This window comes from Hymenobacter aranciens (assembly GCF_030580865.1).
In the GTDB taxonomy this organism is placed as follows: Bacteria; Bacteroidota; Bacteroidia; order Cytophagales; family Hymenobacteraceae; genus Hymenobacter; species Hymenobacter aranciens.
Window position 1 is genome coordinate 57672 of record NZ_JAUQSY010000001.1, and the last position, 57671, is coordinate 115342.

The window sequence follows — 57671 nt, forward strand, 5'->3', positions numbered from 1 at the left end:
GGCGACCCGCAGTTTTACCGCCTGCCCGATAATTCCGAAAAGAACTTCATCCTCAGTACGCTGGTCAACTCTAAAGGCGCCGGCGTGGGCACCGACAGCAAGTTCTTCCGCTCCTTCATTGACGAAAAACAGCAGAAAGCCCGCATCAGCCTCAAAATCGCCGATATTGGCTCGAATAACCTCGATACCCTGATGAACAGCAAAATACGCCCAGCCATGGCGCGTATTTTCAACGACAGCAACATTACCATCCGGCCCACCGGCACCACCATCATTTTCACGCAGGGCAACGAATACCTCATTCACACCCTCAAGGAGTCGCTATTCTGGGCCTTCGGGCTGGTAGGGCTGGTAGTATTCATCCTGTTTCGCTCCTTCAAAACGGTCTTCTACGCCCTCGTTCCCAACTTTGTAACGCTCGTGCTCACGGCCGGCGTGATGGGTTTTTTCAACATCCCGCTCAAGCCCAGCACGGCGCTGATTTTCGTCATCGCCCTGGGCATCGACGGCGACAATTCCATCCACTTGCTGGCCAAATTCAAGCAGGAGATGGCGGCCAACGGACAGCGGGTGCGCGACGCCATCACTACGACGCTCAGCGAGGCAGGCACCAGCATGATTTACACGAGTATCGTGCTATTAGTTGGTTTCAGCATCTTTGCTTTCAGCGAATTTGGCGGTACCAAAGCTTTGGGATTGTTAATGACGGCGTCGTTGTTGATAACCAACTTCTCGAACCTTATTCTGCTGCCCTCGCTGCTCGTGACGTTTGAAAAAAGCAAGAGCTACGCCGTCACCAACCCGGCCTGGCTCAAGCAATACAACGAGCGGTACAGCAACGACGAGGACGACGACCAGGATTTCAACAAAATGCACAAAGCCTCGGACTACGAGGGCGATTACTCTATTTAGTATTTAGTAGGAAGTATTGAGTATTAAGAAGAGAGACAAGCACAACGTTTTGCTCACTGTGTTTCTCACTACTAAATACTCACTACTGAATACTCCCCACTTTCATGAAATACCCCGAATTCAAACAACCGCTCAATTACGGCCAGCTCGGCGAAGACGTACTGGCTTGGTGGAAAGCGAATAACATCTTTGAAAAGAGCGTGAGCAGCCGCGAGGGCCAGCCCACGTTCGTGTTCTACGAAGGTCCGCCCTCGGCCAATGGCACGCCCGGTATCCACCACGTGATGGCGCGGGCGGTGAAAGACCTTTTTTGCCGCTACCAGACCATGCTCGGCAAGCAGGTGCCCCGCAAGGGCGGCTGGGACACCCACGGCCTGCCCGTGGAGCTGCAGGTGGAAAAGGAACTGGGCATTACCAAGGAGGATATCGGCCACAAAATCAGCGTCGAGGAATACAACCAGCTCTGCCGCGAAACCGTCATGCGCTTCAAGGCGCAGTGGGACGACCTGACCGAGAAAATGGGCTACTGGGTCGACCTCGACAATCCCTACGTCACCTTCGAGCCCGAATACATTGAAAGCTGTTGGGCGCTGCTCAAGCAGCTCTACGACAAGGGCTACCTCTACAAGGGCTACACCATTCAGCCCTACTCGCCGGCGGCAGGAACCGGCCTCAGCTCGCACGAGCTGAACCAGCCGGGCACGTACAAGGACGTGAAGGACACCACCATCGTAGCGCAGTTCAAGGTGCTACGGGATGAGAAGTCGGCGAAGCTGTTTGCAGGTGCTGATGACTCGGCCGAGACGTTTATCCTAGCTTGGACGACCACACCGTGGACGCTGGCGGCCAACACGGCGCTGGCGGTAGGGCCGAAAATCCCTTACGTGCTGGTAAACACGTTCAATCCCTACACGTACCAGCCCATCCGCGTGGTGCTGGCGAAGGCATTGGTAAGCCGCTACTTCTCAGAAAAAGGCGCTGCCTTTGAGCTGGCCGATTATGCCGAGAGCGACAAGAAGGTGCTGCCTTGGCGCGTAGAGGCCGAGTTCACCGGCGCCGACCTCGTCGGTATCCGTTACGAACGTCTTTTCAGTCAAGAAGCTGGTTTCCCCGCGTTTGAAGGCGAAGAAAAAGCCTTCCGCGTCATCCCCGCCGACTTCGTGACCACCGAGGACGGTACCGGTATCGTCCACATCTCGCCCACCTTCGGGGCCGACGACTTCCGGGCCGCGCAGCTGGCCGACGTGCCCGCCTTGCTCGTGCCCGACGCCGAGGGCAAGCTCGGCCCCATCGTGGACCGCACCGGCCGCTACGTGCCCCAGATGGGCGAATTCGCGGGCCGCTACGTGAAAAACTACGACGGCCAGGACGAAACCCAGGCCGGCTACCGCACCCTCGATGTGGACCTGAGCATCAAGCTCAAGGAGATGAACCGCGCCTTCAAGGTGGAGAAGTACGAGCACACCTACCCGCACTGCTGGCGCACCGACAAGCCCGTGCTCTACTACCCGCTCGACTCGTGGTTTATCAAGACTACAGCGGTGAAAGACCGGCTCATCGAGCTCAACAAAACCATCAACTGGAAGCCGGAAAGCACCGGCTCGGGCCGCTTCGGCAACTGGCTCGAAAACCTGGTGGACTGGAACTTAAGCCGCTCGCGCTACTGGGGCACCCCGCTGCCCATCTGGCGCACGCAGGACGGCACCGAGGAAATCTGCATCGGCTCCATCGCCGAGCTGAGCGCCGAAATCGACAAGGCCGTGGCCGCCGAGGTGATGACCCACAACCCCATCGCCAGCGGCGAGATGACGGATTTGCACCGGCCCTACGTCGATGACATCTTCCTACTTTCGCCTAGCGGCCAGCCCATGTACCGCGAGGCCGACCTTATCGACGTGTGGTTCGACAGCGGGGCCATGCCCTACGCGCAGTGGCATTACCCGCTCGAAAACAAGGACATCTTCGAGAAAAATTTCCCGGCCGACTTCATCGCCGAGGGCGTGGACCAAACCCGCGGCTGGTTTTTCACCCTGCACGCGCTGGCCGTGATGCTGGAAGACTCGGTGGCCTTCAAGAACGTGATGGCCAACGGCCTGGTGCTCGACAAGAACGGCAACAAGATGAGCAAGCGCCTCGGCAACGCCGTGGACCCGTTTGCCACCATTCAGCAGTTCGGCCCCGATGCCACGCGCTGGTACATGATTGCCAACGCCCCGCCGTGGGATAACCTCAAGTTTGACCCGGCAGGAGTGGTGGAAGTGCAGCGCCGCTTCTTCGGCACGCTGTTCAATACCTACTCGTTCTATGCGCTTTACGCTAACCTGGACGAGTTCCGCGCCGCCGGCCTGAGCAGCGTCCGCGCCGAACTCAGCGAGCTCGACCGCTGGGTGTTGAGCAAGCTGCAAACGCTGGTGGGGGAGGTGCGCGAAAATCTCGACGCCTACGACCCCACCCGCGCCGCCCGCGCCATCCAGGATTTCGTCACCGACCACCTCTCGAACTGGTACGTACGCCTCTCGCGCCGCCGCTTCTGGAAGGGCGAGCTGACGGCCGACAAGCGCGCCGCCTTCGAAACCCTGCACGAGTGCCTGCGCACCGTAGCCCAGCTGATGGCCCCGATTGCCCCGTTTTTTGCCGATTGGCTGTACCGTAACCTCACGGGCGGCGAAGGAGTCGAATCGGTGCACTTGACGCTCTTAGCAGCCGCCGATTCGTCGTTTATCGACGCGGCGCTGGAAGCGCGCATGGAGCTGGCCCAGCGCATCAGCTCGCTCACGCACTCGCTGCGCAAGAAGTCGGTGCTGAAAGTGCGCCAGCCTTTGCAGCGCATCCTGGTGCCGGTGTTTGATGAAAACACCCGCGAGCAGGTGGGCAAGGTCGAAGACCTTATCTGCGCCGAGGTGAACGTGAAGCACGTCGAATTCCTCGACGATGCCAGCGGCGTGCTGGTGAAGTCAGTGAAACCCAACTTTAAGCGCCTCGGCCAGCAGTACGGACCGAAGCTGAAGGCCGTGGGGGCCCGCATCCAGGCCATGACGGCCGACGAAATCAGCACCCTCGAAAAAACCGGCCGGCTAGCCGTGGAAATCGACGGCGAAGCCTACACGCTGGCCCCCGACGACGTCGAAATACGCACCCAGGACCTGCCCGGCTGGCTCGTGGCTACCGATGGCCCCCTTACCGTGGCCCTCGACGTGAGCCTCACCGACGAGTTGCGCCAGGAGGGCCTGGCCCGTGAGCTGGTGAACCGCCTGCAAAACCTGCGCAAAGATTCCGGCCTCGAAGTGCAGGACAAAATCCGCGTGACGCTGGCCGACCAGCAGCCGGAGTTGCAGGCCGCCGTGGCCGCGTTTGGCGATTACATCCGCACCGAAACGCAGGCCCTGGCGCTGGATTTCGCGCCGGAGGTCAGCGGCGGCTCGGTGCTGGAGTTTGACGACTACAACGTGGACGTGAAGCTGGAGCTCGCAACAAGCTGACAATAAACGTACCCGACCAGTCTCAAAAACTGGTCGGGTACAAAAGAGTACAAAGTATCTATTTCGAGGTTGTAGAACGTACAAATCCTCAGAAAATCTGTTCAAAAAAGCACAAACAGTCGAGGTTACGCCCGCTGCGAGTTGCGCCCTTGCCCATGACCTTAGTTTCTCCCGCCAAAGCCCATTCTCCGCTGAAATATTTTCTGCTGGCGTTCTTGGTCATTGCCATCGACCAGCTCTCGAAATGGGCCGTGCATGCCTACATGCAGCCCGGTCTGGTCGGCGAAATCAAGCTCATTGGCGACTGGGCCAAGCTGCACTACACTCTGAACCCCGGCATGGCCTTCGGCGTGGAACTGCCGCCACCCTACGGCAAGCTGCTGCTGACGGGCTTCCGCCTGCTGGCCGTGGGGGGATTGAGCTACTACATCGTGAAGCTGGTGCGGCAGCACGCGGCGGCCGGTTTCGTGGCCTGCATGGCCCTGATTCTGGGCGGCGCCGTGGGCAACCTGATTGACTCGATTTTCTACGGCGTACTCTATGGCAACGCGCCCTTTGGCTCGCCCACGCCGTGGTTCTTCGGGCAGGTCATCGACATGCTCTACCTCGACATCTACGAGGGCTTCCTGCCCCAGAACTGGCCCCTGATGGGCGGGAAATACGTGTCCCTGTGGCCCATCTTCAACATTGCCGACTCGTCCATCTTCATCGGCGTAGCGCTGATTCTGCTCAATCAAAGCCGCTTTTTCCGCGAGGAAGAGGTGCAGCCCGGTGTGAAGACTGAAACTGCGCCGCTGGCGGCTGACGAACCGGCCGCAAGGGTAGGGGAGGAGCCGCTCACGCCGTCCGGCCCGCTGGCATAGTTCACATTCTAGCCGCTCTCCGCATGGTTTCCAAACAGAAAATGATTTACCGGGCCGATTTGCAGGCTAATCCCGGCACATTGTACCTGTTTGGCGACAACGAGGAGCGCCGGGGAATGGGCGGCCAGGCCATCGAAATGCGCGGCGAGCCCAATGCCGTCGGCGTGCGCACGAAACGCCGCCCACGGCTAAAAAACGATGATTTCTGGACCGATGAGACGCTGGAGGCTAACTGCCGGATGATTGACGAGGATTTGGCGCCTGTCCGGCAGCATTTGGCCGCTGGTGGCGCCGTTGTTATTCCCGAAGACGGCATCGGCACTGGCTTGGCGCAACTCTTGGAGCGCGCTCCCTTGACATATGCCTACTTGCAGGATGCACTCAATTCCCTAAAGTGAGTTTCGTGTCTGCCTTACTTGCTAAGATAACAGCGGCGGCCCGCCACTACTACCCCGACCTGTCTGGGGAAGCAGTGGCGGGCCGCCACTCTTATGCCGACCTCGTAGCAACGACAGTGGCGGCCCGCCACTGCCATTCCGACCACCCCGACGAGGCAGTGGCGGCCCGCCACTGCCACCCCGACCTCTCCGGTAAGGCAGTGGCGGATTTTTAGCCCCATCTTCGCCCTTGTTCTTCTGCCCATGCCCCAGCCGCTCCTCACCGTCTCCGACCTCACCATCGACTTCCACAGCCATCGGGGCAACACGCGGGCCGTGGAGGGCGTCTCGTTTACCCTCAATCGGGGCGAGACGCTGGCTATTGTGGGCGAGTCGGGCTCGGGGAAGTCGGTAACCTCGCTGGCGCTGCTGGGGCTGATTCCGATGCCGCCGGGCCGGCTGGTAGGAGGGAAGGCCGTGTTTCAATCTGAAAAGCTCGGCGAAACCGACCTGCTGACGCTGTCCGATAACCAGCTGCGCCAGGTGCGCGGCAACGATATCGGGATGATTTTTCAGGAGCCAATGACCTCGCTGAACCCCGTCTACACCTGCGGGCACCAGGTGGTGGAAGCCCTGCGCCTGCACACCGACCTCAGCAAAGCCCAGGCGAAGCAGCGCACCATCGAGCTATTCGCCGAAGCCCAACTGCCGCGCCCGGAAGCCATTTTCGACAGCTACCCGCACGAAATAAGCGGCGGCCAGAAGCAGCGCGTGATGATTGCCATGGCCATGGCCTGCCGCCCCGCCCTGCTCATCGCCGACGAGCCTACCACCGCCCTCGACGTGACGGTGCAGGCCCGCATGCTGCGCCTCATCGATGACCTGCGCCGTGAGCACAACACCGCCGTGCTCTTCATCACCCACGATTTGGGCGTGGTGGCCGAAATCGCCGACCGTATCCTGGTTATGTACCGGGGCCGCGTCGTAGAACAAGGCCCCGTGCTGGAAATTTTCAAAAATCCGCGTCATCCCTACACAAAAGGGCTTTTGGCCTGCCGTCCGCGCCTCTCCGTGGGCCAAAAACGCCTGCCCGTGGTGGCCGATTTCATGCGGGAGGGCGAGGCGGGCGAATTGCTGGAGCAACCCGCGCCGGTGGTACCCTTGCCGAGTGAGGTAGTTACGGAATTGTCGCCCGAAATGGCCGCTGTACAGTTAGCCAATAATTCTGACACTTCCAAAACGTTCCCCGTGGAACATCCCGTTTCACGCGTTCCACGGGTAGCCTCACCCCCCGGCCACCTCTCCGGGGGAGAGGGGGAGCCGGTCACGCACAGTTCCGAATCGTTCGGCTCCCCCTCTCCGCGGGAGAGGGGGGCAGGGGGTGAGGTTGACGCTGGGCGGCCCTTGCTAGAAGTCGAAAACCTCCAGGTCTACTTCCCCCAGCGTACCGGCCTCTTCCAGCCAAAGAAGTACGTCCACGCCGTCGATAACGTCAGCTTCACCCTTTACCCCGGCGAAACCATCGGCCTCGTGGGCGAGTCGGGCTGCGGCAAAACCACGCTCGGCCGCGCCCTGCTCCGCCTCACGGAACCAACGGCGGGCCGCATTCTGTTCGAGGGAACAGATTTGGCGAAGCTGCCAGCCGAGGATTTGCGCCGCCGTCGGCGCGATTTGCAGCTGGTGTTCCAGGACCCCTACGCTGCCCTCAACCCCATGCTGACGGTGGGCGAGGCTATCTGGGAGCCGATGCGCGTGCATAACGTGGGAGGCAGCCGCCGCGAGCAAAAGGCCCGCGTGCTGGAGCTGCTGCGCACCGTGGGCCTGCGCGACGAGCACTTCGAGCGCTACCCGCATGAGTTCAGCGGCGGGCAGCGGCAGCGCATCTGCATTGCCCGGGCGCTGGCCTTGCAGCCCAAATTGATTGTCTGCGACGAGTCCGTTTCGGCCCTCGACGTGTCGGTGCAGGCGCAGGTTCTGAACCTGCTCAACGACCTCAAACGCGAGTTCGGCATCACCTATCTCTTCATTACCCACGACCTCTCCGTGGCCCGGTTTATGAGCGACCGGCTGCTGGTGATGCACCAGGGGCGCATCGTGGAGCAGGGCCCGGCAGCGGAGATTTACGCCAATCCGCAGCATGAGTACACCCGTGGGCTGCTGGCCGCCATTCCCAAGGACAGTCTGGCCGACATTGAGGCGGCCGTGGCTGGCCGGTCACTAACGACGGCCCTCTAGGGCGTCATGCAGCGCGCAGCGAAGCATCTCGCTCGAACTCGTCTGCACGATTGATTTACTGCCGCACGCGAGATGCTTCGCTGCGCGCTGCATGACGGGCGTTTTGCCCGCCCATAACTTCCCGGCCCGGCTCGCGTTCTAGCAACGCCGCCGGTGCGCCGGCCGATTCAATTTCCCGCCCGCCGCCTGCGACAATTCACTTACCGGCGGCACCAAGCTTTTACATGCGTACCCCTAATACCAATAAGCCTGCCCGCGCCTCGCGCGAACGGCCCGAGCCCGCGCTCATCTCCCAGGAGCAAGTTCTGCGCGTGTTCATCGACAACCCGAACAAAGTGCTGGCCTATCGCCAGCTTTCGCGCCGCCTCGGCGTCACCACCAAGCAGCAGCGCGAGGAAATCTTCGCCCATTTGAAGAAGCTGCGCCATTCCAACGTCATCACGCTGCTTCAGAACGACGAATACCGCCTGACTGACCCAGCGTCGGCCAGCGCCATTGCAGCGGCCGTGAGCGGCGAAAAAACAAGCAAAAACGGCCCGAAACCGGGCAAAGCTGCCCGACCCGTAGAGGCTGAGTTCGGCCAGGACCCGGTGGTGCACCGGCGTCGCTCGGCAGGCTTCGACCACGCCGACGATAGCGGCCGAATTGACCGCCGCAGCGATGCCAACACCGTCATCGGCACCGTTGATTTGGCTTCGCCCAAATTCGCCTTCGTGGTGCCCGAGGGTGGGGGCGACGACATCCGCGTCTTCACCGACCAGCTCAAGTTTGCCTTGCAGGGCGACGTGGTGCGGGTGCGTCTGCGCGGCTCCCGCGACGGCCGCCCCGTGGGCGATGTGGTGGAAGTGCTCAAGCGCGAGCGGCCCGAAATTGTGGGCCAACTCCAGGTGCAGGGCACGCTCGGCTTCGTGAAGTCCGACAACCGCAAGGTGTATTTCGAGGCCTTCATCCCGCCGCAGAACCTGAACGGCGCCCGCCACGGCGACAAGGTGCAGGTGCGCCTTACCGAGTTCCCGAGTGACAACCACCGGCAGCCGGTGGGCGAGGTGCTGCGCAGCTTCGGCCCAGCCGGCGGCAACGAGGCCGAGATAAACGCCATCATGGCCGAGTTCGGCCTGCCCTTCGAATTTCCGGCCGGGGTGGAGGACGACGCCGAGGCCATTTCCGACGTCATCACGGCGGAGGAAATTGGCCGCCGCCGCGACTTCCGGCCCATCACCACCTTCACAATTGACCCCGACAACGCGAAGGATTTTGACGATGCCCTAAGCATCCGGCAGCTCGAAAACGGGCACTGGGAAATCGGCGTCCACATCGCCGACGTGACCCACTACGTGCGCCTCGGCACCGACCTGGAGAAGGAAGGCAAGCACCGCGCTACCTCGGTGTACCTCGTGGACCGCGTCATCCCGATGCTGCCCGAGCGGCTCTCGAACGGCCTCTGCTCGCTGCGCCCGCACGAGGACAAGCTGACCTTTTCGGCCGTATTTGAAATCGACGAGAACGGCAAGCTGCACGACGAATGGTTCGGCAAAACCATCATTCACTCCGACCGCCGCTTCACCTACGAGGAGGCCCAGGAGCGCATCGAAGGCCTCGACAGTGACTTCACCCGCGAGGTGAATGTGCTCAACGACCTCGCCAAAAAAATCCACGCCGCCCGCTTCCGGGCCGGGGCCATCAGCTTCGAAACCCAGGAAGTGAAGTTCCGGCTCGACGAGAATGGCAAGCCGCTTGGCGTGTACGTGAAGGAGCGCAAGGACGCGCACAAGCTCATCGAGGAGTTCATGCTGCTGGCCAATCGCAAGGTGGCCGAGTTCGTCTTCAACAAGAAAAAGACCAAGCCGCGCCTCACGATGGTGTACCGCACCCACGACGCGCCCGAGCCCGAGCGCCTCGAAAACTTCGCCCTCTTCGCCCAGAAATTCGGCTACACCCTCGACCTGAATAACCCGAAAAAGCTGAGCAAGGAATTGAACCAGCTCAGCGAGGCCGTGGTGGGCAAGCCCGAGCAGAACGTCATCCAGGGCTTGGCCATTCGCACCATGGCCAAGGCCATCTACACCACCGAGCCACTAGGCCACTTCGGGCTGGCGTTTGCGCATTACTCGCACTTCACCTCGCCCATCCGCCGCTACCCCGACATGATGGCCCACCGCCTGCTGGAGCACTACCTCCACAACGGTAAAAGCGTGGACGTGGAGCCCGTGGAGGAAGAGTGCAAGCACTCCTCAAACCGCGAGAAGCTGGCCGCAAACGCCGAGCGCGCCAGCATCAAATACAAGCAGGTCGAGTTCATGCAGGACGAGGTCGGCAACGTGTTCAAGGGCGTGGTGTCGGGCTTCAACGAGCGCGGCATGTACATCGAAATCGAGGAAAACAAGTGCGAGGGCATGGTGCGCCTGAGCGACATTCCCGGCGACACCTTCGAGCTCGACAAGGACAATTACCGCATCGTGGGCCGCGGCTCGAAGCGCATCATCCAGTTCGGCGACGAGCTGCAGGTGGTGGTGAAATCGGCCAACCTGCTCGACCGGACCATCGACTTCGACCTCGTCGATAATCGCCCCGAATCGGAAAAGCGCCGCGATGCCGAGCATAAAAAAGAACGTGGCCGCGACCAACACCGCGACGCTGGCAAACCCCGTGGCTACCGCCCCGACAGTGCCAAAGGTGGCAAGCGCCGCCGCTAATTGGTCTGTAAAATGAAAAAGCCTCGCCGTAATCCGGCGGGGCTTTTTGCTGAAAGGACCTCTGCGTCCTCTGCGAAAACACGGCGTCTTCTGCGGGAGGTCATAAGGCAAATCTTCGTAGGAGGCCGTAAGGCAAACATGCCTGCTACCTCCGACCTTTGCCCCCGCATGACTCCCCAGGAATTTCCCCAACTCATCACCGCCGCCCTCGCCGTGCTCGACTACGGCCAGGCCCCGGAAACCCTCTACGACCCGCTACGCTACATCATGGGCCTCGGCGGAAAACGCATTCGTCCCCAGCTGACGCTCTTCGGGGCCTACCTCTTCACCGACGACCTCGGCCCCGCCGTGAAGCCCGCCCTGGCCACCGAGGTCTTCCACAACTTCACCCTGCTCCACGACGACCTCATGGACCAGGCCCCACTGCGCCGCGGCCAGCCCACGGTGCACGAAAAGTGGAACCCCAACACCGCCATCCTCTCCGGCGACGTGATGCTGGTGCGCGCCTACGAACTGTTCCTCGACCTAAAGCCCGAACTGCTGCCCGCCATCCTGCGCCGCTTCAGCCAGACGGCCGCCGAGGTCTGCGAAGGCCAGCAGTGGGACATGAACTTCGAGACGGAAACCACCGTCAGCATCGCCCAGTACCTCGACATGATTCGCCTGAAAACGGCCGTTCTGCTCGGCTTCGCGCTGGAGCTGGGCGCCCGCATCGCCGGCGCCCCCGAGGCCGACGCTGAGCACCTGCGCCAGTTCGGCACGGCCATCGGCGTGGCCTTCCAGCTGCGCGACGACCTGCTCGATGTCTACGGCGATGCCGCCACCTTCGGCAAGCGCGTGGGCGGCGACATCCTGTCCGACAAAAAAACCTTCCTCCTGCTCACCGCCCAGGCCCAGGCCAGCTTCACGCAGCAGGAAATCCTACGCCAGCACATCGGCCAGCCCGTGCCCGATGCCGAGGCCAAAATAGCCGCCGTGCGCGCCGTCTACGACGAGCTGCGCATCCGCGCCCAAACCGAAACCCTCATCGAAACCTACTTCCAGGCCGCCCTGCAGCACCTCGACCGCGTAGCCGCGCCCGAAGCCCGCAAAGCCCCCCTGCGCCACCTCACCCTGCAGCTCATGGAGCGCGAAAGCTAACCCAATGGCCGATATCCAACTCAACCTCGTCCTGCTGCTCACCCTCGTCACGGTGGGCATTTCCATGTACGCTTGGTCTAACGAGGAATTCATGGACGCCTGGATTATGCAGCCTGCCGCCATCAACCGCGATTCGCGGCAGTGGTACCGCTTTCTCACCTCCGGCTTCCTCCACGCCGATTGGGCCCACCTCATCTTCAATATGATTGCCTTCTACTCCTTCGGCCAGTTTGTGCTGACGCTGTTTGAAGCAAGGTTTGGCTTACTTGGCGGCAATGCGGCTTTTCTGCTGCTCTATCTCGGGGGCATTGTGATGTCAGATGTGCCCACCTACCGCCGCCACCGCCACGATTGGGGCTACCGCAGCCTGGGCGCTTCGGGAGGTGTCTCATCCATCATCTTCGCGGCCGTCCTCTATTTCCCTACCGTCGGCATTGGTTTTCCCCTGCTGCCCGACCTGAGCATTCCCGGCTTCATATGGGCCGTACTCTACCTGGCCTACTCCCATCAGATGAGCCGGCGCGGCGGCGACAACATCAACCACGACGCCCACTTCTACGGCGCCTTGTTCGGGCTCGTACTCGCCATCATCCTGGTGCCAAGTTCCCTGCCCTTATTCTTCCTGCAAATCAAGGCTTATGTTGAATCAAAATTCTGATTTTAAGCAGTTTGAATAGGTAAGATGCGGCTTTTTATATCTTAATTCCGTTTGCTTGCGTATGGAAGCTACCTTTTACTTTCTTTCACAATTCCATGCGTAATCTCCTTGCTCACCCCCGTTGCCTGCCCCTGGCGGCCCTGTTGTTGCCTTTGATGGCAGTAGTATCCTCCTGCAGTCGCTATAATGACAACGGCAGTCTGTCCATCGTCGGCGTACTGTACCTGATTCTGGCCGTGCTGGCCGTTATCAGCCTGCTGAAGCAGGACTGGACCGTTGGCAAAAAAATCGTTTGGGGTCTTGTCATCTGGTTTTTCCCCGTGCTTGGCTCCATCATCTATTTCCTGTTCTCGGGTCGTAAGTAGTCCGGATTTCCTCAAAGAAAAGCGCCGCAGCCATCTAATGACTGCGGCGCTTTTCTTTGCCGCCTGACCTTACTTCCTAGCTTAGTCTTAGTCCTGCTGTAGCAGCCGACGCTTCTCCAGCCCCGCCACGTGTTGCAGCAGCTCCGCCGTGTTCGTGATTTGCTTCAGCTGCCAATGGTCGCCCACGCGGCGCATTTTGGCCTCAATCACCATCGTGGTATCGTACTTGGGCTGCGAAACCTCAATGCCCACGAAAGCATTGTCGCCTTCTTCTCGGGTATACTTAATGCCCTTGAAAGTGCTTTCCGGGCTCACGATTTTGCTGGCCAGGCCGGTCAGCGAAATGTTCACGAGCCGCTTCGGGGCAGCCGCTGCCGCCGCTTCCAACGAGCCTGTTTCCACGTAGCGCTGCACCTCCTTGTGGGCCGCCTTGGCCAGCGTAGGCTTTAGCAAGCGCATGGCGCCCGCCATGGCCAACTGCCCGCCCGGCAGCAGCGAAGTCACCGCCGAGCCCTGGCCAGCCACATCATCCACTAGGTGGTTCGTGACGCTGTTCACGTCCACAAACTTCTCGAACGTGGCCATATCGTGCGTCTCAATGGCCGCCGCCGCCTGCGCTAATGCCCCGCTCGGGCCATGCTTCAGACTTTGGTAATAATAGTAGCCTCCGGCAGCCAGCGCCAGCAATACCACGAGGAACAACAGCTTTTTCATTGTAAGAGAAAGAAAAATTGTGAGGCAACAAAATTACCTTAAAGAGTGAGCTTTACTAGCTGCTTGTCGCCGTTCTGCGTAGGCTGGCGTGAAAATTCCTATTATTTGCCCAGCTTTTACCCTCAGGTCTTCTCATTTCCCTATCGACGATGTTTTCTTACTCCCGCCCATTGGTGCATGGCCACCGTGGCTGTCGTGGCCTACTCCCCGAAAACACTCTGCCCGCCTTCCTACACGCCCTAAAGCTCGGGGTGGATGTGCTGGAGCTGGATGTCGTCATTTCCGCCGACCACGAGGTGGTAGTTTCGCATGAGCCTTGGATGTCCTCTGCCATCTGCCTCACGCCCGATGGCCAGCCAATCTCACCCGGCACCGAAACCCAGCACAACCTCTACCAGCTGCCCTACGCCACCATCCGGCGCTACGATTGCGGCCAGCGGCAGCATTCCGATTTTCCTGCGCAATTAAACGAGCCCGCTTATAAGCCGCTCCTGCGTGAAGTTCTGACCACCGTTGAAATCGCCACCCGGCAGCTAGGTCGCCCTGCCGTAGGCTACTCCATCGAGCTAAAGAGCGAACCTGCGCATGACGGCATTTTCCAGCCGTTCCCTGCCCAGTTTGTCGAACTAGTGCTGGCTGTGCTCCACGAGTACCAAGTGCTCCCGCGCACCACCCTGCTTTGCTTCGACCCCCGCATTCTACAACTCGCCCAGCGGCTCGTGCCCGCAGTAGCCACTTGTCTGCTGCTCGAAGCCGACCAAGCCTGGCTGCCTAGTGTAAAAAAGCTCGGCTTTGTTCCCACCGTCCTTGGCCCCGATTTTCGAACAGTCAATTTAGAAGCTGTAACAGCTGTGCGCGCAGCACATCCATCGCTACAGCTTATACCCTGGACCGTAAACCAACCTGACGATATGCAACGCTTGCTAGGCTGGGGCATGGATGGTATTACCACCGATTATCCCGACCAATTGTTGGCCTTACTGGCGCGATAGAACCTGCCTGCACTGCATCACATAAGAAAGCCCTCCGCTAAGCAAGCGGAGGGCTTTCTTATGTGATGCAGTGCCTATGCTGTTAGCTGAAAATCCTGCTACTGTCTCAATAATACGGCGTGTTCATTTACAATGCATGTAACGCTTGCAAATCGGCTGCGTAATGTAACAGTGTATTGAGTGTAATGATACACCGGGTGCCCGTAATTTGCAGCCGCGTGTAACAATAATTTGTGTAATATTTTTTTCGAACAAATTTGGTTTGTACGAATACACATTACATCTTTGCACCCACAGTTCGTAACACCTCATTTATGCCACATCAGGGCGAAATCCTGCAGGAAGCTATTAAAAGCAGTGGTATTTCCATCACGCGTATCGTGGAGGAGATGGGTATTACACGCCCAACCATCTACCGTAAATTCAAAGAGGATACAATCGAGTACGGTTTCGTAAAACGGGTCGGCGAAATTATCGGACATGACTTCTCGGATGACTTTACAAGTATACAACAATCGGTTTTGCCGTTCACGAATACCGTTACAAAATCTGTTGTTACACCATCTGTAACATCGCGTGTAACATCAAGTCAAGTGTTCGATTCTGACCCAACTAAGCAGCTGCTGGCCCTCCAAACGAAGTATATTGCCCTGCTGGAAGCATACAATGAGCTTCTCCTAAAAGTGTACGGCCCGAAGTGATACACATGTTCCACGTGAAACATTTGTGTTCGGACAGTTGCGAAAAGTGCCAGATAATATGTTTTGCATCTTCCAAAAAGCTCTGCAAAAGTGCATGTGCAGCTCCCGTGCTTGATGACAGATAAGGGCGCAGCTCAGACGAATGCTGCTCAAAATCCACCCTTTTGGTCTCTTAGGAGCTGAATTATATACTGGCCATAGAGAAAAGCCTTGATGCGTCCAGAATAATTAGCCCAAGCCAGCTCCCTACTACAGGATGAAAGACGACTTCCAAGAAATTGTTTTTTGGGATTGCATTGAGAGAGGCAGGAGGGAAGTTGGCCACGGATAGCCGCACAAATTTCGCCGTACAACCTATAGAAAAATTACCTCCTTAATCACCATTTCGCCCACCTCCGCATTGATAAGCTCAGCCACGCGGGTCTTCGCCATTACCAACTCATGCTTGAGCGGAGCCGACGTCAGGCGCACGAAGAGGCGCCCTTGATTGACGTATACCTCCTGGGTTTTTAGCGCCACGGCTTTTCCCATCACCCGCTCCCAACTAGATACCACAGTTACCTCGTTGAGCTTGCCGCGGAGGCGGTAGGCCCTTACCAAAGCTTCGAGTCCTTCCTTCAATGGAATGATGTCGCCCTGGCGGGAGTTGATGGGGGAGGAGGGCTTTTTCACGAAACAGGGTAGCAAGCTGACGCGCAACTCCGGCACGTGCCTGCGAAAGGCACAAGACTGTAAAACCACTTTGGAGCGGCGGAGACAAGCTGGAAAATGCAGCTACAAAGGTAGCTCACCATGCAGGCGAAATCGGTCTGCAAAGGCAAAATCCAGCCTTACCCAAATAGCCGGTCGAGACTGGTGAGACGCCTTGTCTACACCGGTGCCACCGTGCCGCTCTGCACCCTGAAACGATAGATGTCACTACTAACGCGGGTCAGCGCCAGGTCGGTGCGGGCGAGGTTGGTGTCGGTGAGGAAAACCTGGCCGAAGGTGTCATTAGCTACCAGTTCGAGCAGACGGGCGATGCGCTTTTCATCGAGGCGGTCGAAGATGTCATCGAGCAGGAGCAGGGGTTTGTGCTGCTGGCGAATAGCTAGAATTTCAAACTGAGCCAGCTTGAGGGCAATAGCGAAGGATTTCTGCTGGCCCTGGGAGCCGTAATTTTTGACGGGTAACTCTTCCATTAGAAAAATGAAATCGTCGCGGTGGGGGCCAGTGGTGCTGCGCTGCAGAATAAGGTCACGGCGCTCGTTGGCGCGGAGCAGCTGGGCGAAGTCAGCGTCGAGGAGCTGGCTTTTATAAGTCAGGGTGACGGCTTCGCGGCCGTCGGCAAGCTGCTGGTAGTGGCGCTGGAAGATGGGCGTGAACTCGGTGAGGAAAGTGGCGCGAGCAGCGGTGAGCTGCTGGCCGAGGGGAGCTAACTGTTCGTCGAGGGCCAGGAGGTAGTCGCGGTCGAAACCGTGGGAGCTGCCGCTGGACTGCTTGAGTACGGCGTTGCGCTGGCGCAGCAGAGCGTTGTAGGTGATAAGCTGCTCCAGGAACTCGTGGTCGAGTTGGGAGAGCAGGCTGTCGAAATACTTGCGGCGCTCCTCGCTGCTCTGACGAATGAGGTCGGTATCGTAGGGCGAAATGAGGACGGCCGGATATTTTCCGATGTGGTCAGATAGGCGGTCGTAGGGCTGCTTGTCGTGGGTGAGGGCTTTTTTTTGCCCGGCCCGCAGGCTTACCTGAATGGTTTCGGAGGAGGCGGAACTATCGGCCTGAAACTTGCCTTTAACTACAAAAAAATCAGCATCTTGCTTGATGCTTTGGCTATCGGTAGGAGTGAAGGCACTCTTGGTAAGCGACAGATAGTGAATGGCATCTAGCAAATTTGTCTTGCCGCTGCCATTGTCCCCAATAAAACAGTTGATACCCGGCGAAAAACGGAGGTTTGCCTCGTCGTAATTCTTAAAAAACAGCAAGTGAAGGGAGTCGAGGGTCATTGGGTTCGGTATTGCCAGCAGTTTTACGTAATTTCGCCCTCCCAACGCGAAAATAAACAAGTGCTATGGCCGATACGAAGGTAAAAGCTGCTCCCGAAACCCCGGCGCAACCCAATGGTAAGAATGGCGCGGCCGCTGCTGTGCCCACCGTACAGCAGCCCGACCCTGTGATGCCCGGCACCGACCAGGCCGACCCCCACGCGGGCGAAACCGTGGCCGCTACGCCCACTGAAAACCCTTCTTTCCCCAAGGAAACCTACCTGCAGTGGTACGAGCAAATGGTGCTCATGCGCAAGTTTGAGGAGAAGGCCGGTCAGCTCTACGGCCAGCAAAAAATCAAAGGCTTTTGCCACCTCTACATCGGCCAGGAGGCCTGCGTAGCTGGCGCCGTGTCGGCGCTGGAGAAGGGCGACAAATACATCACCGCTTACCGCGACCACGCCCACCCGCTGGCGCTGGGCACCTCGCCCAATGCCATCATGGCCGAGCTGTTTGCCAAAGCCACCGGCTGCTCGAAAGGTAAGGGTGGCTCAATGCACATGTTCGACAAGGAGGTTGGCTTCATGGGCGGGCACGGCATCGTGGGCGCGCAGGTGCCGATGGGTGCTGGTATTGCCTTCGCTGAAAAATACAACAAGACGGGCAAGCTCTGCATGTGCTCGATGGGCGACGGCGCCGTACGCCAGGGTGCCCTGCACGAAGCCTTCAACATGGCGATGCTGTGGAAGCTGCCGGTGATTTTCGTGATTGAAAACAACGGCTACGCTATGGGCACCTCGGTGCAGCGTACCTCGAACGTGACCGACCTCTACAAAATCGGTCTGAGCTACGACATGCCCTCGGAGCCGGTGAATGCCATGAAGCCGGAGGACGTGCACGAGGCCGTGGCCCGCGCCGCCGAGCGCGCCCGCGCCGGCGAAGGCCCCACGCTGCTTGAGCTAAAAACCTACCGCTACAAGGGCCACTCGATGAGCGACCCCGCCAAGTACCGCACCAAGGAAGAGCTGGAAGAGTACCGCAACCAGGACCCCATTGAGGCCGTGCGCCACACCATCCTAACGAACAACTTCGCCAGCGAGGCCGACCTCGCCGCCATTGATGAGCGCATCAAGGCGCAGGTGCAGGAGTCGGTGGAGTTTGCCGAAAACTCGCCTTACCCCACGCCCGACGAGCTGTACAAGGACGTGTACGTGCAAGAAAACTATCCCTACATCCACGACTAACCAGCGGCCCACCCGCTTCGGCTTCCGCCCGGAAGCTTCGTTTCTGAAAGACCATTCGTAATGTCTAAGATTCCCTTTACTGGCAAAAGCCAGCAGGCCCGCCAGGGCCAGCAAACCACCCAGACCGTCGTTTCGACCGACCCGCTGGCTCCGGCCGAAAACCTGTCGTACGAAAACCCGCTGCTGGAAGACCCCGATGCCCTGGCCGAGCGCCTGGCGCAGTCGGAAGACTTCGTGCGCAACAACCGCAACGTGTTGCTGGGTATTCTGGCCGTGGTGGTGCTAGCCGTGGTCGGTGGTTTCGGCTACTACACCTGGCGCAACAACCAGGACACCCAGGCGCAGGCCCAGATGTTCAAGGCTGTGAATTATTGGGAATCCGATTCGCTGAAACAAGCCATGAAAGGCGACGGTAAGGCCCCCGGCCTGGCCACCGTAGCCAATGAGTACGGCGGCACCAAAGCCGGCAACCTCGCCAACTTCTACGCCGGTGTGGCCGCCCTCAAACAAGGACAGTTCAAAGAAGCCCTCGACAACCTCGAAGACTTCAGCTCGGACGACTACCTCGTGCAGAGCCGCGCCTACTCGCTAATGGGCGACGCCCAGATGGAGCTGAACAACCCCAAAGAAGCTGCCGACCTCTACGCCAAAGCCGCCGACCACAACGCCAACGAGCAGTTCTCGCCCGGCTACCTGCTGAAAGAAGCCGGCGCCCGCGAAATCGCTAAGGACAACGAAGGCGCCCTGAAAGCCTACAACCGCATCATCACGGAATATCCGACGGCGCAGGAAGTAGGCGAAGCTCGCCAGTTCAAGGCTCGTCTAGATAAATAAATCGCAGCTCAGGCTGATTAGGAATTGCGCTTCTCCAACCTTGGGGAAGCGCAATTTTTTTGTTGTAGCGCGGATTTTGTAATCCGCGAGGCTGAGTGGCCAGATGCGCGGACCCGCGGATTACAAAAGCCGCGCTACGGTGAATAAGCTAAACATCCGGCCTATCCATCTACTTTTGTGAGCCCATCCCTAACCCCTGATTGACTCCTCGCCGCCGTCATCCTCTGCGAAATCAGCTCAATCAGTTTAAATCCGTGATTTATGGCAACTTCGTTACAAAACCTCAGCAGCTACGATTCCTCTAACTTTATCGACATCAGCGACAAACGCTTTGGGCTGGTGGTGGCCGAATGGAACCGCGAGATAACCGACGTCCTCAGCGCGGGGGCGTACGAGACGCTACTCAAGCACGGCGCGGTGGCCAAAAACATCTACCGCAACACCGTGCCCGGCAGCTTCGAGTTGACGCTGGGGGCGCAGCTGCTGGCTCAGCACGAGGAAATCGACGCCGTGATTTGCCTGGGCGTGGTTATTCAGGGCGAAACCAAGCACGACGACTACATCAACCACGCCGTGGCACAGGGCATTACGCACGTCGGGCTGAAGTATAACAAGCCGGTCATTTTCGGGCTCGTGACGACCAACACCCTGGAGCAGGCCCTGGACCGGGCGGGCGGCAAGCACGGCAACAAGGGCGTGGAGGCGGCCGTGGCAGCTATCCAAATGTTAGGCTTTTAAGTGCTTTTGCGGCTGCACTAGCGAAAGCAGCGCCGATAGCGTAACTTTGCGGCCGCAAAATCAGGCGGGCGGCTGGAGTTGTGCTGCCGGCCTCGTGCAAAAGAGCGAGTGCGGCAATAAACTATTTTGGCGAGCGCGGCGTTGCCTGGCAACTGTCGCGCAGCCACTGGCTTGCTCTTCAACGCATTTTTTGTTTTCCATTTATGAACGACGAAAACGTACGCTATTCCCGGGAGGACCTCAATGAGTTCGACCACATCATCCAGGATAAACTAGCGGCGGCCCGCAAGGAGCTGGCGTTCATCAAGGAAACGCTGAACCGCAGCAACGACATGGGCACCGACACGACGGCCTCCTCGGCTAAAGTGCTGGAAGACGGCGCCGAAACCGCTGAGAAGGAAAGCATGAACCAGCTGGCCTCGCGCCAGATGAAGTTCATCCAGCAGCTCGAAAACGCCCAGGTTCGCATCAAAAACGGCACCTACGGCGTGTGCATCGGCACCGGCAAGCTCATCCCGAAGGAGCGCCTGCGGGCCGTGCCCCACACCCAGCATTCGATTGAGGCCAAAATGGCCCGCAAAGACTAACAACGCCTCTTTTTAGTAGTCGGTAGTCAGCAACCGGTAGTCGGACGGAACCAAGTTCGGCTGTTGGGTGCTTACTACCGACTACTTTTTTACATTATTTACCGTAGCGATACGGCAACTTTTAAATTCTCTTCCTCATGGGTAAGAAGCATTTTTCGGATGATAAGGCGGACCGTCGCGGCGGCCGCGATGCCGGCGGACCGGGCGGCTACGGCCGCGGCAATGAGCGCGGCGGCGAACGGGGTGGCAATGACCGGGGCGGCGAGCGCGGCGGCTACTCCTCGGCCCGCCCTGGCAATGGCCGGCCGCCCACGAACGGCGCTTTCGGGCGCCCGGCTACCAACGGGGCATTCGGGCGGCCGAGCAACGGCGGCTTTGGCGGTAAAAAGTTTGAAGGCGGCGAGAAGCGCAGCTTCGGTGGCCCACGTCCGGAAGGGCGCAGTGGTGGCTTTGGCGGCGGCAAAAGCTTTGGCAGCCGCGAGCAGGGCGCGGGCGGGCGGCCGTTTGAGCGGCCCTACGAGCGCCGCGACGACCGGCCCCGCGTTGGCAAGGAGCAGCGCAGCGGCACCGGTTACGGCCGTTTTGACCGCAGCCAGGACGACCGCGCCCCGCGCAACAACGCGCCGCGTGAGGACGCCCGCCCGGTAAGCGACTACAAGCCCCGCGAAAACTGGTCGGGCCAGCCATACCGCCGCGATGGCGAGAAGGCCGTGCCCCGCGGCAATCCCGGCGAGCGCAACCGCAAATTCGTGAAGCAGAATCCGAACGAAGAAAGCGCGCCGGCGCGCAGCTTCAGCCCCGGCTTTGGTCGGAGCGAGCCGCGCGAATCGCGGGAGGAAGGCGGCTTCCAGCGCAGCGAGGAAACCGGGCCGAACCGGCCGATTCGCTCAGCCCGGCCGTTTGAGGCCAACCCGCCGCAGCCCCGCGAGGAGCGCGGTGCGGGGGGCTATGAGCGCGACGATGAGGGCGACCGCGCCGCTTTCGGGCGGAAGTTTACGCCCGGCGCGTTTGGCAAGCAGGAGAAATTTAACCCGCGCCACCAGGGCGGCGACCGGCCCCGCAGCGGCTCGTCACGGCCCGAAGCGCCGACGCGTAGCTCGTTCTCGGCCCAGCGCGATGCGCTGAAGGCCCAGGAGCGGAGCGTGCGGCGCTCGGGCACCGGCTACGGCAGCGATGCCGGGCAGCGGGCCACAGGCCGCCTGACGCAGCAAAACAACCGCGCCGACAAGCCCCGCTACGGCGAGGTTCCCGGCGAGGCCCCCGACTACAAAAACCTTAAGCACTACGAAGCTGACAAAAACCGCGGCAACAAGCGTCGCCGCGAGGAGGATGACGACTTCGGTACCGACGAGCTGCGTCTGAACCGCTACATCGCCAACGCCGGCATCTGCTCGCGCCGCGAGGCCGACGCGCTGATTGCGGCCGGCGAAATCAAAGTGAACGGCGAAGTGGTAACCGAAATGGGCTACAAAGTGCAGCCCAGCGACACCGTGCAGTACGGCAAAACCAACCTCAACCGCGAGAAGCTGGTGTACGTGCTGCTGAACAAGCCCAAGGACTTCATCACCACCACCGAAGACCCCGAGGGCCGCCGCACGGTGATGGACCTCGTGGCCAGCTCGTCGAAGGAGCGCATCTTCCCGGTGGGCCGCCTCGACCGCAACACGACGGGCCTGCTGCTCTTTACCAACGATGGGGAGGTGGCGCAGAAGCTCTCGCACCCTTCGCATAAGAACAAGAAAATCTATCAGGTAGAGCTCAGCCAGCCGCTGACGGAGGACCACCTGCGCCAGATTTCGGAAGGCCTGGAGCTGGAAGACGGCAAGGCCGAAGTGGACGATGTGGCCGTGGTGGCCGGCAACGCGCACTTCGTGGGCATCGAAATTCACATCGGCCGCAACCGCATCGTGCGCCGCATTTTCGAGCACCTCGGTTACGAAGTGGTGGCGCTCGACCGCGTGCAGTATGCCGGTATCACGAAGAAGGACTTGCCCCGCGGCAAGTGGCGCTTCCTGACCGAGCAGGAGGTTATTCGCCTGAAATACTTCATGTAATCCCCCCCCCAGCCGCAAAGCGGCGACACGTTGGTAGCTCAGCCATCGGTTGGAAATTACCAGAGCCGCAAAGCGGCGGCACTTCTGCTTGGTGAAATGTGCCGCCGCTTTGCGGCTCTGACCCGGTAAACAGCTGATTTAGCTACCAACGTGCCGCCGCTTTGCGGCTGGGTGCTTGCATTCTGCCTGATGCGTTCACTGGTTCTCGATATTGGTAACACGGCCGTGAAGGCGGGCTGCTTCGCCGATGGCCTGATACGCGAAACGGCCACTGGACTGGAGGCCGGGCAGGTGCGAGAACTTGTACAGCGCTGGCAGCCGCAGCGGCTCATCGTGGCGTCGGTGGCGGGTGAAGCGGCTTTGTCGGTAGCCGAGTTGCGGGAGCTGCTACCGGGTCGGGTGCTGGAATTCGTGCCGGGCACAACCAATATTCCCCTAAAAAACGTTTACGCCACGCCACACACACTGGGCGCCGACCGACTGGCGGCGGCCGTGGGCGCGGCCAGCTTGCGGCCGGGGCAGGACACGCTGATTATTGACGCCGGCACGGCGCTGAAAATCGACCTCGTGACGACCGACGGCACCTACCACGGCGGCAGCATTGCGCCGGGGCTGCGCATGCGGCTGCGGGCCCTGCACGAATTCACCGGGCGGCTGCCGCTGCTGGAGCTGCCGACGGGCGATGCAACGGTTTCCCTTACTGGCGACTCCACTAGGGGCGCCATGCTGAGTGGCGTGGTGAACGGCACGGTGGCCGAAATCGACGGCTTCGTGGCGCAGTACCGGCGGCGCTGGCCGGCGCTGGGCGTGGTGCTGACGGGCGGCGATGCCACCTTTCTGGCAGCGCGGCTGGTAGCGCGTATCTTTGTAGTGCCCGAGCTAGTGCTGCTGGGGCTAAATCGGATTTTAACCTATAATGTTGACGAATAAGGACGTGAAAGGCGCGGTGCTGGCTGGTTTATCAATCTTGCTGGCGGGCGGTGCGCAGGCCCAGGGGCTGGGCAATTCGCCCTACTCCCGCCTGGGTTTGGGCGAGTTCAGCGGCAACGTGGGCGGCGTGCGGCAGATGGGTATGGGCGGCGTAGGCCTGGCGGCACCCAATGCGGTGAACGTGAACGAGCTGAACCCCGCGCTGCTGTACTACACCGGCCGCACCACCTTCGAGGCGGGCTACACCGGGCAGTACAAAACTATCTCCAACGCCACGTCGTCGAACCGGAGCGGCAGCGGCAACCTGGGCTACTTAGCCTTAGCCGTGCCGCTGAGCAGCAAATGGGCGGCCGCCGTTGGCCTCAAACCCCTGAGCACGGTCGATTACGAGTCGAACGTCGAGCAGTTGGTGGACGGCGCGCCCGACGGGACCAAGTCGCAAAAGCAGTACCTCGGCACAGGCTCGCTTTCCGAAGCCTACCTGGCGCAGGGCTACCACATCACGAAGTTCCTGAGCCTGGGCTTCACGGCTTCCTACGTGTTTGGAACGGTGGACGAAACTACCGGCACTACCGTGAAGCCCGCCGGCGGCTTGGCCAGCAACAAGATTGTGGAGCGCGACCACACCAAGTATTCCGACTTTGCTTTCCGGGCCGCCGCACACTACCGCCAGAAGCTCAATAGCAAGCTCAACCTGAACGTGGCGGGCGTGTACAGCTTCGCATCCGATTTGAGCGGCCTGCGCACCAGCAACCAGGAGCGACAGGACGCTAACGGCGCCATCCTGAGTAGCACCGGCATTGTGGACGCCAAGGGGGTCAGCAAGCTACCGACGATGGTACAGGGCGGCTTGAGCCTCGACAACGGCAAAAACTGGAGCATCAGCGCCGACGTGGCGCAGCAGCAGTGGTCGAAGTTCTCGAACTTCGGCGTGGTTGGTACCCCGCTCAACGACACCTGGCGCGTGGGCCTGGGCGGCGAACTGACGCCCGACCCGGGCTCGGTGGAGCACTACTTCCAGCGCGTGAGCTACCGCGTGGGCGTGAGTGCGCAGCAGCTGCCCTACCGCCCCGGCAACCAGGTGCTGTACGACCGCGCCGTGAGCTGGGGCTTTGCCTTCCCGCTGCCTACGGCTACGCCCATGGATGCCACCACGCTGTCGCTGGCCTTCACCTACGGCGTGCGCGGCAACCAGGACGTGCTGGGCAACGGCAACAGCAACGTGCGCGAGAACTACATCAAAGGGCAGTTTGGCGTGACGCTGAACAACCGCTGGTTTGTGAAGCGCCGCCTCCAATAGTCGCCGGTTTTGCAGAAAATGCAGATTTCACAGATGCTGGGAGGGGTGGGGCAGTGGTGGCCGCTGCTGGCCGGGCTGGCGCTGCTGGGCTGCGACGACAAGAAGGCCACCGGCCCGCTGCAAACCTACACCGGCCCGCTGATGGAGACCACCAACGTGCGTACGCTCTTCAGCGACTCGGCTAAGCTGAAGCTGAAGCTGACGGCCCCGCTGGAGCAGCAGTTCGAAAACGGCGACGTGATTTATCCGAAGGGCATGGTGGTGACCTTTTACCAGGGCGACGGCAAGACCGTGGTGAACACCCTCACCGCCAAATATGGCAAGGTGGACAAGCTGAAAAGCCTCTACATCATGCGAGGCGATGTGCGGGTGGTGAACGTGCCCCAGCAGCAGCGCATGAACACCGAGGAGCTGTTCTTCGACAAGGCCAAGCAGCAGATATACACCGACTCGGCGATGAAGGTGCACGTGGAAACGCCCACCGAGCGCCTGGAAGGCTACGGCCTGACCGCCAACCAGGATTTTTCGCGCTACCGCATCACGCGGCCCACCGGCTTTTTCGATAAGGTGAGCGCCGGGCAATAAGCTGCCCTTCCAGAACTATGAAATTCGACAAACATCTTTTGCGCACGGTGCTGTTTTCGCTGGGCATTGTGGCGCTGGTGATTGGTATCTACCAAACCATCTTCTACAACGACCTGCAGCGCAACTACTGGCTGTTTATGGTGGCCATGACCTGCTGGATGCCTTTGCTATACTGGCGGCAGCAGGAGGCGCTGGCGGCCAAAGTAGCCGCGCAGGAAGCCAAGCTGGCGAAGAATAAACCCCGGCCCGCCGGGGGCTCCCAAAAACCTAAAAAACGACGCTAACTAAACTCCCACCCACCGCGCAAGGACCCGAATTGTTTGCCCGAAAGGCAGATTTTTTGGGGCCCGACCAGATATAGCAGGGGGCAAAACTTTGATTGCCCGCTAAATTATGGTTATTTTGCGCCTCTTTTGACCATACTGAATAGGTTCCTTTCGTACGTAAATGGCTTTAATTAACACGATTCGAGAAAAATCTGGCTGGGCGGTAGGCACCGTGGCCATTGGCATGCTGCTCTTTATTGTGGGCGGCGACCTGCTGGGCGGCAAGAACAATTTGTTCCGCGGCGACGACCAGGTCGTGGGCGAAGTGGCCGGCGAGAAAATCGACTACAACACCTACAACGCTGCCCTCGAGCAGGCCAAGCAGGCCTTCGTGGCCCAGCAGGGCCGCCAGCCCGACGACCAGACCATGGGCTACCTGCGCGACCAGGCCTGGAACCAGACCATGTACCGCATCGCCTTCCAGAAGGAGTGGGACAAGCTGGGGCTGACCGTGAGCGACGACGAGCTCGTGGACATGGTGCAGGGCGACAACATCAACGCCGGCCTCAAGCAGGCTTTCACCGACAAGGCCACCGGTCAGTTCGACAAAGCCAAGCTGATTGACTACCTCAAGAACCTCGACAAGATGCCCCCGGAGCAGCAGGCTGCCTGGCGCAACTTCGAGGCCCAGCTGCCGGCCGAGCGCCTCGGCAACAAATACAATGCCCTGCTGAAAAACTCGGTGTACGTGACCACCGCCGAGCTGAAGCGCTACAACGAAAACCAGAATACCAAGCTGAACCTGCGCTACCTGTTCGTGCCCTACAGCACGATTTCGGACTCGACGGTGAAGCCCAGCGATGCCGAGCTGCAAGCCTACCTCGACGCCCACAAGGGCAAGTACAAGGTGGAGGACGGCCGCACCATCGAGTACATCACCATCCCGGTGATTGCCTCGAAGGAAGACAGCGCCGCCGTGAAGGCCACGATGGCGACGCTGAGCGAGCAGTTTGCTTCGGCTCCGGTCGATTCGCTGTTCGTGAAGCTCAACTCGGACCAGCCCTACAACAAAACCTTCCGCGGGCCCGACGCCCTGCCCGAGGAGCTGCGCAAGCAGCTGCCCCTGACCGCGGGCCAGGTGTACGGCCCATTTGCCGAAAACGGCACCTACTCGCTGTATAAAGTAACCGGTACGCAGGCCGGGACGGCCGCCTCGGCCCGCGCCAGCCACATCCTCATCAAAGCTGACGGCACTACGCCGGAAGCTGACGCCGCCGCCAAGGCCAAAGCGCAGGACTTGCTGAATAAAATCAAAGGTGGGGCCGACTTCGCGGCCATGGCCCGGCAGTTTGGCACCGACGGCACCAAGGACCAGGGCGGCGACCTCGGCTGGTTTGGCCAGGGCCGCATGGTGCCCGAGTTCGAGAAGGCCATTTTCGGCGCTTCCTCGCTGGGCCTGCTGCCCACGCTGGTGAAGACGCAGTTCGGCTACCACATCATCAAAATCACCGCGCTGCCGACCAAGCAGCAGTACCAGGTGGCTGAGGTGAAGAAGACCATCACCCCGAGCGACGAAACCCGCGAGGTGGCCTACGCCAAGGCCCAGCAGCTGAAAGGCGAAGCCAACGACCTCGCCAGCTTCCGCGCCCTCGTAACCAAAGACAAAACCCTGCAGAAGCAGGAAGCCGCGAACCTCGACCGCGCCGCGCGGGCCGTGAACAACCTGCAGAACGCCCGCTCCATCGTGCGCTGGGCCTACGGCGCGGGCTTCAACCAGACCGGGGCCGATGCCAAGGTGGGCGACGTGTCGCCGGTGTTTGATGACCTCGGCGACCAGTACGTGATTGCGGCCCTGACGGGCGAGCGCAGCAAGGGCACCGCCACCGTGGAGGGCCTGCGCCAGGAGCTCAGCACCCAGGTGCGCAATGAAATGAAGGCCAAGCAAATCATCGCCAAGCTGCCCAAGACCGGCACGCTCGACGAGATGGCCGCCAAATACGGCAACACCGCCCTCGTGAACACCGCCGACGGCGTGGTGCTCGGCCAGGGCAGCATCCCGAACGTGGGCTTCGAGCCGCTGGCGGTGGGCAAGGCCTTCGCGCTGAAGGTGGGCCAGAAGTCGGCCCCGATTGAGGGCGAGCAGGGCGTGCTGGTGGTGGAGCCCACGGCGCTGGTGCCCAGCACGACGCCTTTCGACGCCAAGGCTTTGCGCGCCCAGCTCACGCAGCAGCGCAGCGGCCAGCAGGATGGCAAGATTTACGAGGCCATCAAGGCGCACGCCAACGTGAAAGACAACCGCTCGAAGTTCTTCTAAGCTGCCTCGACTGGAAATTGAAAAGGGCCGTACCTTCGGGGGCGGCCCTTTTTGTTTGTCGGGCTGGCCCTGGGGCCGGATGACGATGAACGAACTACCGCAACGCCGACGTTTACCCGCTGGCCCATTGCCCTGATTCCTATGCGTTATTTATTCCTTGCCGCGGCTCTTTCGCTGACTACTCCGCTGCTGGCCCAGCCCGGCCAGGGCCCGGTGCCCGCCGAAGGCACCACGCTGGCCCGCGACTACGCCCGGCGCGGCGAGCACGAAAAGGCGGTGTTTCTGTTTGCGCGGCTGAAAAGCGCGGAGCAGGTGAGCCCCGCCATCTTCCCGGAGTACCTGGCCTCCCTGCAAGCCTTGAAGCGCTACAAGGAGGCCGAAAAGCTGGCTAAGCGCGCCGTGAAGCAGCACCCCGAGGAGGGCGGCTTCGGAGTGCTGCTGGGCGGGGTGTATCAGGCGGCCGGCGATGCCCCGGCGGCCGAGAAGCAGTGGACCAAAGTAATCACGCAGCTGACCCCGGCCCAGGTGGCGCCGGTGGCCACGGAGTTTGGGCGGCGCGAGCTGCCGGCCTGGGTTGAGAAAACGTATTTGCGGGGCCGCGAGCTGGCGAAGAACGAGACGGAATACGCCCCGCAGCTCATTCAGCACTATACCCAGACGGGCGAGCAGCCCAAGCTGCTGGCCGAAACCCTGCGCCTGGTGCAGCGCGACGAGCAGCAGCTGCCCTTCGTGCGCAACATGCTGCAGAACGCCCTCAAGGAGGAAAAAGACTTTGATGCGCTGGAAAAGCTCCTGCTCACGGCCACCCAGGAGCACCCCGAGCAGGCCAGCTACTCGGAGCTGCTGCTGTGGCTGCAGGTGCAGCGGCGCGACTTCGCGGGCGCCCTCATCCAGGCGCGGGCGTTGGATAGGCGCGGCAAGACCCAGGGGGCGCGGGTGATGGATTTGGCCAGCATTGCGCAGCAGAACAAGGACTATGAAAGCGCCATCGAGGGCTTCGGCTACGTGGTGCGGGAGTACAAGACCGGGCCGTATGGCAACGCGGCGCGGCAGCGGCTGCTGCAGGCCCGCGAGGCCCAGGTGCGCGAAACCTACCCGGTGGATATGGCCAAAGTGCGGGCCCTGGCCACCGAATACGAGGCCCTGCTGACGGAGCTGGGCCGCACGCCCGACACCGCCCCGCTGATGCGCAACCTGGCCAACCTCTACGCTTTTCAGCTGGACGAGCGGCCCCGGGCCATGACCATGCTGGAAGAGGTGACGGCCATGCCCCGCGCCAGCGACGAGGTGGTGGACCAGGCCAAAATCACCCTCGGCGACTTGTACCTGCTCAAGGCCGAGCCCTGGGAGGCCACGCTGCTGTATTCGCAGGTCGAGAAATCGCACAAGGAGACGCCGCTGGGCTACGAGGCCAAGCTGCGCAACGCCCGGCTGAGCTACTTCGCGGGGGACTTTAAGCTGGCGCAGAGCCACCTCGACATTCTGAAAGAGGCCACGACCCGCGAAATCAGCAACGATGCCATGCAGCTTTCGCTGCTCATTCAGAACAACACCGTGGAGGACACCCTGGGGCTGGGGCTGAAGGCCTACGCGGCGGTGGAGGAGCTGGTGTTTCAGAACAAGCTGGCGGCGGCCATCACGGGGCTTGATGCGCTGCTGCTGAAGTACCCCGGCCACAGCATCAGCTACGATACCTACTACCTGAAGGCGCAATTGCAGCGCCGGACGGGCGACTTCGCGGGGGCGCTGACGACGCTGGAGCGCATCACGCTGAACCCCAAAGTGGACGTGCTGAGCGACGACGCCCTGTTTCTGACGGCCCGCATTCAGGAGGAGGACTTGAAGGACAAGGCCAAGGCCCAGGAGCTGTATCAGCAGGTGATTACGAAGTACCCGGGCAGTATTTATGGGGCGGAGGCGCGCAAGCGGTTTCGGAAGCTGCGAGGCGACGGGGTGCAGTAGGGGAGGGAGGTCTGGCGTTCAACCCCACCCCCTGACCCCCTCCCCTTCGGGAGAGGGGGCACCGGTCATGCACCTTTCGTATGTCGTCAGGCTCCCCCTCTCCGCCGGAGAGGGGGCCGGGGATGAGGTTGGCCGGGCGGGCAGCGACCAGGTAAAAACAACGGGGCGACCAACCTGCTCGGGTTGGTCGCCCCGTTGTTTTTAGGGGTGGCCGGGCAGCTCGCACCGCCTGTTCCCAAAAACTACGGGATGGCCTGGCAGCTCTGGCGGCCCATCCCTAAAAACTACGGGATGGCCTGGCAGCCCTCGGAGGCCATCCCTAAAAACTACGGGATGGCCTGGCAGCTCTGGCGGAGCATCCCTAAAAACTACGGGGTGGTCTGGCAGGGCTGGCGGGCCATGCCTAAAAATTTGGCGCTGGCCTGACAGTTCACCCAAGCCAGCCTGCAACGTTTTGCAAGCGACTGACAGGTTTTGCGTTAGGCTCAAAAAGGATTTTTAGGGGAAATTTATTTCGAAAAGTTCGCCCTTACCAAAAAAAGCACTACTTTGGCCCCGCTAACCAGCTGTTTAGGGTAAATGGCTTCGGCAGTAGCACTCTCGATTACGATGCGCAAAATCGTATACCTGCTCGGCGACTTGTTTAAGGACGACAATCGCCCCATTGAAGACACCTCGGCGGGCTTTTTGGAGCACAATACCCTGCTCCAGGACATTGCCGACCCCGACGGCCGGCTCACCCTCATCAAGAGCCAGACGCAGGCCCTCGCCATGGAGCTTACCACCTGCGAAACGGCCATCGGCAAGGGCCAGGCCCAGCAGCACGGCGGCCGCGAGCTCACGCAGGCGGAGTATGATAAGGTGATGAAAATCATTCGGGAAAACGAGAGTGCCCTGCGCAACCGCTACGTGGTGAAGGACGCGGAGCTGCGCAAGCGGCTCTACGACCTGTGGTACGCCAACAAGCTGGTGCCTTACAATGCGGCCAACCTGAAAACCATGCCCGGCATCGTGCGGACCTACCTCGAAATTCTGGAAGACGAGAAAGGCAGCCTGCCGAAGGATTTCTACGAGGAGACCGTGAAAGACCTGACACCCTTTGCCGAAACCCGCAGCAACCAGCAAAAGCAAATCAACGCCACGCAAAAGGCCATTGCCGACCGGCAATTGCTATTGCCCAGGCTCACCGAGCAGCTTACGGCCAACCTGCACGAGCTGTGCGTATTTTATCGGACTGACAAAATGCAGGTGCTGACGTACTTCAACCCGCGCTACTTTGAGGTGCAGGTGAGTGCGCGCCCCGGCCACTACACCGCCCGCGTGGCCACCCGCCACACCAACCAGGTACTCGACGTGCTGGACGCCCAGCAGAAATACACGAAGGTGAAGCTGGCCGTGAAGGAGAGCATCGACCTGTGCTTCTACCGCGGCGACGACAGCCAGACGCCCCCGCCCGCCGAGCCCCTGCTCGTGAGCAAGGGCTCGCCCGTGACCCTGCCCCTGGCCGAGCTGCCCGGCAGCGGCGCGCTGCTGCTGGTGCGCAATGCCACGGCCTACGTGGGGCACTACGTGGTGGATTTGAGCTGAGCCATAGCGCCACGAAGACAATTAGCAGCCCGCCCGGCTATTGGACGCCAATAGCCGGGCGGGCAAGTAACTTTGGCGTAGTCTTTGAATTGCTGCGTCGCGGCGGGCTCTCCTGGTCGGGGAGCCCGCCTGTGTTTCTTATCCAACCAATCACCTTACGTTTCTTTATGTCCAACAATTATCCTCTGCTCCGGCAGGCGGCTACCTTCTTGTCCGGGCTGGCGCGGCCTGGGCGGGCGCTGCTAGCGGCCACCGGGCTGCTGGCCGCTGCTGGCCCGGCCCTGGCCCAAACCACACCCTCCTGGCAGCTGGCCACCAGCGGCAACAACGTGGAGCCGACCATCGGCGGTAGCTCCACCACCCAGGCCACGGCCGTGGACCCAGCCACCGGCAACGTTTACAGCACGGGCTACTTTACCGGCACGGTCACCTTCGGCAACACCAGGCTGGTGAGCGTGGGCGCCGACGACCTCTTTGTAGCCAAGTGGGATGTGGCGGCCGGCGCCTTCACCAGCGCCGTGCGCGGCGGTGGCGCTACCGGCAACGACCGGGGCCTGGGCATTGCCGTGCTGAGTGCCGGGGGCGTGAGCAGCGTGTACGTAACGGGCTACTTCATTGCCGGCGGCACCAGCGGCACCAGCGCCAGCATCGCGGGCACCACCCTGCCCGGCACCGGCAGCAGTGTCGATATGTTCGTGGCCAGGTATACCGACGCGGGCACGGGCCTGACTAGCGGCGGCGCCCGCAGCGGCGGGGGCAGCGGCTCGGAAATCGGCTACGGCATTGCGGCAGTGCGCGCCGGAACAACCAACACGGTGTACGTGACGGGCCAAATAGGCAGCGGCGGCGGTACCAGCATCGCGGGCACCACCCTGCCCGGCACCGGCAGCAGTGTCGATATGTTCGTGGCCAGGTACACCGACGCGGGCACGGGCCTGACCGACGGCGGCGCCCGCAGCGGCGGGGGCAGCGGCACCGACTCGGGCCAGGGCATTGCGGCGGTGAGCACCGGCACCACCACCAGCGTGTACGTGACGGGCAATTTCGTTAGCGGCACCGGGGTCAGCATTGCGGGCACGCCCCTGACCAACACCGCCACCGGTACCGACGTGTTTGTGGCGCGCTACACCGACGATGGTACGGACCTGACCAACGCCGGGGCTGTGCGCGGCGGCGGCCCCGGCACCGACTCGGGCCAGGGCATTGCGGCGGTGAGTGTCGGCACCACCACCAGCGTATACGTGACGGGCTACTTCACCAGCGGCGCCAGCACTACCAGCGCCAGCATCGCGGGCACCTCGCTACCCGGCACCAGCAGCGGCACCGACGTGTTTGTGGCCAAGTACACCGATGCGGGCACGGGCCTGACCGGCGGCGGGGCTGTGCGCGGCGGCGGCAGCGGTGCCGACCGAGGTCTGGGTATTACCGCCGGCACCACCACCAGCGTGTACGTGACGGGCTACTTCACCAGCGGCGCCAGCACTACCAGCGCCAGCATCGCGGGCACCTCGCTACCCGGCACCAACAGCGACACCGACGTGTTTGTGGCCAAGTACACCGATGCGGGCACGGGCCTGACCGGCGGCGGGGCTGTGCGCGGCGGTGGGAGCGGTGCCGACATCGGCTACGGCATTGCCGCCGCCGGGGGTACCACTAGCGTGTATGTCGGCGGCGTAGTGGGCGCCGGCGTGGGCACCTTCGGCAGCGGGGAGCGGCGGCTGGCCCCCATCTACTCGGCCCTGCTGGGGCAGCTGACCGACGCCGGGACCACCCCAAGCTGGGGCAACGTCGAAGGCCCCTTGCAGGGCGGTAGCTCCGAGACCAGGGCCACGACCGTAGACGCGGCCACCGGCAACGTGTACGTGACGGGCATCTTCCAAGGCACGGTGGGCTTCGGCCTCACCCGGCTGGTGAGCGTGGGCAGCTACGATGTGTTTGTGGCCAAGTGGGATGCAAGGGCCGGCGCCTTCACCAGCGCCGTGAGCGGTGGCGGCCCTAGCGACGACCGGGGCCTGGGCATTGCCGTAGCCAACGTGGGGGGCGTGAGCAGCGTGTACGTGACGGGCTCCTTCCAGAGCTCCGCCGCCAGCTTCGCGGGCAGCCCGCTGGTCTTCAACGGCGGCACCACCGACCTGTTTGTGGCGCGCTATACCGACGCGGGCGCAGGCCTGGTGAGCGGCGGGGCTGTAGGCGGCGGTGGCGGCGGCTCCGATGGCGGCCAAGGCATTGCGGCGATAAGCGCCGGGGGCATCACCAGCGTGTACGTAACGGGCTATTTTAACAACGACCCCACCGTTGCCAGCATTGCGGGCAGCGTCCTGTCTGGCCCTACCACCCGAACCAAGCTGTTTGTGGCGCGCTACACCGACGCCGGCCTGGGCTTGGTCGACGGCGGGGCCCTGAGCAGCAGCAGTAACAATATCAGCAGCGAGTTCGGCAACGGCATTGCGGCGGTGCGTGCCGGGGGCATCACCAGCGTGTACGTAACGGGCGCATTCGCCAGCAACACCAGCACCACCATTGCGGGCAGCACGCTGGCCAACACCGGCGCCAATGTCGATATGTTCGTGGCGCGCTACACCGACGCGGGTACGGGCTTGGCCGAAGGCGGCGCCCGCAGCGGCGGCGGTGCTGCCGACGAAGACCGGGGTATGGGCATCGCGGCGGTGAGCGCCGGGGGCGTGAACAGCGTGTACGTGACGGGCTACTTCACCAGCGGCACCGGCGCCAGCATTGCGGGCACCACGCTGGCCGGCACTGGCACCAGCAACGACCTATTTGTGGCCAAGTATACCGACGCGGGCACGGGCCTGACCGACGGCGGCGCCCGCAGCGACGGCGGCAGCAACACCGACATCGCCACCGGCAACGATGCCGGCCTGGGCATTGCGGCAGAAAGCGCCGGGAGCGTGAACAACGTGTACGTGACGGGCTACTTCGTCAGCGGTCCCGGCTCGCGTATCGCGGGCACCACCCAGGTCACCACGAACACCACCGACCTGTTCGTGGCGCGCTACATCGACACGGGCACGAGTCTGGCCAACGGCGGCGCACGCAGCGGCGCCAGCGCCAACAACGTTGATTTCGGCTACGGCATTGCTGCCGCAAGGGGTGCGGTATATATCGGGGGCAGCATCGTGCCCGTTGCTGCCTTTGGCAGCATCACCCTGGTCAACCCGGCCGGCAGCACTATCAACTTCCTGGGCCGGGTGGCCTTCGACCTGCCTACGCTCAGCAGCCTCTCGGCCAGCAGCGGGGCGGCCGGCAGCACCTTCGCGGCCACCGGCACCTTATTGAGCGGCGCCGCGGCCATCACCTTCACCCCGGCCAGCGGCCCGGCCACCAACGCCCCGGCGGGCTATGTGGTGGCCAGCGCCACCAGCATCACCGGCATCGCGGTGCCGGCCGGCCTGTCCCCCGGCACTTACACTCTCACCGTAACCACGCCCAACGGCACCACCAACGGGCTGCCATTCACGGTAACTGCCCCGGTGTCCACCATCAGCAGCTTCACACCGGCCAGCGGGCCGGCCGGCATCCCCGTCACCATCACCGGCACCGGCCTGGATGTCGTGACCGGCGTGCGCTTCGGTACGGGCACGCTCACCACCAACTTCGTGAGCCAGTCGGCCACCAGCCTCACGGTGCGGGTGCCGGTGGTGGCGGCCACGGGCCCGCTCACGCTCACCGACAACAACGGTGCCAGCGTAAGCAGCAGCACCAACTTCACCTACACACCCCGCACCGACCTGGTGGCTACGCTCAGCCCGGCCGGGCCGCTCGATGCCTGCCAGCCCCGCACCCTCACGGCCTCGGCTACGACGGCGGCCTTCGCCACGGGCACGGGCTTCGATGGCTACGTACAGACCGTGGTGGCGCAGGCCGACGGCAAGGTGCTGGTGGGCGGCAGCTTTACCACCTACCAGGGCACAGCGGCCAGCCGCTTCATCCGCCTTAACGCCGATGGCAGCCGCGACACGGGCTTCAACGTCGGCAGCGGCTTCAACAACCTGGTGCAAACCGTGGCGGTGCAGGCCGACGGCAAGGTGCTGGTGGGCGGCAACTTCACCCAGTACGACGGCGTGGCGGCCGGCCGCCTCATCCGCCTGAACGCCGACGGCAGCCGCGACACGGGCTTCAACATCGGCACCGGCTTCAGCAGCGACGTGTACGCCGTGGCCCTGCAGGCCGACGGCAAGGTGCTGGTGGGCGGCCTCTACTCCAATTTCAACAACACGTCTGGCCTCAACCGGCTGGTGCGCCTGAACGCCGACGGCAGCCGCGACACGGGTTTCAGCATCGGCACGGGCTTCAACGGCAGCGTGGCGGCCATTGCCGTGCAGGCCGACGGCAAGGTGCTGGTGGGCGGCCAGTTTACCCAGTACAAAGGCGGCACCCAGAACCGCCTCATGCGCCTCAACGCCGACGGCAGCCGCGACGCGGGCTTCACCCTAGCGGGCACGGGCTTCGGCAACACCATCCTGACCCTGGCAGTGCAGGCCGATGGCAAGGTGCTGGCCGGCGGCCAGTTCACCAGCTACAGCGGCACGGCGGCCAACAGCCTCGTGCGCCTGAATGCCGACGGTAGCCGCGACGCGGGCTTTACTGTGGGCACGGGCTTCAACGATATCGTGCAACACCTCGCCCTGCAAGCCGATGGCAAGGTGCTGGCGGTCGGCAACTTTAGCGGCTACCAGGGCGTGGCCGCCGGCCGCATGGCCCGCCTCAACACCGACGGCAGCCGCGACACGGGCTTTACCACCATCGGCACGGGCTTCAGCAGCACCGTGTATGCCGTAGCGGTGCAGGCCGACGGCAAGCTACTGGTCGGGGGCGACTTCGCCCGCTACGGTGGCGCGCTGGTAGGCGGCCTGACGCGGCTGACCGCCGACGGCAGCCGCAACGACGTGCCCACGGCCGTAAGCGGAGCCACGTTCACCTTCGCGCCGGGCGGCAGCACCACCAATCCGCTGGTCACGAGCACGGCGGGCAGCTACACCGTCACGGCCAGCCTCGACGGCAGCACCTCGAACCCCTCGAACGCGGTAGTGCTCACGGCCTGCGCCGTGCCCACGCTCACGGCCATCAACCCCGGCAGCGGCCCCATCGGCACCAGCGTCACCCTCACGGGCACCAACCTGGCCGTGGCCACCAGCGTGAGCTTCAACGGCACCGCGCAGACGACCATTACGAACAACACCGCCACCAGCCTGACGGTGCTGGTGCCCGCCGGCGCCACCACCGGCCTCGTGACGGTGACCACGCCCGACGGCACCTCGAACGGGCTGACGTTCACCGTGACCGTCACCTATCCCGACCTGGTTATCAGCACCGGCACTACGGCCGCCCCCGTGGCCGCCGGCACCTATAACAGCATCACCGTGACCGGCACCGGCTTTGCCAGCCTGAGCGGGGCCGTGGTGGTGAACAGCGCCGTGAGCATCAGCGGCAGCCTCGCCACCAATTGCCAGCCCCTGACGGGCGCGGGCAGCTTCACCCTGAATGCCGGGGCCACACTGCACATCTGCGATGCGGGGGGCATCAGCGCCAGCGGCAGCACCGGCGCGGTGCGGGTAACGGGCGCACGCAGCTTCTCGCCCGGAGCCGACTACGTGTATGACGGTCCGAGCGGCCAGGTAACCGGCAGCGGCCTGCCCGCTACCGTGCGCAACCTGAGCTCGACCAACCCCACCACCCTGACCCTCTCGCAGGCCCTGAGCATCCGCCAGGTGCTCACGCTTCACGCGGGCGACCTCAACACCTTCGGCCAAGCCCTGACGCTGCTCTCCGACGCCAGCGGCACGGCCCTGGTGGCCAGTCTGGACCAGGGCGCAATACTGGGCAATGTGACTGTGCAGCGCTACATCGACGGCTCGCGCAACGCCGGGCTGGGCTACCGCCACCTCAGCGCCCCCACGACGGGCCAGACCATCGGCTCCTTCGCCTCGGGCGGCACCGCGCAGGTGGTGAACCCGGCCTACAACACCTCGGCCACGCCCAACTTGGTCACGCCCTTCCCCACGGTACTCTACTACAACCAGGCCCGCCTGGCTACCTCGCCCGCCACCAGCCTGTCGGCCTTCGACAAGGGCTGGGCGTCGCCCACCGGCCTTGCCGACGCCGCGCCCATAGCCATTCGCGGGTTCACGTTGCAGCTGCCGGGGGCCAGCACGCTGAGCTTCACGGGGCAGGTGGGCAACGGCAATGGGTCGATACCCCTGAGCCGCGCCAGCGGGGCCACGGCCGCCGACGCGGGCTGGAACTTCATCGGCAACCCCTATCCCTCGCCGCTGGACCTGAGCACCGTGCAAGCCAGCCAGCGTACCAACGTGGACGCGGCGGTGTACGTGTGGGAGAGTACCTCGCGCTATGGCGGCCAGTACCGCAGCTACGTCAACGGTATGGGCGGCGGCAACCCACTCATCGGCAGCAGCCAGGCCTTCTGGATGCGCGTGAGTGCCGGCCAGACCAGCGGTCAACTGACTCTCAACAACAGTAACCGCGTGACCAGCTACGCTCAGCAAGCCCCCGTGCGCCGGGGCGCGGCCGATGCGCGCCCGCAGCTCACGCTGGCCCTGGCCGGGGCCGGCTTGGCCGACGAGCTGACGCTCTATGCCGAGGCCGGGGCCACCGCCGGCTTCGACGGCTCGTATGACGCCGCCAAGCTGCCCAACCCCCACGGCCTGAACCTGGCTGCGCTGGCCGCCACCGGCCAAGCGCTGGCCATCGACGGCCGGGCCGACTTCGCCACCACCACGGCCATTCCGCTGACGGTGGGCGTGCCCGCGCCGGGCACCTACACCCTCACGGCCGCCACCCTGGCCAACCTGCCCGCTGACACCCGCGCCGAGCTGGTCGATACCCAGACCAACACCCGCACCGCGCTGACGGCCGGCACCAGCTACACCTTCACCATGAGCAGCACCACCGCTCCCGGCCGCTTCTGGCTGAACCTGACGCCCGCCGCTGCGCCGCTAAGCACGGCCGCCGGCGCGCTGGCCGCCCAGGCCCTGGTGTACCCCAACCCGGCGCACGAGCAGTTCACGCTGCTGCTGCCCGCGGTGGCGGGCGCCTCGCAGGCCACGGCCACGCTGCTCAACAGCCTGGGCCAGGTGGTGAGCACCCGCGTGCTGCCCCTTACGGCGGGCGGCGCCACGGCCACCTATAGCACCACCAGCCTGGCGGCGGGCGTGTACGCCCTGCGCTTGCAGGCCGGCGCCGAAACCGCTACCCTGCGCGTGGTAGTGGAGTAATTCAGCACCGCAATGCGAATGAGCAAGGCCCGCTTCCACCCGGAGGCGGGCCTTTTGCGTGGGGCACGGCAGCGGCGCGCTGCTGCTGGTGCGCAATGCCACGGCCTACGTGGGGCACTACGTGGTGGATTTGAGCTAACGACCCGCCTGCTGCCGGGCTGCTTGCCCGATGACCACCTGGATAAGACCTGCCACAGCAGCCTCATCGCTCTTGATGAGGCTGCTGTGGCACGTACCGGCGTGCGTACGCCGGCCATTCCGACTCTTGTAAACCAGCATCTATCTTTGCGCCATTCTGGTTGTTTATTTTCACTTTTTCATCGCATCAAATTGGGCAATAGCATGGCTGCTGAATAGACCGCCTGCTGCTGCTGGTACCAAAATCTCTATGAAACACCTTTTCTCTTATGTGGGTAGCATAGTCCTGGCTCATTTAGGCCGGGCGTTAGTGGCCAGTTTGTGGCTGGCTTTGCTGCCGACGCTGGCGCTGGCGCAGACCCCCACCTTTACCGATGCTGTGAGCTTTAATCCAACGCGGAATAGCGGTTCGTCGCTCTGCTATAAGATGACGGCCGACGCCGCTGGAAACCAATACGTAGTTGGGAACTTTACCAATACCTTAGTGTTAGGCAGCATCGTATTGACCGCTGCTGGAAACGAGGACATTTTCGTGGCGAAGCGTAGTGGTAGCACCGGCGCATGGCTGTGGGCAACGAAGGTGGACGGTAATGGTTACGAGATAGGGTACAGTATCGCCCTGGACGGTAATGATAACGTCATCATAGGAGGATATTTTTCCAACACGGCCAGATTTGGCCCGATTGTCCTGACTTCGGCCAGTAGCCTCAATATGTTCGTCGCGAAGCTCTCAGGCACTACGGGTACTTGGACATGGGCCGTAAACGCAGAAAGTACCGATGGTAGCCTTACCTACGGCGTGGGGGTGGATGCCACCAACAATGTGTATGTGACGGGGCAATTCGGAGGCGCCCTTCCCTTCGCCACCAGCCCTACGGCTACTGTGCTGACGTCGGCAGGCAGCAATGATGGCTTTGTAGCTAAATTTGATGGCAACACCGGAGCCTGCACCTGGGCGGTGCGGTTTGGCGGTAGTACTCGGGATTTTGGCTATGCCGTCGTCGCAGACAGCAATGGGGATGCTATCGTAACGGGCGGCTTTGGTAGTACGGCCAGCTTTGGTGCTTTTAACCAAACCTCAGCTGGTGAGGGTGACATCTTTCTGGCCCGGTTTGGGGCGGCCACCGGTGCCTGCGCGTGGGTGGTGCAAGCCGGAGGCAGCGGCAACGATGCGGGCTATGCGGTGGCCAAAGATGGCAATGGTAGCGTGTTGATTACGGGAGGAATTAGCAGCACGGCTACGTTCGCTACCAGCCCGGCTGCTACCAGCCTCACTTCGGCGGGCGGCACCGATATCTTCGTGGCTAAATACGCGATTGCCACCGGCGCGTGCGCTTGGGCTAACCGGGCCGGAGGCCCTGGCGACGAACTGGGGGCATCAGTAGCAGCAGATGGTAGTGGCAATGCGGTACTGACCGGCTATTTTAACAATACCATCAGCTTTCCCACCAGTCCGGCACCTACCGCTTTAACCTCGGCTGGTGCAGGCGATGCATGCGTGGCTCGGTTTGGCGCGGCTACCGGCACTTGTACCTGGGCAGTGCGGGCCGGTGGCAGTGGCATTGATGAGGGTTCGGCAGTAGCAGTAGTGGCCTCTGGCGACGTGCTGGTAGCAGGTACTTTCCGTATAAGAGCTACTTTCGGTAGCCAAACCTTACTAGGTAGCACGGGAGCCGACCAGGCCGGGAACACCGGCTACATAGCCAGGCTGACGTTGCCCTGCACTGCCCCCGTGGCCCAGGCCCAGAACGTGACGCTAGCCCTGGCCGCCAACGGCACGGCCACGCTCACGCCCGCCCAGGTCAACAACGGCAGCACCGCCAGCTGCGGCTTTGCCAGCGGCGGCGGTTTGAGCCTCTCGCGCACCAGCTTTGGCTGCGCCGACGTGGGCACCCCGGCCACCGTCACCCTCACCGTGACCGATGCCAACGGGGCCACCAGCACCGCCACCGCCACCATCACCGTGACGGCCGCGCCCACTGCCACCCTCACCAGCCTGAGCCCCAACCCAGCCGCGCCGGGCAGTACCGTAACGGCCACCGGCACCAACCTGGCCGGGGCCACCGCCCTCACCGTGAACGGCGCTGCGGCTACTATCACCGGCCTGTCGGCCACCGGCTTCACTTTTGTGGTGCCCGCCGGGGCCGCTGCCAGTGGCAACGTGGTACTGACCCTGCCGTGCAGCCAAAGCCTGAGCCAGCCGTTTGCGGCCGCCTACCCCTCACTGGTCATCAGCACCACGCAGACCGTGGCGGCCGGCACCTACCAGGACATCACGGTGCAGAGCGGCGGCCGGGCCCTGCTCGCCGGCAATATCACCGTGCTGGGCACCACGCAGGTGCAGGCCGGCGGCCTCTTGCAAACCATTGGCAGCGGCACCTGCGCCGTCATCGGCGGCTCGGGCAGCTTCGTGCTGGAGGCGGGCGCGCAGCTCAGCATCTGCTCGGCGGGGGGCATCAGCGCCAGCGGCAACACCGGCAACGTGCAGGTGACGGGCACGCGCAGCTTCTCGACGGATGCCAACTACGTGTACGACGGCCCCTCGGCGCAGAGCACCGGCAGCGGCCTGCCCGCCACCGTGCGCAACCTGACCTCGACCAAGAACAGCAACCTGACCCTCTCGCAGGCCCTGGCCATCCGCCAGGTACTCACGCTCAACGCGGGCAGCCTCATCCTCAACAGCCAGGCCCTGACGCTGCTCTCCGACGCCAGCGGCACGGCCCTGGTGGCCAACCTGGGCAGCGGCGTCGTGTCGGGCACCAGCGTGACGGTGCAGCGCTACATCGACCCTACGCTGAACCCCGGGCTGGGCTACCGCCACCTCAGCGCCCCCACGACGGGCCAGACCATCGGCTCCTTCGCCTCGGGCGGCACCGCGCAGGTGGCGAACCCGGCCTATAACACCTCGGCCACCCCGAACCTGGTGACACCTTTCCCCACCGTGTTCTACTACGACCAGAGCCGCCTGGCTACCTCGCCCGCCACCAGCCTGTCGGCCTTCGACAAGGGCTGGGCCTCGCCCGGCAGCCTGAGCGCCGCCGCGAACCTGGCCACGCAGGGCTTCACGGTGCAGCTGCCGGGCGCCAGCACGCTCAGCTTCACCGGGCAAGTGGGCAACAGCACTGGGTTCATCCAGTTGCAGCGCGCCAGCGGGGCCACGGCGGCCGATGCTGGCTGGAACTTCCTCGGCAACCCCTACCCCTCGCCGCTGGACCTGAGCACCATTCAGGCCAGCCAGCGCACCAACCTGGACGCGGCCGTGTACGTGTGGGAAAGCACCAGCCAGTATGGCGGGCAGTACCGTAGCTACGTGAACAGCGTGGGCAGCGGCAACCCGCTCGTGGGCGTCGCCCAGGCCTTCTGGATGCGCGTCAGCCAGGGCCAGACGTTCGGCCAGCTTGACCTCAGTAACACGAACCGCGTGACCAGCTACACCCGGCAGGCGCCCGTACGCCGGGGCGCGGCCGACCAGCGCCCCCAGCTCACGCTGGCCCTGGCCGGCGGCGGCCTCTCGGATGACCTCACGCTCTACGCCCAGGCCGGGGCCACGGCCGGCTTCGACGGCTCGTATGACGCCGCCAAGCTGCCCAACCCCCACGGCCTGAACCTGGCCGCTGTAGCCGCTACCGGCGAGGCCCTGGCCATCGACGGCCGCGCCGCCTTTGCCACGGCCACGGCCATCCCGCTGACGGTGGGCGTGCCCGCGCCGGGCGCCTACTCCCTCACGGCCGCCGCCCTCAGCAACCTGCCCGCCAGCACCCGCGCCGAGCTGGTCGATACCCAGACCAACACCCGCACCGCGCTGACGGCCGGCACCAGCTACACCTTCACCATGAGCAGCACCACCGCTCCCGGCCGCTTCTGGCTGAACCTGACGCCCGCCGCTGCGCCGCTGAGCACGGCCGCCGGCGCGCTGGCCGCCCAGGCGCTGGTGTACCCCAACCCGGCGCACGAGCAGTTCACGCTGCTGCTGCCCGCGGTGGCGGGCGCCTCGCAGGCCACGGCCACGCTGCTCAATGCGCTGGGCCAGGTGGTGAGCACCCGCACGCTGGCGCTATCAGCTTGTGGAGCTACGGCCACTTACGCCACGGCCGGGCTGGCGGCGGGCGTGTACGCCCTGCGCCTGCAGGCCGGGAAGGAAACGGCTACCCTGCGCGTGGTGGTGGAATAACCACCCTTTACAGGCTCCAAAAGGCCCGCCTCCGACCCGGAGGCGGGCCTTTTGCATAGTAGCCGGGCAGGTAGCGAGTGGACCTTGGGGCAATACAGGCGCCAAGGACTTCACATAAAAAAAATGCGGCCTATACCCTGTTTAGGCTACACGCTGGATTTTTTTAAGGGCAAACTCACCCGATACTTTTGCCAGCACGAACAACTTGCGCGGTGCCGGATGGCTAAGCTGCTGATTGCGTGAGGCGGGATAAGCCTGGTGTTGTATCCCTGCGCCTGGCCTGCCACGAGGGCCGGCCCGCAATCGGTGGGGCAGGCCTGGCGGTGCCACCGGGGGCGGGTCGTTCGTTGCTGCCAGCTACTTGTACGCTTTTCACTTCATCCCTTCACTTCGAAGCCTATGAACAACCTCTCTTCTCTGCTGAAAGCCAGCACCCCCGCCCTGACCGGGCTCCTGCTGCTGCCGCTGGCCGGCCAGGCCCAGCTCAACGTGAGCAGCCGTACGCCGGCCCGCAACGCCATTGCCGCCCCGCGCAGCAGCGACGTGACCCTCACCTTCGACCAGGCACTGGATGCCACCACGGCCGGCAACGTGCGCGTGTTCTCGGCGCAGCGCGGCGGGCAACTGGTGCGCGGCGGCAACGCCACGGCCAGCGGCAGCACCCTCACGGTGGCCCCGGCCAACGACTTCCAGGCGGGCGAAAACGTGCAGGTGACGGTGCCCGCCACCGTGCTCAGCGGCACGAGCGTGGCGGCCAGCAAGCAGGTCTACCAGTTTACGGCGGCGGCCACGGGCGGCTCGGGCACCTTCGTGGCCCCGGCCACCGAGCCCAACCTCGCTACGGCCAGTGCCACGGCCTCGGTGGTAGCCGCCGATGTGAACGGCGACGGCCGCCTCGACATTCTGGCGGCCAACGTGGGCGGCGGCGCTAACTCGGTGACGGTGCGCCTCAACAACGGCGACGGCACCTACGCCACCAGCACCGTGAGCATCGGCATCGCGGCCCTGGTGATGACGGTGGCCGACGTGAACGGCGATGGCGCCCTCGACCTGCTGGTGGCCAACGGTGCTTCGACCGGTCTGGTAGCCGTGCGGCTCAACGACGGCAGCGGCAGCTTCTCGGGCACGACCAACGTGCCCGTCGGCAACACGCCCCAGTCGGTAGCAGCGGCCGACCTGGATGGCGACGGCGACCTCGACCTGCTGGCGGGCAACTATGCTGGTAGTAGCGTCAGCGTGCGGTTCAACGATGGCACCGGGGGCTTCTCGGGCCAAGCCGTTCCGGCCAACAACGTAGCGGTGGGCGGCCTGCCGCAGTCGGTAGTGGCCGCCGATATGAACGGCGACGGGGCCCTCGACATCCTGACGGCCAACCGGGGAGCAGCCACGGTGTCGGTGCGCCTCAACGACGGCAACGGCAGCTTCCCCACTATCATCGCCGTGCCCGTGGGCAACCTACCCTACGCGGTAGTGGCGGTGGATGTGGATGGCAATGGCACCCGCGACATTGCCACCAGCAACTTCGGTGGTGGCAGCAATCCGGGCTTTGTGTCGGTGCGGTTCAACGATGGCAGCGGCACTTTTACGGGCGATGCCGACCCCGCTAACACCATTACCGTGGGCGTGCAGCCCTACTCGCTAACGGCGGGGGATATAGACGGTGATGGCGACTTCGACCTGCTCACGGCCAACGGTGGGAGCGCCACCGTATCGGTGCTGCGCAACAGCAGCAGCGGCAGCTTCGCGGCCGGCACTGCCGTAGCCATCGGGGGCACCCGCACCGTAGTGACCGCCGATGTAGATGGCGACGGCGACCTCGACCTGCTTACGGCCAGTAATGCCGCCTCGGTAGCGGTGCGCCTGAACCAGGCGGCCGCGCCCACCCTCACCAGCCTCTCGCCCACGAGCGGCCCGGTAGGCGCCAGCATCATCCTCACGGGCACCGGCTTCACCAGCACCAGCACCGTCAGCTTCAACGGCACGGCCGCTACCAGCGTCACCTTCACCTCGGCCACCAGCCTCACGGCCGTGGTGCCCACCGGCGCCACCACTGGCAACGTGACCGTGACCACCGTCGGTGGCACCACCAGCGGCGTGAGCTTCACCGTGACGGCCATTCCCTCGCTGGTCATCAGCACCCCGCAGAACGTAGCACCGGGCACCTACCAGAACATCACGGTGCAGAACGGCGGCAGCGCCCTCCTGCAAGGCGACATCACAGTGCTGGGCACGCTGCAAGTGCAGGCCGGCGGCCGGGTGCAAACCATCTACAACAGCGGCGCGGGCTGCGCCACCATCAGCGGCTCGGGCAACTTCGTGCTCGAAGCCAACAGCCAAATCAGCATTTGCTCGCCTGACGGCATCAGCGCCAGCGGAGCCACCGGCAGCGTGCAGGTGACGGGCACGCGCACCTTCTCGCCCCAGGCTTTCTACTTATACGACCGGCCCGGCTCGCAAATCACCGGCGCGGGCCTGCCCGCCGAAGTGGCCTACCTAAGCAAAGCCGATACGGGCACGCTCACGCTCTCGCAGGCGGTGGCCGTGCGGCGGGCAGTGGAGATATTCAACGCCGGGGGCATTGCCACCAACGGCCAGGCCCTGACGCTGCTCTCGGATGCCAACGGCACGGCTCTCTTGGCCAACTACAGCACCGGCCAGGTCACGGGCAACGTGACCGTGCAGCGCTACATCGACGGCAGCCAGAACGCAGGCCTGGGCTACCGCCACTTGGCCGTCCCCGTAGATGGACAAACGGTGGCTGCCTTCGCCTCGGGCGGCACGGCCCAGGTAGTGAATGATGCCTATAACACGGCTACCACGCCAGGCCTGGTGACGCCTTTCCCCACGGTGTACCGGTATAGTGTCGACCAGGTGGCCCTCTCGCCTGCTACGAGCGTATCGGACTTCGATAAAGGCTGGATATCGCCCGCCAGCCTGACGGACAACGTAGCGCAAGGCAATGGCCGGACCGTGCAGCTGCCCGGGGCCAGCACCCTGAGCTTCACCGGGGCCGCCTTCCAGACGGCCACGACCCTTGGCACCAATCGGCCGACCGCCGCCGGTACCGCCGACTGGATTTTCTTCGGTAACCCCTACGCCTCGCCGCTGGATTTCAGCACCGTGCAGGCCAGCCAGCGTACCAACCTCGACGCGGCGGTGTACGTGTTCGAAAGCAGCAGCCAGTACGGCGGCGGCTTCCGCAGCTACGTCAACGGCGTAGGCGGCAACGCGCTGGTGGGCAGCAGCCAGGGCTTCTGGGTGCGCATGACCCCCGGCCAGACCACGGCCAGCCTCGCCCTCACCAACGCCAACCGCGTGACGAGCTTCTCCCGGCAAGCGCCCGTGCGCCGCAGCGCGGCCGATGTGCGCCCGCAGCTCACGCTGGCCCTGGCCGGTAACAACCTCTCGGACGACCTCACGCTCTACGCCGAAGCCGGCGCCACCGCCGGCGTCGATGCTGCCTTCGACGCGGCCAAGATGCCGAACTCGCACGGCCTGAACCTAGCCGCGCTGGCGGCGGGTGGCGAAGCCCTGGCCATCGACGGCCGGGCCGACTTCGCTACGGCCACGGCCGTGCCGCTGACGGTGGGCGTGCCCGCGCTGGGCGCGTACGCTTTCACGGCCACCGCGCTGGCCAATCTGCCCGCCGGCACCCGCGCCGAGCTGGCCGATAACCTGACCAACACCCGCACGGTGCTGACGGCCGGAGCCAGCTACGCCTTCACGATGAGCAGCTTCACCGCGCCCGGCCGCTTCTGGCTGAACCTGATGCCCGCCGCCGCGCCGCTGGCCTCGGCCAACGCGGCTTTGGAAGCCCAGGTGCTGGCCTACCCCAACCCCGCCCACGGCCAGCTCACGGTGCTGCGCCCGGCCGCCAAAGTGGCCACCGCCGAGCTGCTCAACAGCCTGGGCCAGCGCGTGCGCTCGCTCGCGCTGCCCACGGCCGAAACGGTGGTGAACCTGCACGGCCTGGCGGCTGGGGTGTACACCCTGCGCCTGACGCTCGACGGCCAGCCCGTCGCCAAGCGCGTGGTGGTGGAATAAGCGGGTTTGACTGCTTGAAGCACAGGTCCATTTCCCGGCTAGGGAGGTGGGCCTGTTGCATAAGTAAGCTTCCTGCAATTGAGTTTTATTCTAAATAAGCGCAATAACCGCTTGGTTGACGACAGAGTTACTGAGTAGTTTTATGGTTGAGCTTCCCCAAATATCTTTTCTGCGTCACGCATGGCCCAGCAATTACCTGCTTCCTCCGAAATACTAGCCCCGCCCGCCAACCAGCAGCTCATTGCCGGTCTGGGCGCGGTCCACCTGGGTGCTGATGGCCCTGGGCATGCTGGGCGTAGGCCTGAGCAACCATCTCAACACATGTTATTTCACTTGCCCATGTCTACTTTCTTTGTCCGCCTCGGTTGCTGGGTGTTGTTGCTGGCCGGCAGTTTCCAGGCCTGGAGCCAGGGGGCGGGGAAAAACTATCGGCACGGTCCCAACGACAGTCTACTTGCCCAGCTCAAGCGGCCCAGCACCCCCGACACCATGCGGGTGCTGCTGCTGAGCCAGCTCGGGGCGCTGGCTTCGAGAACCGACCTGGCCGCCGCCAAGGGCTACGGCGAGCAGGCCATTGCCCTGGGCCAACGCATCGGCTACCGCAAGCACGAAGCCAAGAACCTGAGCAACCTGGCCGCTATGTACTATAACAGCGGCAATTATCCTGCTGCCCAACGCTACTTCACGGCCTCCATAGTTCTCGCCAAGCAGCAGAAGCTACCGACCACCATCGGCTTTGGGTACGTGGGCCTGGCCAACGTGGCCTCGGCCCTGGGCGACCACCGCCGGGCCCTGCAACACTTTGAGGAAGCCCGCCAGTATTTCGTAACCGACCAGCCAAACCAGGCCGCAGCGCAAGGGCAGATGCTGATTCTTGGCAATATGGCCAATGAGTACGTGGACCTGAATGATTTACCGGAACACGCACCGCCTGCCACTGGCCCGGCAACACGCCCTCGTGAGCCTGCAAATGGCCCGTAAGCTGGGCGACCCGGACCGGGAAGCATTGGCGCTGCAGACGCTGGCCGAAATTATGCACGCGCAGGGGCAGGTTGCGGCCTTCGACACGCTCACCCGCTACCTGGCCATCCACGACACCATCCTGTCGCACGAGCGCGTGGAGGCCGTCGTGGCCGCCCAGGCCCGCTACGACCTGGCCGGCGAGAAGGCCCGCCGCCAGCTGGCGCAGCAGCGCGGCGAGCTGGACCGCCTGCGCTACCGCCAGTACCTGGCCGGGGGCGCGGGCCTCGGCCTGCTGGCCCTGGTGCTGACCGGGGCCGGCGTGTGGCGCTACCGCCGGCAGCGCGAGCAGGCCCTGCGGGCCGAGCTGGCCGCCGAGCTGCACGACGAGCTGGGCAGCATGCTCACCCGCGTCACGCTACGGGCCGAGCTGCTCGAAGCCCGCCACAGCAGCCCGCAGCTGCTGGCCCTGGTGCAGGAAAGCCGCACGGCCGCCGCCACCGTGCGCGACATCATCTGGAGCGTCGATACCACCGCCGACACCGTCGAGGCGCTGCTCGACCGCCTGCGGGCCACCGTGGAAGTCATCCGCCGCGATACCGAGCAGGAGCTGCAGCTGCAGCTGGCGCTGCCCGATTCGTTGCTAGCCGCCCGCCTGCGTGCCACCGTGCGCCAGCAGGTCTACCTGATTGGCCGAGAGGGCCTCACCAATGCGCTGCGGCACGGCCGGCGCCACGGCCTGCTGGCCATCAGCCTGCAGCTTGATGCTAAAGAGCTGCTACTACGCATCGAAAACGAAACCCGCACCGAGGTAGCCGGCCCCAACGGCCAGGGCCTGCGGAGTATGCAAACGCGGGCCGCCGCCGTGGGCGGCACGCTGCAGGCGGGCCCGCAGCCCGAGGGCCGCTGGCAGGTGCTGCTGCGCGTGCCCAAGCCGTTGGCGTGAGCATAATAGAACGTCATGCAGAGCGTAGCGAAGCATGACGTTCTATTATACTACATCTTCCCCTGCGCGTAGCGGCTCAGCAGTTCGGCGCGGCTGTTTACCTGCAGCTTCTTGTAAATGCGGCGCACGTGGATGTGCACCGTGGCGTAGGCAATGTCGAGCCGGGCGGCCACTTGTTTTTCGCTCAGGCCATCAACCAGACCCTGCAGCACCTGGCGCTCCCGCTCGCTCAGCAAATCGGGCTGCTGAGCGAGGGAGGGAGTGAAGTACGCCAGCACCTTGCCCGCGATAGCCGGACTGATGGCAATACCGCCGCGGGCCACTTCGAGCAGCGCTTGGCGGTAGGCGGGCAGGGGCGTGGCGCTTTTCACCACGTAGCCTGCCGCCCCGGCGCGCAGGGCCTGAAACACGGTGTCGGCGTTGTCGTGCATGGTTTGCACCAGCACTTTGGTATCGGGCAGGCGCTCCTGCAGGCGGGGCAGGGCGGCCAGGCCGCTTTGGCCGGGGAGGCTAAGGTCGAGCAGCAGCAGCTGCGGGGGCAGGCCCAGTTCCAGCTCGCGCCACAGCTCCTCCACCGAGCCCACGGCCATGGCAAAGCTGAACTCCTCGCAGTCAAATAGGTAGTCGCACAACAGCGAACGCACGGTCAGGTCGTCTTCAACGATGGCCAATCGTAGCGGAAACGTCACGGGAGGAGGGGCGTCGGCCCCGAGCAGCGGAGGAGTGACAGCAGACATGGGGAGGTAATGAATGAGGATGCAAAGGTGCCCCCGCCATCTCATAAACCCATTATCAACCCTGTAGCCTAAACAGGGTAGGGCAGGCAGAAATATGTTGATGATACCGATGGCGCGGGCCTCTGGCCCGTGCCTACTACCTGCGGGCCTCTGGCCCGCCCGCTAGCACGACTCATGCACGTATCGTTCTGCCATCGCGGGCCAGAGGCCCGCAGGTAATCGGCACGGGGCTGGAGCCCCGCGCCATCAGCACATCTACTTAAAAAACACAAACAGCAGCCCCAGCACCACGATGAACACGAGGTACATCAGCCCATCGGTGCCAATGTACTGACGGTATTGCTGGTAAAACTCGCGAAGCTTGCGCATGAGCGGGAAAGATGGCCGGATGGTAACCCAAAGGTAAACTCCGGGCCGCCGCCCGGGGTTTAATCCGTACTTTTGAAGCTATTTCGACATCATCCGTATGCCCTTATCCACAGCCAAGCGCTGGAATTACTTACCGTCTGCCAACCCTGCCCAGCTGCACGACCTCCTCGAGGCCCTGCCCATGAGCCCGGAAGTGGCCGAGCTGCTCGTGCAGCGCGGCGTTGATACCCCCGCCGCCGCCGCCGAATTTTTTCAGCCCGACCTCCAGCGCCTGCCCGACCCCCTGCTGATGCGCGACATGGACCGCGCCGTGACGCGCCTCGCCCAGGCCCTCGCCGACGGCGAGAAAGTGCTGGTGCTCGGCGACTACGACGTCGACGGCATCACCTCCGTGGCCATGGTGATGAGCTACCTCACGCCGCTCTTCGGCGTAGAGCGCCTGCGCGACTACATCCCCGACCGCTACACCGAGGGTTACGGCATCTCGCTGAAGGCAATTGACTTCGCCGCCGACAACAGCTTCGCCCTCATCGTGGCGCTCGACTGCGGCGTAAAGGCCCTCGAGCAGGTGGCCTACGCCGCCAGCCGCGGCGTCGACTTCATCATCTGCGACCACCACCTGCCCGGCGACGAGCTGCCCGCCGCCGTGGCCGTGCTCGACCCCAAGCGCCAGGACTGCGAGTATCCCTACAAGGAGCTCAGCGGCTGCGGCGTGGGCTTCAAGCTGATGCAGGCGCTGGGCCAGCGCCTGGGCCTGCCAGCCGCGCGCCTCTACGCCCTGCTCGACCTCGTGACGGTGAGCATCGCGGCCGACATCGTGCCCATCACCGGCGAAAACCGGGTGCTGGCCGCCTACGGCCTGCGCCGCTTCAACGAGGAGGCCGACCAACTGCGCCCCGGCCTGGCCGCCCTGCGCGAGCTGGCCACGTTGCGCGAAGGACCGCTGGGCATCAGCAGCCTCATCTTCGGCTTTGCGCCGCGCATCAACGCCGCCGGGCGCATGGGCGACGCCCGCCGCGCCGTGGCCATGCTGCTGGCTCCCGACCAGCAGGAGGCCCGCTACACCGCCGAAGTGGTGGACCAGATGAACCGCGAGCGCCGCGGCTCCGACCAGCACACCACCCAGGAGGCGCTCGACCTCATCGCCGCCAGCCCCACCCTGCGCGATGCCGCCGCCACCGTGCTCTACAAGGCCGACTGGCACCAGGGCGTGCTCGGCATCGTGGCCTCCCGCTGCCTCGACCAGTACTACCGCCCCACCGTCATCCTGACCATGCGCGACGGCAAGGCCACCGGCTCGGCCCGCTCGGTGGCGGGCTTCGATATACACACGGCCCTCGAAACCTGTGCCCCGCTGCTGGAGCAGTTCGGTGGCCACCGCGCCGCCGCCGGCCTGACGCTGAAGGTGGAAAACGTGCCCGCCTTCCAGCAGCGCTTCGAGGAAGTGGTGGCCGCCACCCTCACCACCGAGCAGCTGGTGCGCCCCGTCGATATAGCCCTCACGCTGCCGCTCAGCCACATCACCGAGCAGTTCTACACCGAGCTGCACCGCATGGAGCCCTTCGGCCCCGGCAACCCCAACCCGGTATTTGCCTCGCAGCGGGTGCTGGCCGTGCCCGGCAGCGCCCGCGTAGTGGGCCAGAACCATTTGAAGCTGCGCATCATCCCCGCCGACGAGACGGGGCCGGTGCTGGACGCCATTGGCTTCGGCCTGGCCGACTACCTGCCGCAGATTAACGAAGGCCAGCCGTTTGACGTGTGCTACACGGTAGAGATGAACGAGTACCGGGGCATCCGCACCGTGCAGCTGCGGCTGCTGGATGTGAAGTGGGAGTAGGGTAGGAGGGCGGCCGGGCGGGCAACCATGCCGCAGTCGGGCCGTTACTTTGCACCTATGACTGCCTGGAAGCTTTGGGTAAACAGCCTCGCGCTGCTGCTGCTGGCGGCGGGCGCCCGGGGACAGTCGGCGCCCCGCCCCCCGGTGCCCGACAGCCTGCGGAGTGTGCTGGCCGCTGCCCCGCCCGGCAGCGCGGCCCGCGCCGCCGCCCTGCTGCGCGTCGGCCGGGCCTACCTGCAGCCCTTCGACTCGGCCGGCGTGGTGAGCTACAGCGTGGCCGCCGAGCAGGCCGCCTACCAGGCGAAGGAGCCGGTGCTGGCCGGCCTGGCCCTTGACCTGCGGGGCGACTTCTACCGCGAGGCCGGGCAGCCAGCCCTTGCCCGGCCCCTGCTGGAGCGGGCCGGCCCGCTGCTGGCCACGGCCACGGCCGCCGAGCAGGCCGCGCAGCGCTACCACCTCGGCATGGCCCTCGGCGACCTGCGCCAGCCCGGCCCGGCGCTGGTGCTCTACCGCGAAGCCGCCCGCCTGGGCGCCGCCGACCGCCAGCTGCAGGCCAACGTGCTGAACTCGACCGGCCTCATCTACTATCGGCAAAACCGCCACGACTCGGCCGTGGCCAATTTCTTCCGGGCCCTGCGCCTCACGCCCGGCCTGCGCAGCACCGGCCCCGAGTCGGCCACGCTCGGCAACCTGGGCTTGGTGTATGTGAAGCAGCGGCGCTGGGCCGAGGCCGCGCAGTACTTCCGCCGCGGCAAGGCCCTGGAAGCCGCGGCCGGCGATACGATGTCGCTGGCTTCGTCGTGGCAGTACCTGGCTCAGGTGCAGATGGCCCGCGACAGCCTGCGGGCCGCCCTCACCAGCCTGCGCATCTCCGAGCGCCTGTCCCAGCGCAGCCACCTGGCCCACTACCTGCCCGAGGCCTGGCGCCTGCTGGGCCAGGTGCACCAGCGCCTGCGCCAGCCCGACTCGGCCCGTTACTACCTGCTGCGGGCCGTGGCAGCCCAGCGCCACCACGGCGCCGCCAACTACTTAGCCGGCAGTTTGGTGACGCTGGCTGAGTTCTACGTGCAGCAGCAGCAGTGGGCCGCCGCCGACGAGGCTGCCCAACAGGCCACTACCGCCGCCAGCACCAGCCTGAGCGTGCAGGCCCGGGCCTGGGGCGTGCGCCGGCAGCTGGCCCTGCAGCGCCATGACTACCCCGCCGCCTACGCCGCCCTCGCCCGCCAGCAAACCCTGCGGGATTCCCTACGCACCCTCGACAACCAGCAGCTGACCGAGCTGCTGCGCACTTCCTTCGAGACGGACCAGGCCGAGGCCGCCGTGCTGCGCCTGCAGCGCGAGCGCGAGGTGCTGCAGTTGCGGCGGCAGCAGCTCACGCTGGCCATTGTGCTGGGGGCGGTGGTGGTGCTGGCGGGCGCGGGACTGCTCATCGGGGCCTACCGCCGTCGCCAGTTGCGCCGCGAACTAGCCCTGCGTAACCGCCTCTCGGCCGACCTGCACGACGAGGTGGGTGGGCTGCTCACGCAGATATCGATGCAGGCCAACCTGCTCAGTGCCGGCCTCTACGCCCCGGCCGAGCAGCAAACCCAGCTGCAGGAAGTGGCCGCCACCAGCCGCGCCGCCGCCGCCCAGCTGCAGGACGTGGTATGGGGCTACGACGCCCACAACGACGCCGGCCACAGCCTGCCCGACCGCATGCGCGACTACGCCCACGAGCTGCTGGGCGAGGGCGAGCTGTCCGTGACCCTCACTGCCGACCCCGCCCTGGCTGCCCGCACCCTGCCCATGGAGATGCGCCGCACGCTTTACCTCATCTACAAGGAAGCCCTGCACAACATTGCTAAGCACGCCCGCGCTGCCCGGCACGTAGCCGTGGCGCTGGCCTTCGACGGCCCCGCGCTGCAGCTGACCGTGGCCGACGACGGCCCCGCCCCGGCCCAGCCACCCCGCGCCAGCGGCCACGGCCTGCGCAACATGCAAAGCCGTGCCGAAGCCGTAGGCGGCAGCTTCGCGGCCGGCTACGGCGCGGTGCCCGGCCAGCCCGGCTGGGGGGTGCGGGTGCGCGTGCCAGCCCCGGCGGCCGGGTAGGTAGTGCCCGCGCCGTAGTACATCAAGATGTACTTACGCCGCGTGAGGCCAGGGTCGTGCTTTGTAAGTATGAAAACACTGTACTTGTCCGGCGCCCTGGCGGCCCTGCTGCTGGCCCCGGGAGTTGCTTTGGCCCAGAGCGGTAGCGTGGGCATCGGCACCGCCGCCCCCAATGCCTCGGCCGTGCTCGACCTGAGCAGCACCACCAAAGGCCTGCTCATCCCGCGCCTCGACTCGGCGGCGCGGGTGGCCATTGCCAGCCCCGCCACCGGCCTGCTGGTGTTTCAGACCGGCCCGCGCCCGGGCTTCTACTACTACGGCGGCAGCGCCTGGCTTTTTCTGCCCGACAAGGCCCGCGGCGGCGACAACCTGGGCAACCACGCCGCCACTCAGGACCTGAACCTGCAAGGCAACGCCCTCACCGGCACCGGCGCCAGTATCGGCAGCGCGGTGGGCCTGGGCGTGCGCGCCGACGGCGGACTGAACATCGGGCAGAACACTACCCGCAACAACGTGCTCATCGGCTACCAGGCCGGGGCCGCCGTCACGGGCCCGATGAACCAGTTTATCGGCTACCAGGCCGGAAACGCCACTACCACAGGGTTCAATAACTATTTCAGCGGCTACCGGAGCGGCTATCGAACTACCAGCGGAAACGGCAACCAGTTCACCGGCTTTCAAAGTGGCTACAACAATACCACCGGCTCAGCCAACTTATTTGACGGCCTGCTGAGTGGCTACAACAACACAACGGGAGACTTCAACCAGTTTAGTGGCTTTCAAAGCGGCCAAAGCAACACGACGGGCAACAACAACTGGGCTTTCGGCTATATGGCCGGCCCCACCATCGGCAACCTGACCAACGCCGGGGCCCTGGGCTACAAAGCAAAGGTGAGTCAGAGCAACAGCCTGGTGCTGGGCGGCACCGGCGCCGAGGCCGTGAACGTGGGTATCGGCACCACTGCCCCTACCGCCACCCTTGATGTGAACGGCCCGGTGCGCCTGCGCACCCTCACGTCCCCCGGCCTGCTCACTAACGATGCCAGCGGCACGCTGGGCACCACGCCAATGCCCACCCCCGAGAGCACTACCGCCGGCAGCGGCCTCACGGCCACCGGCACCGAGCTGAAGCTGGGCGGTGACCTCAGCCAGAGCACGGTACTGGTGCAGAACGGCAACCCATTTGCCCTGACCGGCACAAGCAGCACGGCCAGCCAAATCAGTCAGCTCGACAACAGTTTCACCGCTGGGGGCGGCGGCGGCGCGGGCCAAAGCTTTACGCTGCCAGCCGGGGTGCTACTCACGGGGGTCGATGTGTTTGGAGGAAATAGTGCCAGTACCTTTACCCTCTACCAAGGCAACCCGGGTGGCACCGTGCTACAAACCCAGACCGTGACCTACAGCCTCTCCCGCACTACGCACATCACCTTTAGTCCCGCTGTGCGGGTGCCCACAGGAGGAACTTACTCCTTTACGACGGGCAATCTGAGCGGTTTTCCGGTGAGTGGCAGCGACGTGTACAGCGGCGGCAGCTATTACAATGGCACTACGGCCGTACCCAGCCGGGACCTCAAGTTTGTAGTGTATTACCACCCGCCGGTGGCTTCCCTGTACGCCGACAGCGACGGCAGTGTGGGCATCGGCACGACCACCCCGACGGCGACGCTCGACGTGGCCGGCAGCGTACGCCTGCGCAGCCTGAGCACGCCGGGGGTAGTGACGACCGATGGCAGTGGCAACCTGGGCAGCGTGGCCGCCAGCGGTCTGGGCGACAATCTGGGCAACCACACCGCTACCCAGAGCCTGAATCTGGCCAATTACCTGCTGGTTGGGCAGGCGGGCCCGGGAACTACGCCCGGCAGCGCCGGCCTGCGCATCGACGAAGCCGGCCGGGTGGGCCTGGGCACCACCGCCCCGGCCGCGCCCCTGGAGGTGCAGGCCGGCCCCGCCCTCACCGGCAGCAACACCGGCACCGAAACCGAGCTGCGCCTGACCCGCCCCGGCACCAGCGGCACCAAGTGGCCCGCCAGCGCCGAGCTGGCCCTGGGCACCTACGCCACGGGAGTCAGCAGCCAGAGTCAGCTCGATTTCCGGCTGGGCAACGATGGCAATGCTGCCGCCGACCAAACCGTGCTCACGCTGCGCGGCGACGGGCGGGTAAACGTACCGGGTAAGGTTACGACGTCGGCCACCGGCGCCGCCAATATGCTGGCCGCCGCCTACGGCAACGTGTATAGCAGCAACAACCTCTACAACGCTTCGGGCAACGCGACCCTGACCAGCACTCACCCCACCGCCGGCGAGTATACCCTCGTCTTCAGCGGCCCGCTGGCCACGGCCGACTTCGGCAGCACCGCCGTGTCGCTGACGCTCTTCAACGGGCCGGGTTTCATCAGCTTCAGCGGGGCCGGAGCGGGCCGGCTGCTGGTGCGCACCTACAACCCCGCCGGCACGCTCACCGACCGCGGCTTTAGCTTTGTCGTGTTCCAGCCCTAAGCCCATGCCCCTGCACCTCGCCATCATCGAAGACCTGCCCGCCGTGCGCCGGGGCCTCGAAACCTACCTCTGCACCCAGCCCGAGTTCCAGTGCGGGCTGGTGGTGGGCTCGGTCGAGGAATTTCTGGACCGCATCGGCGACGAGGCCACCCCGCCCCGGCTGGTGCTCTCCGACATCGGCCTGCCCGGCCGCTCGGGCATCGAGGGCGTGAGCCTCATCAAGCAGCGCCTGCCCCAGGCCGACGTGGTGCTGCTGACAGCCGTCATGGGCGACCCCGCCCGGGTGTTCCAGGCGCTGTGCGCCGGGGCCGTGGGCTTTTTCCTCAAAACCACGCCGCTCTCCGACCTCAAGGCCGGCCTGCTGGCCGTGGCCGAGGGCGGCAGCAGCATGAGCCCCGCCGTAGCCCGCGAGGTGGTGAAGTACTTCCAGCCCGTGGCCGACCCGGAGCAGTCGCTCACGCCCCGCGAGGTGCAGGTGGTGCACGCCATCGAGCAGGGCCTGAGCTACAAGCTCATCGCCGACCAGCTCGGCATCAGCCTCAACACCGTGCGCCGCCACATCAAGAGCGTGTACACCAAGCTGCACATCAACAGCAAGGGCGAGCTGCTGGCCCGCGCCCTGCGCCGGCCCGGCGCGTAGCCAATCCTGGTTAGCCCCTGATAGCCGCCCACCACACCCACCACAGCAGCGGTACCTGCAGCGGCAGCCGCCCCCAGGCCACCCAGCCCGGAATATGCAGCCGCTCGTGAATCAGGGCCATGTATACGTTAGCCGGAAACACCGCCACCAGCAGCGCCAATAACCCCCAGCCTGCAAAAATCCTCGTAGCGGGCAGCAATAGCCCCAGCCCGCCCAGCACCTCGGCCGCGCCACTCAGGTACACCAGCAGCAGCGGCGACGGTAAAAACGGCGGCATAATGCGCAGGTAAATACCCGGCCGCACGAAGTGCAGGATGCCGGCACCCACGAAGAGCAGCGCCAGCGCGTAACGGGAAAAGGAAAGCAGGTTCATGGCTGGCTAAACGTAGCTGCGTCCGGAATGGCCAGCCCAAGCCATTCAGGCGTTTGCCCGCCGCCGCCCGCTGCCGTACTTTTGTAGTCCCATCCATTTTCTTCCCCCCACCCACATGCTCTCCGAAA

40 protein-coding genes (2 of these 40 cut by a window edge) are annotated in these 57671 nt (G+C 64.0%); 35 read left to right on the forward strand and 5 right to left on the reverse strand.

The window, feature by feature from the left end:
- From Q5H93_RS00195 to Q5H93_RS00240, 10 genes are all read left to right on the forward strand, one after another.
- On the forward strand, positions 1 to 912 hold the end of the coding sequence (locus Q5H93_RS00195) for an efflux RND transporter permease subunit (protein ID WP_305004449.1). Its footprint begins 1527 nt before the window's first position; the window shows 912 of its 2439 coding nt (coding positions 1528-2439); its start codon lies off the left edge, out of view; the stop codon is at positions 910 to 912.
- Positions 913 to 1016: 104 nt separating this feature from the next.
- On the forward strand, positions 1017 to 4391 hold the full coding sequence (gene ileS / locus Q5H93_RS00200) for an isoleucine--tRNA ligase (RefSeq protein WP_305004450.1): 3375 nt from the start codon (positions 1017 to 1019) through the stop codon (positions 4389 to 4391).
- Between the two features lie 155 nt (positions 4392 to 4546).
- Positions 4547 to 5254 (forward strand): lipoprotein signal peptidase, encoded by a 708-nt coding sequence (locus tag Q5H93_RS00205; protein WP_305004451.1) that lies wholly within the window; start codon positions 4547 to 4549, stop codon positions 5252 to 5254.
- Between the two features lie 23 nt (positions 5255 to 5277).
- The gene (locus Q5H93_RS00210) at positions 5278 to 5652 is read left to right on the forward strand and encodes a DUF7831 domain-containing protein (protein ID WP_305004452.1); all 375 of its coding nucleotides are present in this window, start codon (positions 5278 to 5280) and stop codon (positions 5650 to 5652) included.
- Positions 5653 to 5657: 5 nt separating this feature from the next.
- Positions 5658 to 5867: a hypothetical protein gene (locus Q5H93_RS00215; RefSeq protein WP_305004453.1), complete on the forward strand. Its 210-nt coding sequence runs from the start codon at positions 5658 to 5660 to the stop codon at positions 5865 to 5867.
- A 28-nt stretch (positions 5868 to 5895) separates the two neighbouring features.
- Positions 5896 to 7866: an ABC transporter ATP-binding protein gene (locus tag Q5H93_RS00220; protein WP_305004454.1), complete on the forward strand. Its 1971-nt coding sequence runs from the start codon at positions 5896 to 5898 to the stop codon at positions 7864 to 7866.
- 224 nt (positions 7867 to 8090) lie between these two features.
- The gene (gene rnr / locus Q5H93_RS00225; RefSeq protein ID WP_305004455.1) at positions 8091 to 10559 is read left to right on the forward strand and encodes a ribonuclease R; all 2469 of its coding nucleotides are present in this window, start codon (positions 8091 to 8093) and stop codon (positions 10557 to 10559) included.
- Between the two features lie 168 nt (positions 10560 to 10727).
- Positions 10728 to 11699 (forward strand): polyprenyl synthetase family protein, encoded by a 972-nt coding sequence (locus tag Q5H93_RS00230; protein ID WP_305004456.1) that lies wholly within the window; start codon positions 10728 to 10730, stop codon positions 11697 to 11699.
- Between the two features lie 4 nt (positions 11700 to 11703).
- On the forward strand, positions 11704 to 12357 hold the full coding sequence (locus Q5H93_RS00235; RefSeq protein ID WP_305004457.1) for a rhomboid family intramembrane serine protease: 654 nt from the start codon (positions 11704 to 11706) through the stop codon (positions 12355 to 12357).
- Positions 12358 to 12452: 95 nt separating this feature from the next.
- Positions 12453 to 12722, forward strand: coding sequence for a PLD nuclease N-terminal domain-containing protein (locus Q5H93_RS00240; RefSeq protein WP_305004458.1), 270 nt, complete (start codon positions 12453 to 12455; stop codon positions 12720 to 12722).
- A gap of 87 nt (positions 12723 to 12809) precedes the next feature.
- Here Q5H93_RS00240 and Q5H93_RS00245 read toward each other — a convergent pair whose 3' ends face one another.
- A complete protein-coding gene (locus tag Q5H93_RS00245; RefSeq protein ID WP_305004460.1) occupies positions 12810 to 13436 on the reverse strand; it encodes a hypothetical protein in 627 nt (208 codons plus the stop codon).
- Positions 13437 to 13585: 149 nt separating this feature from the next.
- Here Q5H93_RS00245 and Q5H93_RS00250 point away from each other — a divergent pair, with 149 nt between their 5' ends.
- Positions 13586 to 14428: a glycerophosphodiester phosphodiesterase family protein gene (locus Q5H93_RS00250; RefSeq protein ID WP_305004461.1), complete on the forward strand. Its 843-nt coding sequence runs from the start codon at positions 13586 to 13588 to the stop codon at positions 14426 to 14428.
- 314 nt (positions 14429 to 14742) lie between these two features.
- Positions 14743 to 15129 (forward strand): helix-turn-helix domain-containing protein, encoded by a 387-nt coding sequence (locus tag Q5H93_RS00255; RefSeq protein ID WP_305004462.1) that lies wholly within the window; start codon positions 14743 to 14745, stop codon positions 15127 to 15129.
- A 354-nt stretch (positions 15130 to 15483) separates the two neighbouring features.
- On the opposite strand, the gene Q5H93_RS00260 is transcribed toward Q5H93_RS00255, so the two are convergent.
- On the reverse strand, positions 15484 to 15801 hold the full coding sequence (locus Q5H93_RS00260; RefSeq protein WP_305004463.1) for a DciA family protein: 318 nt from the start codon (positions 15799 to 15801) through the stop codon (positions 15484 to 15486).
- A gap of 197 nt (positions 15802 to 15998) precedes the next feature.
- Positions 15999 to 17111 (reverse strand): DNA replication/repair protein RecF, encoded by a 1113-nt coding sequence (recF, locus tag Q5H93_RS00265; protein ID WP_305004464.1) that lies wholly within the window; start codon positions 17109 to 17111, stop codon positions 15999 to 16001.
- 65 nt (positions 17112 to 17176) lie between these two features.
- Between recF and pdhA the strand changes: the two genes are divergently transcribed.
- The 18 genes from pdhA to Q5H93_RS00355 all read left to right on the forward strand — a co-directional run bounded on the left by pdhA (position 17177) and on the right by Q5H93_RS00355 (position 49003).
- Entirely contained in the window at positions 17177 to 18334 is a 1158-nt protein-coding gene (gene pdhA, locus Q5H93_RS00270) for a pyruvate dehydrogenase (acetyl-transferring) E1 component subunit alpha (protein WP_305004465.1), read from the forward strand.
- Between the two features lie 60 nt (positions 18335 to 18394).
- Entirely contained in the window at positions 18395 to 19168 is a 774-nt protein-coding gene (locus tag Q5H93_RS00275; protein WP_305004466.1) for a tetratricopeptide repeat protein, read from the forward strand.
- A gap of 261 nt (positions 19169 to 19429) precedes the next feature.
- Complete coding sequence (gene ribH, locus Q5H93_RS00280; RefSeq protein WP_305004467.1) at positions 19430 to 19906, forward strand: 6,7-dimethyl-8-ribityllumazine synthase; 477 nt, start codon at positions 19430 to 19432, stop codon at positions 19904 to 19906.
- A 203-nt stretch (positions 19907 to 20109) separates the two neighbouring features.
- Entirely contained in the window at positions 20110 to 20493 is a 384-nt protein-coding gene (locus tag Q5H93_RS00285) for a TraR/DksA family transcriptional regulator (protein WP_305004468.1), read from the forward strand.
- A gap of 137 nt (positions 20494 to 20630) precedes the next feature.
- Complete coding sequence (locus tag Q5H93_RS00290; protein WP_305004469.1) at positions 20631 to 22547, forward strand: pseudouridine synthase; 1917 nt, start codon at positions 20631 to 20633, stop codon at positions 22545 to 22547.
- A 189-nt stretch (positions 22548 to 22736) separates the two neighbouring features.
- Positions 22737 to 23477 (forward strand): type III pantothenate kinase, encoded by a 741-nt coding sequence (locus Q5H93_RS00295; protein ID WP_305004470.1) that lies wholly within the window; start codon positions 22737 to 22739, stop codon positions 23475 to 23477.
- Positions 23464 to 24777, forward strand: coding sequence for a BamG family beta-barrel-assembly machinery protein (gene bamG, locus Q5H93_RS00300; RefSeq protein ID WP_305004471.1), 1314 nt, complete (start codon positions 23464 to 23466; stop codon positions 24775 to 24777). Before Q5H93_RS00295 ends, bamG begins: the two co-directional genes overlap by 14 nt.
- Before the next feature lie 18 nt (positions 24778 to 24795).
- Positions 24796 to 25362: an LPS export ABC transporter periplasmic protein LptC gene (gene lptC, locus Q5H93_RS00305; protein WP_305004472.1), complete on the forward strand. Its 567-nt coding sequence runs from the start codon at positions 24796 to 24798 to the stop codon at positions 25360 to 25362.
- Positions 25363 to 25379: 17 nt separating this feature from the next.
- Complete coding sequence (locus Q5H93_RS00310) at positions 25380 to 25646, forward strand: hypothetical protein (RefSeq protein WP_305004473.1); 267 nt, start codon at positions 25380 to 25382, stop codon at positions 25644 to 25646.
- A gap of 163 nt (positions 25647 to 25809) precedes the next feature.
- On the forward strand, positions 25810 to 27942 hold the full coding sequence (locus Q5H93_RS00315) for a peptidylprolyl isomerase (RefSeq protein ID WP_305004474.1): 2133 nt from the start codon (positions 25810 to 25812) through the stop codon (positions 27940 to 27942).
- A 141-nt stretch (positions 27943 to 28083) separates the two neighbouring features.
- Complete coding sequence (locus Q5H93_RS00320; protein WP_305004475.1) at positions 28084 to 29904, forward strand: tetratricopeptide repeat protein; 1821 nt, start codon at positions 28084 to 28086, stop codon at positions 29902 to 29904.
- Between the two features lie 609 nt (positions 29905 to 30513).
- Positions 30514 to 31491: a hypothetical protein gene (locus Q5H93_RS00325; protein WP_305004476.1), complete on the forward strand. Its 978-nt coding sequence runs from the start codon at positions 30514 to 30516 to the stop codon at positions 31489 to 31491.
- A gap of 167 nt (positions 31492 to 31658) precedes the next feature.
- Positions 31659 to 38744: a beta strand repeat-containing protein gene (locus tag Q5H93_RS00330; RefSeq protein ID WP_305004477.1), complete on the forward strand. Its 7086-nt coding sequence runs from the start codon at positions 31659 to 31661 to the stop codon at positions 38742 to 38744.
- An 18-nt stretch (positions 38745 to 38762) separates the two neighbouring features.
- Positions 38763 to 39101, forward strand: a complete 339-nt coding sequence (locus Q5H93_RS00335; RefSeq protein WP_305004478.1) for a hypothetical protein — start codon at positions 38763 to 38765, stop codon at positions 39099 to 39101.
- A 31-nt stretch (positions 39102 to 39132) separates the two neighbouring features.
- A complete protein-coding gene (locus Q5H93_RS00340) occupies positions 39133 to 43053 on the forward strand; it encodes a beta strand repeat-containing protein (protein WP_305004479.1) in 3921 nt (1306 codons plus the stop codon).
- Positions 43054 to 43452: 399 nt separating this feature from the next.
- Positions 43453 to 47097, forward strand: coding sequence for an FG-GAP-like repeat-containing protein (locus tag Q5H93_RS00345; protein ID WP_305004480.1), 3645 nt, complete (start codon positions 43453 to 43455; stop codon positions 47095 to 47097).
- Positions 47098 to 47436: 339 nt separating this feature from the next.
- Complete coding sequence (locus Q5H93_RS00350; protein WP_305004481.1) at positions 47437 to 48078, forward strand: tetratricopeptide repeat protein; 642 nt, start codon at positions 47437 to 47439, stop codon at positions 48076 to 48078.
- On the forward strand, positions 48005 to 49003 hold the full coding sequence (locus Q5H93_RS00355) for a sensor histidine kinase (protein ID WP_305004482.1): 999 nt from the start codon (positions 48005 to 48007) through the stop codon (positions 49001 to 49003). Before Q5H93_RS00350 ends, Q5H93_RS00355 begins: the two co-directional genes overlap by 74 nt.
- Positions 49004 to 49053: 50 nt before the next feature.
- Here Q5H93_RS00355 and Q5H93_RS00360 read toward each other — a convergent pair whose 3' ends face one another.
- Positions 49054 to 49740 (reverse strand): LuxR C-terminal-related transcriptional regulator, encoded by a 687-nt coding sequence (locus Q5H93_RS00360; RefSeq protein ID WP_305004483.1) that lies wholly within the window; start codon positions 49738 to 49740, stop codon positions 49054 to 49056.
- 466 nt (positions 49741 to 50206) lie between these two features.
- Between Q5H93_RS00360 and recJ the strand changes: the two genes are divergently transcribed.
- The 4 genes from recJ to Q5H93_RS00380 all read left to right on the forward strand — a co-directional run bounded on the left by recJ (position 50207) and on the right by Q5H93_RS00380 (position 57170).
- Complete coding sequence (gene recJ / locus Q5H93_RS00365; RefSeq protein WP_305004484.1) at positions 50207 to 51946, forward strand: single-stranded-DNA-specific exonuclease RecJ; 1740 nt, start codon at positions 50207 to 50209, stop codon at positions 51944 to 51946.
- A gap of 57 nt (positions 51947 to 52003) precedes the next feature.
- Entirely contained in the window at positions 52004 to 54034 is a 2031-nt protein-coding gene (locus Q5H93_RS00370; protein ID WP_305004485.1) for a tetratricopeptide repeat-containing sensor histidine kinase, read from the forward strand.
- A 69-nt stretch (positions 54035 to 54103) separates the two neighbouring features.
- Complete coding sequence (locus Q5H93_RS00375) at positions 54104 to 56530, forward strand: beta strand repeat-containing protein (protein ID WP_305004486.1); 2427 nt, start codon at positions 54104 to 54106, stop codon at positions 56528 to 56530.
- Between the two features lie 4 nt (positions 56531 to 56534).
- On the forward strand, positions 56535 to 57170 hold the full coding sequence (locus tag Q5H93_RS00380; protein ID WP_305004487.1) for a LuxR C-terminal-related transcriptional regulator: 636 nt from the start codon (positions 56535 to 56537) through the stop codon (positions 57168 to 57170).
- Positions 57171 to 57180: 10 nt separating this feature from the next.
- Here the strand turns inward: Q5H93_RS00380 and Q5H93_RS00385 are convergent, their stop codons facing one another.
- Positions 57181 to 57543 (reverse strand): DoxX family protein, encoded by a 363-nt coding sequence (locus tag Q5H93_RS00385; RefSeq protein ID WP_305004488.1) that lies wholly within the window; start codon positions 57541 to 57543, stop codon positions 57181 to 57183.
- A gap of 115 nt (positions 57544 to 57658) precedes the next feature.
- Here Q5H93_RS00385 and Q5H93_RS00390 point away from each other — a divergent pair, with 115 nt between their 5' ends.
- Positions 57659 to 57671 carry the 5' portion of an acyl-CoA dehydrogenase gene (locus Q5H93_RS00390; protein ID WP_305004489.1) on the forward strand. Its footprint extends 1148 nt past the window's final position, so only the first 13 of its 1161 coding nucleotides appear in the window; the start codon lies at positions 57659 to 57661; its stop codon lies beyond the right edge, outside the window.

Bases quoted from the DNA above. Each gene is read 5' to 3' on its own strand.
- Q5H93_RS00210 (WP_305004452.1), top strand. From the start codon at position 5,278: ATGGTTTCCAAACAGAAAATGATTTACCGGGCCGATTTGCAGGCTAAT.
- rnr (WP_305004455.1), top strand. From the start codon at position 8,091: ATGCGTACCCCTAATACCAATAAGCCTGCCCGCGCCTCGCGCGAACGG.
- recJ (WP_305004484.1), top strand. From the start codon at position 50,207: ATGCCCTTATCCACAGCCAAGCGCTGGAATTACTTACCGTCTGCCAAC.
- Q5H93_RS00250 (WP_305004461.1), top strand. From the start codon at position 13,586: ATGTTTTCTTACTCCCGCCCATTGGTGCATGGCCACCGTGGCTGTCGT.
- Q5H93_RS00385 (WP_305004488.1), bottom strand. From the start codon at position 57,543: ATGAACCTGCTTTCCTTTTCCCGTTACGCGCTGGCGCTGCTCTTCGTG.
- Q5H93_RS00285 (WP_305004468.1), top strand. From the start codon at position 20,110: ATGAACGACGAAAACGTACGCTATTCCCGGGAGGACCTCAATGAGTTC.
- Q5H93_RS00295 (WP_305004470.1), top strand. From the start codon at position 22,737: ATGCGTTCACTGGTTCTCGATATTGGTAACACGGCCGTGAAGGCGGGC.
- Q5H93_RS00220 (WP_305004454.1), top strand. From the start codon at position 5,896: ATGCCCCAGCCGCTCCTCACCGTCTCCGACCTCACCATCGACTTCCAC.
- Q5H93_RS00370 (WP_305004485.1), top strand. From the start codon at position 52,004: ATGACTGCCTGGAAGCTTTGGGTAAACAGCCTCGCGCTGCTGCTGCTG.
- Q5H93_RS00340 (WP_305004479.1), top strand. From the start codon at position 39,133: ATGAAACACCTTTTCTCTTATGTGGGTAGCATAGTCCTGGCTCATTTA.
- Q5H93_RS00375 (WP_305004486.1), top strand. From the start codon at position 54,104: ATGAAAACACTGTACTTGTCCGGCGCCCTGGCGGCCCTGCTGCTGGCC.
- Q5H93_RS00325 (WP_305004476.1), top strand. From the start codon at position 30,514: ATGCGCAAAATCGTATACCTGCTCGGCGACTTGTTTAAGGACGACAAT.
- Q5H93_RS00315 (WP_305004474.1), top strand. From the start codon at position 25,810: ATGGCTTTAATTAACACGATTCGAGAAAAATCTGGCTGGGCGGTAGGC.
- Q5H93_RS00320 (WP_305004475.1), top strand. From the start codon at position 28,084: ATGCGTTATTTATTCCTTGCCGCGGCTCTTTCGCTGACTACTCCGCTG.
- Q5H93_RS00235 (WP_305004457.1), top strand. From the start codon at position 11,704: ATGGCCGATATCCAACTCAACCTCGTCCTGCTGCTCACCCTCGTCACG.
- ribH (WP_305004467.1), top strand. From the start codon at position 19,430: ATGGCAACTTCGTTACAAAACCTCAGCAGCTACGATTCCTCTAACTTT.
- recF (WP_305004464.1), bottom strand. From the start codon at position 17,111: ATGACCCTCGACTCCCTTCACTTGCTGTTTTTTAAGAATTACGACGAG.
- Q5H93_RS00255 (WP_305004462.1), top strand. From the start codon at position 14,743: ATGCCACATCAGGGCGAAATCCTGCAGGAAGCTATTAAAAGCAGTGGT.
- Q5H93_RS00350 (WP_305004481.1), top strand. From the start codon at position 47,437: ATGTCTACTTTCTTTGTCCGCCTCGGTTGCTGGGTGTTGTTGCTGGCC.
- Q5H93_RS00330 (WP_305004477.1), top strand. From the start codon at position 31,659: ATGTCCAACAATTATCCTCTGCTCCGGCAGGCGGCTACCTTCTTGTCC.
- Q5H93_RS00290 (WP_305004469.1), top strand. From the start codon at position 20,631: ATGGGTAAGAAGCATTTTTCGGATGATAAGGCGGACCGTCGCGGCGGC.
- bamG (WP_305004471.1), top strand. From the start codon at position 23,464: ATGTTGACGAATAAGGACGTGAAAGGCGCGGTGCTGGCTGGTTTATCA.
- Q5H93_RS00230 (WP_305004456.1), top strand. From the start codon at position 10,728: ATGACTCCCCAGGAATTTCCCCAACTCATCACCGCCGCCCTCGCCGTG.
- ileS (WP_305004450.1), top strand. From the start codon at position 1,017: ATGAAATACCCCGAATTCAAACAACCGCTCAATTACGGCCAGCTCGGC.
- Q5H93_RS00245 (WP_305004460.1), bottom strand. From the start codon at position 13,436: ATGAAAAAGCTGTTGTTCCTCGTGGTATTGCTGGCGCTGGCTGCCGGA.
- Q5H93_RS00310 (WP_305004473.1), top strand. From the start codon at position 25,380: ATGAAATTCGACAAACATCTTTTGCGCACGGTGCTGTTTTCGCTGGGC.
- lptC (WP_305004472.1), top strand. From the start codon at position 24,796: ATGCAGATTTCACAGATGCTGGGAGGGGTGGGGCAGTGGTGGCCGCTG.
- Q5H93_RS00335 (WP_305004478.1), top strand. From the start codon at position 38,763: ATGAGCAAGGCCCGCTTCCACCCGGAGGCGGGCCTTTTGCGTGGGGCA.
- Q5H93_RS00275 (WP_305004466.1), top strand. From the start codon at position 18,395: ATGTCTAAGATTCCCTTTACTGGCAAAAGCCAGCAGGCCCGCCAGGGC.
- Q5H93_RS00360 (WP_305004483.1), bottom strand. From the start codon at position 49,740: ATGTCTGCTGTCACTCCTCCGCTGCTCGGGGCCGACGCCCCTCCTCCC.
- Q5H93_RS00345 (WP_305004480.1), top strand. From the start codon at position 43,453: ATGAACAACCTCTCTTCTCTGCTGAAAGCCAGCACCCCCGCCCTGACC.
- pdhA (WP_305004465.1), top strand. From the start codon at position 17,177: ATGGCCGATACGAAGGTAAAAGCTGCTCCCGAAACCCCGGCGCAACCC.
- Q5H93_RS00355 (WP_305004482.1), top strand. From the start codon at position 48,005: ATGATTTACCGGAACACGCACCGCCTGCCACTGGCCCGGCAACACGCC.
- Q5H93_RS00380 (WP_305004487.1), top strand. From the start codon at position 56,535: ATGCCCCTGCACCTCGCCATCATCGAAGACCTGCCCGCCGTGCGCCGG.
- Q5H93_RS00240 (WP_305004458.1), top strand. From the start codon at position 12,453: ATGCGTAATCTCCTTGCTCACCCCCGTTGCCTGCCCCTGGCGGCCCTG.
- Q5H93_RS00205 (WP_305004451.1), top strand. From the start codon at position 4,547: ATGACCTTAGTTTCTCCCGCCAAAGCCCATTCTCCGCTGAAATATTTT.